The organism is Christiangramia aestuarii (assembly GCF_009735585.1).
Lineage (GTDB): Bacteria > Bacteroidota > Bacteroidia > Flavobacteriales > Flavobacteriaceae > Christiangramia > Christiangramia aestuarii.
In genome coordinates this window covers 115344-173014 of sequence record NZ_VJVW01000001.1, presented here as the reverse complement: position 1 = coordinate 173014, position 57671 = coordinate 115344, and the positions used below count along the sequence as shown (strand labels likewise).

The following is a 57671-nucleotide window of genomic DNA, read 5'->3' as shown; positions in this document are numbered from 1 at the left end:
CCTTCTTTTTCATTTTAATCCTCTTAATTTGAAAATTAAAAGATTTCGTAAAAACTCTAAGATCGCACTGAACTTTACAAATGATGATCGGCCGTGTAGTTCCTTAAATGTGGTGGGAAATTCGAAAAAAGATACGTTTAGCTTATGAACGTTTAGCATTATTTCAGCATCAATAAACCAATCGTCTGAAGTTAATTCCATTTTATTTAAAACCTCCCGGGTAAACATTTTTGGTTTAGAATTAATATCCTTTGAGTTTATTCCAGGAAATAGTAATTTAAAAAGCCTATTATAGACTTTTGAAATCATTTTTCGGTAAAAACCATCCTCCCGGGTTTCCCTGTAAGTTTTAACCAAGCCATAATTTTGAGTGAGCAGATAGTGATAGCATTTGCTTATTGTATTTGAAGGAAATTGACTGTCCCCGTCAATGACACAAATAATATCACCAGAGGCCTTCTCTAAACCAGATTTCATATCCCAGCCCATCATCCCTTTTTTAGGCTTGCAAATCGCCTTAAAAACCTTGTTGTCTCTGGACAGCCTTTCCACTATATCCTGGGTGTTATCTTTTGTTCCTTCTATATAATTACCAACGAGAATAATTTCAAGGTTTTCAGTTAGGTTCAAACCTAGGTTTTTCACTTCTTCCGCGAATGGAATAATTCTTTCGTTGGAGCGGTAACATAGAATTATAATTGATAGTCGGGGGTTTGACATTAAGGCTAGGATAATATTTAATATTGAAGTTAAAACTACATAATAATTTCCTGATAGAATCCCCCGAAAAGTATATGTTGCTGAATGTATATATTTGTTGCTTTTAATTGAAATTACCTTAGTCTAGATTTATGAATAAAATCCTCTTGAGAAAACCTTTTTTAATCATTTTTTTTGTTCTGGCTAACCTGGTTTTTTGGGGAGGAATGTTTTTCGGCCTGGATTTTACAGATAGTTTCTTTCATATTAATGCCGCTAGGTCCCCCGAGGTGAAAGACCTTTTTTCATCATTCTTTCTTTCCTCTATATTTATCAGTTTTATTGAGAAGTTTTTAGGAGGAGATTTAATTATTTTCCGTCTGGTTAACTCCTTTCTTTTATACTGTTCAGTTTTTTTACCATTTTTATTTGGGAAACAATCAGTCAACCGGATAAACCTATTTTACATAAGTTGTGTTCTACTTTTAATTAGCCCTTTGAATGTAAATATTTTAGGATATGACACATTCAGTGTCTTTTTCATTAGTTTGGTTTTTTCAGCTTATTTAAAATATTTTGTTAGCGATAAAAAAAAATATTGGATTCCCGTTTTATCATTCTTAGTTGCTCTAACAGTTTTTATTAGGCTTCCTAATATCATACTTGTTCCTATTCTTTTTGGTTTCCTATTGATTTATGATAATAAAAAGTATGCTTTTACCTTTCTAATTTTTACAGTTCTATTTACATACTGCGGGTATTACCTTGTTTATAGAAACTTGGAAAGTTTTATTGATTCTTTATATGGTGCAAAAAATCATTCAGTATTCAAACTGACTATCGCGTATTTTAAAGATGCATTAAGTATTATTTTTTATGGAATTTTTATTGGTTGTATTCACTTCATTTACCAACGGTGGAAAGGATTAGGGGGGATTTATCGAAAAAGTCTATTCTTTTTATTGATATCCTTTTTTGTGCTGTTTTTTATTAGTTTTTCGGGTTATTGGAAAAATTATTCCCTTTTTATAACCGCTTTGGTGTTAACCTGGATTGGGTTTACTTTATATAAGGTAAAAGGAATTTCAACAGGTGATAAAATAATTTCTCGAATTTTTATAGTCCTGTTATTCGTTATTCCTTTTGGTTCTAATACTGGGCTGCTAAAAGCCTCCCTTATTTTAGTAATTTTTCCATTTATAATTTCACGATTTGAAAATGAACAAATCTCCATTTTTAAACTAATTCTCATAATATTACTACCCTTTTCTTTACTTGAAAATTTTTCAAAAACTTATGAAGATAGTCCAATTTTACAGGTGACTCATCTCACTAATCTTGAGAGACTGGACCCCATAATGACAACTAATTTAAGGAGTGATTATATAAAATCGATAAATAAGGAGAAGGATAGTTTAGAAAGAGCAGGCTTTGATATTGTATTTTATGGGGATAAAAGTCACTTGTTTAATTATCTGTATCCTTCACAATATTATTCGACTGAATTCAATCAACCTTTAAATGATCTTTCTTTTTTTCAAAAATTAAAGAACAGAAAAGGTTTTTCAAAAACAGCATTGTTTTTAATAGATAACTATCCGGAAGTGAAGGATGAAAAAAGGAATGCTGTCGAAAAGGAACTTCATGATCAGGGTTTCATTAAACAGAAAAAGGGAGTTAATACTTATTTCATTAAAGACTGAAAATATTGTTAGGATATTATTAAGCCTTGATCTCCAAAGCTTTTGTATTTCTATATTGAGAAATCAATATGAGTTCAATGGAATCAATAGTTTCATGTATTAAATTCTGCAGTGTATAGTTATCGTCCTACCAAATATTTGGTTGAACTTAGACTCTAAGTTTTGATACAAGATCAATAAAAGGTTTCATTTTTGTTTTCAGTTTCACAAGACTCCTTAAGTCTTTTTCATATTTTAAAGTTGTTCCATATAACGGCCGTTTCCTTAAATCTCTATTTTCTTGGTCGAAAACGGATCTCAGGAAATTAATCAATTTAACCTCCTGAAACTGGTCTGGAATTTTGTTCTCTCTAAATGCGGGTTCAGATAATATTGAGTTATAGAGCTCATCATCCTGATCGATCTGTTTTACCCTCTGCACTACTTCATCAAAATTTCTGAAATTATGACAATTAATAAATGATTTTGGATTGAAGTCTTTTTCGATCTCAGGATTTCCCCAATAAATCGGGATTGTATTTGAAATAAAGGCGTGCATAATCTTTTCTGTAGTATAACCATTGGCTGAACTATTTTCGAAGGTGATACTAAACTTACATTGTGACTGAAAATTTAACTTTGAATACATCCAGTCTTTTGTAAATCTTCCTCCAATATCCATATTGCAATTATTTAAATGTGCACCCGGGGAGCTAAGCTTTTTATAGTCGCTGAGTTTTTCAAAAAACAGATCCCTGGCAGGATCGGCCTGTGCATTGGCGTAGATGAAATTGCAAAAATATTCTTTAGATTTCAAGTTGTTATTTCTCGAGTCTTTTTGAGAAAGAAGTTGCTCAAATTGATCCCTAATCAGGGCGAAATTCGGAAAACGCATATAGCGATCTTCAAAATTTAAATAATGAAATCCTATAGCATAGTCGCATAAATTAAAATCTGGAACTAAGTTCTCGCCCGTGTAAAAAATTCTTAGGCAATCATAATTTAAAAATTCATTACCATAACAGGAGTAAATCAAATAATCTGGATCTTCCTTATTAATTTCTACACTATATAATTTTGAAAGTATATTATAGAAATAATTATTTCTAGGTTCGAATCCCTTGTAAAAATCAGTGAACCAAATTTTTATCTTTTTCATTAATAGTGATTGACAAATTAATTAGCAATTTCAAAAATTTGGAGAAATACACTAACCGAATACTATTTCCAAATTCCTATATTTGAACAAAATGGCCGACTTAAATAACCTATTTTGCCTATTGTTTAAGTTTGATAAAGCTAATTAATGGAAAACACTTAAAAAAATAAATGTCTCTTAGGAAATTAGCTACAACTGGAATGGTTTGGACATTTGCCGAACAGTTTGGTAATCAAATTGTTGGCTTTGTGATTTCGGTAATTCTGGCGCGCATCCTGTTGCCTGAACAGTTCGGTTTGATTGGAATGATCGCCGTTTTTGTCGCGATTGGCAACGCACTTCTTAATAGTGGACTTAATAAATCCCTAATTCGAGGAAAAGATCTGGAATCTGATGATTTTTCCTCTGTATTCTATTTCAACGTTTTTGCTAGTGTACTGGTATATTTACTGATGTACGTTGCGGCCCCGTTCATTTCTAAGTTTTTTGGTCAGCCTATTCTTATCAATATCGTTCGGCTTTATTGCTTGACTTTTATCATTTCAGGGTTTTCCACTGTTCAATCGGCACGTTTTACTAAAAATATGAATTTTAAAATTCAAACCCTGATCACTATTCCCTCTGCAATTATAGGAGGAGTAACGGGGATCACTCTTGCCTTATTAGGTTATGGAGTTTGGAGTTTGGTATGGTCGTCCCTGGTAACTTCATTAATGAATGCGGTGCAGTTGTGGCTATATTCCAGCTGGTATCCAACTTCGGGTTTTAACCTGGAGAAATTCAAAAAGCATTTTCATTATGGATACAAGCTTACCATTTCAGAATTGCTGGATAGAATCTTTCAGAATGCTTTTTTGATTGCAATAGGTAAATATTTTTCAGCTGCACAGGTTGGATTTTATACAAGGGCAGAGACGATGAATCAGCTACCGGTAAAGAATTTATCCAGAGCTTTGGATAAAGTTACTTTCCCGCTTTTCGTAAAGATTGAAAATGAAGAAAAGCATTTAAAATCTGCATATAAAAGAATTATGTGTACTGTGGTTTTCGTGGTAACTCCGGTGATGATTAGCCTTGGAATATTAGCAGAACCCATTTTCAGATTTTTATTTACAGAAAAATGGCTGCCCGCAGTACCATATTTCCAGGTGCTTTGTGTAACAGGTATTCTCTATCCTTTGCATTCTTATAATTTGAGTGTTATTAATGTAAAAGGAAGAAGTGACCTATTCCTAAAATTAGAGGTAGCAAAAAAAATCCTGATTTTGCTGGTCCTTGTAGTTACTCTTCCTTTTGGTATTATGGCGCTGCTCTATGGGCAGGTTTTTATTTCTATCCTAGCCTTCTTCATAAATTCTCATTACTCCGGAAGATTCCTAAATTACCCGGCTATTAAACAATTGTTGGATATCACTCCTATTTTAATCTTGGCAGCTTTTTGCGGGGTTATTTTATTTATGGTAGATGATTATTTTAAAAATCTAGGCATGAACGACTTCTTCCGGATATTTCTAGGTGTAATGGCAATTGTAAGCTCATACCTTCTGACGGCTAGACTTTTCAAATTTGACAGTTTGTTCGAAATAAAAAAACTTATAACTAATAGATGATCCCAGTAACCAAAACATTTTTACCACCTAAAAAGGAATACATCCATTACCTGGATGAAATTTGGCAGTCGAATCAGATCGCTAACGGGGGCAGTCTGCATAAAAAGTTAACAGAATCATTAAAGTCTTTTTTAGGAGTTGATCATGTGATTCCTACTGCCAACGGAACCTTGCCTTTACAAATTGCTTTAAAGGCTTTGGCCGGCAATGGAGAGGTTATTACCACACCATTCAGCTATGTGGCCACAACTAGCTCTATTGTTTGGGAAAATTGCACTCCAGTATTTGTGGATATCCATCCGGAATATCTTACGATTGATGAGACCAAGATTGAAGAAGCTATCACTAAACGCACTACGGCAATCCTGGCGACCCACGTTTTTGGGAATCCTTGTAATGTTGAAGCTATCCAACAAATTGCGGATAAATATCAAATTAAGGTAATTTATGATGCAGCGCATTGCTTTGGGGTAAAATATAATGGAGCTAGTATATTTAATTATGGCGATATAATTACCTGCAGTTTTCATGCTACAAAATTGTTCCATACTGGTGAAGGAGGAGCAATGTTCTGTAAGGATTTGGAGCTTTATAAGGAACTGTTTTACAGACATAATTTTGGTCATGATGGCCCGGAAAAAATTCAGGGTTTAGGTATTAATGCCAAGATGAGTGAGCTGCAGGCTGCTATGGGATTGGCTGTATTTCCCCATTTACCTAAATTAATTGAAAAGCGAAAAAGTGTAATTAAGGAATATGATTCTTTATTGGATTTTTCAAAAATTCGAAGACCAATTTTAAGGGAGAATACAGATTGGAATTACAGTTATTATCCTGTAATTTTTGAGTCGGAAGAAATCTTATTGAAAATAGTAAAAGAGCTGAACAATAAGGATATTTTTCCTCGCAGATATTTTTATCCATCGCTAAGCAACTTGCCTTTTATCACAATGCAAAAAATGCTCATTTCAGATAACATTTCCAAGAGGATTTTATGTCTACCGCTGTACCATGACCTGGTTAAAGAAAAGGTTAGTCAAATTTGTACCTTAATCAATAATGATTAAGGATAAATTGTTTCGGATAGTTTTGGGAATTCTTTAAGATTGCTTTTAAGTTTCGTTAATCGAGAAATTTTATATTTGCCAATTCCAAAATGTTAAAATTTCTACATCTTGATTACTGAGTCTCAGAAAGAGAAAATTTCCAAATCAAAAATACTAGTTACCGGAGGAGCAGGTTTTATAGGATCTAACCTTTGCGAAATCTTAATTGAGTATGGAGCAGAGGTTGTTTGCCTGGATAATTTTGCAACTGGTTATAAAAACAATCTAAAGTCAATTATAGACCACCCAAATTTTCTTCTTATTGAAGGTGATATTAGGGACCTATCTACCTGTTTGAAAGCCAGCTCAGAGGTTGATTATATATTTCATGAAGCGGCATTGGGATCTGTTCCGAGGTCGTTAAAAGATCCTATTACAAGTAATGAGGTCAATGTTTCAGGATTCTTGAATATGTTGGTGGCAGCAAGGGATAATGAGGTTAAACGATTTATTTATGCTGCAAGTTCTTCAACTTATGGTGATTCAGAGAAATTACCCAAGGTTGAGCATGAAATTGGTAAGCCACTTTCTCCATATGCTATAACTAAATATGTAAATGAACTATATGCAGATATTTTTCATAAGTCATACGGATTAGATACTATAGGTTTAAGGTATTTCAATGTTTTTGGAAGAAAACAAGATCCTAACGGTGCTTATGCAGCGGTAATTCCAAAATTCGTGATGCAATTTATGGATCATGAAAGTCCTGTGATTAATGGAGATGGAACATACTCGCGAGATTTCACTTACATAGATAATGTTTTAAAGATGAATCTTTTGGCTCTTGTTTCAGATGATGAAAGTTCCTTGAATCAGGTTTATAACACAGCTGTTGGGGATAGAACCAATTTAGTAGAGTTAACCCAGCTTTTAAAGAAATATCTTTCTGAATTTGATCCCGAGATTGGAAAAGTGGAAGTCAAACATGGTCCTAATCGACCAGGGGATATACCTCACTCTTTAGCGTCTGTAGATAAAGCTGAAAAATTACTGGGTTACAAGCCTACTCATAAAATTCAGGATGGACTTAAAGAAGCAGTTCATTGGTATTGGGATAACTTGAAATAAAAAAATAAGAATATACTTTAGTTTATGAATAAAAAAATCGCTGTAATAGGCCTTGGATATGTTGGTTTGCCATTGGCAAGATTGTTCGCAACAAAATATTCGGTAGTGGGTTTTGATATAAATAAGGAGCGTGTTGAAGAATTACGTACCGGTACAGATTCTACTCTCGAAGTAGAAGACGATGTTCTTCAATCTGTTTTGAAAACGAAAAATGATAATTCTAATGGCTTGTATTGTTCAGCAGATTTAGAGGATATCAAGGATTGTGATTATTTTATCATAACTGTCCCTACACCTGTAGACAAAAATAATAGGCCAGACTTAACACCATTATATAAAAGTAGTGAGACTGTAGGTAAAATCCTGAAGAAAGGTGATATAGTGATCTATGAATCTACGGTTTATCCTGGTGTGACTGAAGATGAATGCGTTCCGGTTCTTGAAAAATTTAGTGGTCTTAAATTTAATGAAGACTTTTTCGTAGGTTATTCCCCGGAGAGGATAAATCCTGGAGACAAGGAGCATACTGTAGAGAAAATTCTCAAGGTAACTGCCGGATCTACTCCAGAAATTGGTGAGAAAGTTAATGATTTATATGCTGAAGTTATAACTGCAGGTACACACTTGGCTCCTACAATAAAAGTTGCGGAAGCGGCCAAAGTTATTGAGAATTCACAGCGAGATATAAATATCGCCTTTGTAAATGAACTGGCTAAGATATTCAACATGATGAATATAGATACTCAGGCAGTTTTAGAAGCTGCAGGGACAAAATGGAATTTTCTTCCTTTTAAGCCAGGTCTTGTTGGTGGCCACTGTATTGGTGTAGATCCTTATTATCTTGCTCAGAAGGCTCAGGAGATTGGATATCATCCTGAAATTATTCTGGCAGGTAGACGGATGAATGACTCCATGGGGCAATATGTTGCAAGCGAAGTTGTAAAACTAATGCTGCAAAATGATCTTAAGGTTAAGGGAGCTGATATACTCGTTCTAGGGATAACTTTTAAAGAAAATTGTCCTGATGTTCGTAATACCAAGGTGGTAGACGTCGTAAAGGCTTTAAAGGAATACGGAGTTAATATAACCATATATGATCCTCTGGCTAAGCCATCTGAGGTTAAACATGAATATGGGCTTGATACCACGTCAGAGTTGCCTAAAGCTAAGTTTGATGCGGTGGTGCTTACAGTTGCTCATAGGGAATTTAATAATTTAGACCTTGACAATTTAAAATCAGATAAAGCGGTGGTATATGATGTAAAGGGGGTGCTTGGAGACAAATGCGATCGTAAGCTTTAAAATTAAGAAATTTGAGAATAAGGAATATTTGCTGTATAGGCGCGGGATATGTTGGGGGACCAACCATGGCGGTCATCGCTCAGAAATGTCCTGAAATAGATGTTACCGTAGTAGATATAAACGAAAAAAGGATAGCTGCCTGGAATGATAAAAATGTAGAAAATATTCCAATTTATGAGCCAGGTTTACCTGAAGTTGTACAAGAAGCTAGGGGGAGAAATCTGTTTTTTTCCACAGATGTAGATGCAGCGATCGATAAAGCTGATATGATATTTATTTCGGTAAATACACCGACTAAGACCTACGGTATTGGTAAAGGTATGGCTGCCGATCTTAAATATATTGAACTTTGCGCGCGGCAAATTGCCAGAGTTTCTAAAACTGATAAGATAGTAGTAGAAAAATCAACTTTACCAGTTAGGACTGCGGAAGCCCTAAAAAATATTCTTGATAACACCGGGAATGGAGTGAATTTTCAAATCCTTTCTAATCCTGAATTTTTAGCTGAAGGTACAGCTGTAGATGATCTTATGGATCCAGACAGGGTGCTTATTGGTGGAGATATAGATTCCGCAAAAGGAAAAGAGGCAGTTGATGCCCTGGTAAATGTATATGCTCACTGGGTTCCAAAATCTAAAATTCTGACCACCAATGTATGGTCATCTGAATTGTCGAAACTTACTGCGAATGCTTTTCTCGCTCAAAGGGTATCCAGCATCAATGCCATGTCTGAACTTTGTGAAAAGACAGGAGCTGATGTGACAGAAGTTGCCAAAGCAGTGGGAATGGATTCCAGGATTGGTTCTAAATTCCTGAAATCATCAGTAGGTTTTGGAGGTAGTTGTTTTCAGAAGGACATATTGAATTTGGTCTATATCGCTAAATCTTTTGGCTTGCATGAGGTAGCAGATTACTGGGAGCAGGTTATTATAATGAACGATCATCAAAAAAGACGTTTTGCCTCGAATATCGTGAGTTCACTGTTTAATACGGTTTCCGGGAAAAAAATCGCCTTATTAGGTTGGGCTTTTAAGAAAGATACCAATGATACCCGTGAATCTGCAGCGATCTATGTGGCTGATTATTTGCTAAATGAGCAGGCCGAAATTGTTGTGTATGATCCTAAGGTTAAGGAAGAGCAAATTTTTGCTGATCTGGATAATTTAAACTCAAGATCTGAAGAGGAAAATAGAAAAAGGGTGACAGTTTTAAATGATCCTTATGAGGTTTGTAGAGATGCCCATGCGATAGCTGTGCTTACTGAATGGGATGAGTTCAAGGAAATGGATTGGGGAAAAATTTATAAAGATATGTTAAAGCCTGCTTTCCTATTTGATGGTCGTAGATTATTGGAAAGAAAAACAAAGGAAGAGATCGGCTTTGAATTTTATGCTATTGGCTCCTGAGCCAATTAAATGGTGCCGTAGACAGTTAAACAGCATTTTTTTGCCTGAAGTTTATAAAAGACATATTGCAAAGTCAATTACCTGGAGGATAATAGGAACTATTGATACTATTATTCTATCTTGGATTGTGACCGGTAATCCTTATACAGGAGTAAAAATCGGCTTCTCAGAGGTGCTTACCAAAATGGTGTTGTATTATTTGCATGAACGTATTTGGTTTAATATTAAGGCAGGGGTAACAAAAAATGGGGACAGCAGGAAGCGTCATGTAGCAAAAACCTTTACCTGGCGAATTGTAGGAACTATAGATACTATGCTACTTGCTTGGTGGATATCAGGTAATCCTTTTACAGGCTTGAAGATCGGAGGAATAGAACTGGTTACTAAAATGATATTATATTATTTTCACGAAAGAGCATGGTACAAATATGACTTTGGGCTCCAGCAAAGGCGTAATAGAGAGTTAAAAAAGAAAAATTTTCAATATAGCGATGAATAATATAGTTTCCCATAAGTTTCAGGTGGACCGTGCTAATAGAAATAAATTGAAGGGACATAAATCCTTTGTATTATGGTTCACCGGACTTTCCGGTTCAGGTAAATCCACCCTGGCCAATATGGTGGAAAAAAGGTTATATGATATTGGAATTCATACTTTTTCTTTAGATGGTGATAATATTCGGGGAGGTTTAAATAAAAATTTAGGCTTTAGTCGCGAAGACAGAGAAGAGAATCTTAGAAGAATTGCTGAAGTTGCTAAATTGTTTGTAGATTCTGGCAATGTGGTAATAGCTTCTTTTATTTCTCCTTTAGCTTCAGATCGTAATTTTATCAGGGAAATAATAGGGGAAAAAGATTTTCTTGAGGTGTATGTGAATACTCCCCTTGAAGTCTGTGAATCTCGGGATGTAAAAGGTCTATATAAAAAGGCACGATCTGGGGAAATTACAAATTTTACTGGAATTGATGCGCCTTATGAACCACCGATAAATCCATCCATAGAAGTAAAAACTAATATAGAGGATGCGGAGGAATCGGTTTCAAGAATTATAAGCTTAATTAAAAGTAAATTGGAAATAACTAAATAATGAGTAAATATTATCTGAATTATCTTGACGAGTTAGAATCCGAAGCAATCTACATCTTGCGCGAGGTTTGGGCTCAGTTTGAAAATCCTGTAATTTTATTTTCAGGAGGAAAAGATTCGATCTTGGTTACGCATTTAGCGAAAAAAGCATTTTATCCCAGTAAAATTCCTTTTCCATTAATGCATGTGGATACAGGACACAATTTTCCGGAAACCATAAAATTCAGGGATGATTTAATAGAAAGCCTTGGAGCGCAGTTAATTGTGGGTTCAGTACAGGAATCTATAGATCAGGGTAGGGTAGCAGAAGAGAAAGGTAAGAATGCTACTAGGAACGCCCTTCAGATCACCACACTTCTTGATGCTATAGAATCAAACAAAGTAGATTGTGCAATAGGAGGAGGACGAAGAGATGAAGAGAAAGCCAGAGCTAAAGAGCGATTTTTCTCCCATAGAAATGACTTCGGGGAATGGGACCCAAAAAATCAGCGTCCAGAATTATGGAATTTGCTGAATGGAAAACATTTCGAAGGGGAACATTTCAGGGCTTTTCCTATTAGTAATTGGACTGAAATGGATGTTTGGAACTACATTAAAAGAGAAAATATCAGTATCCCGTCCTTATATTTTGCTCATGAGAGGGAGGTAGTTTTTAGAAATAATTCATGGATTCCGGTATCTGAATATTTGAAGCTTGAAGAGGGAGAAAAGATCGAAAGGAAGAAAATCCGATTCAGGACTTTAGGAGACATTACCATTACCGGAGGAATCGAATCTGATGCAGATAGTTTAGAAAAAATTGCTGATGAAGTTTCAGCTATGCGAAAGACTGAGAGGGGAGATAGATCTGATGATAAGCGATCAGAAACTGCCATGGAAGATCGAAAAAAGCAAGGTTATTTTTAGTGTAAAGGCCAAGCTTTAAACAAATAGTAGAATTAAAGATTAGAGATATAAAAATGGAGATCAATAATAATCAGCTATTAAGATTTACAACCGCCGGAAGTGTCGATGACGGAAAAAGTACCCTTATAGGTAGATTGTTATATGATTCTAAATCGATTTTTGAAGATCAGTTAGAGTCTGTAACGAATACAAGTGCAAAAAAAGGTCATGACGGGGTAGATTTAGCCTTATTCACAGATGGATTGAAAGATGAAAGAGAGCAGGGGATAACCATAGATGTCGCATATAGATATTTTACAACTCCTAAAAGGAAATTTATAATTGCAGATACTCCTGGCCATATACAGTATACTCGAAACATGGTTACAGGGGCTTCTACTGCTAATGCTGCTTTGATTTTAATTGATGCCAGGCATGGAGTAATTGAACAAACTAAGAGGCATTCTTTTATTGCGTCTCTTTTAAATATTCCACACCTTATTGTCTGTATTAATAAAATGGATTTGGTTGATTTTTCTGAAGAGAGATACAATGAGATCATTGGGCAATTTGAAGAGTTTTCCTCTAAATTATTAGTGAAGGATGTTCGTTTTGTTCCTATGAGTGCTCTGTTGGGAGATAATGTTGTAAATCGTTCTGAAAATATGGACTGGTATCAGGGTGGAACTTTATTAAATATTTTAGAGACTCTTCATATTAGTAGTGATATCAATAAAATCGATGCCAGATTCCCAGTGCAAACTGTTTTGCGACCCCAAAGCGACGAACACAGAGATTATAGAGGGTACGCCGGTAGAGTAGCGAGTGGTATTTACCGTAAAGGAGATGAAGTGGCCGTCTTACCTTCTGGATTTACTTCACGTATCAAATCTATTAATGCTGGAGATCTGGTAATAGAAGAGGCCTATGCTCCAATGTCAATTTCTATAACTTTGGAAGATGACATTGATGTAAGTAGAGGTGATATGATCGTTAAGAAAAATAATCAACCTGAAGGGGAACAGGAATTTGATGTGATGCTTTGTTGGTTAAATAATGATGCCGCTAAGCCGCGGGCGAAATATACGGTGATGCATACCTCTAATGAGCAAAGGGCCATGATAAAAGAGGTGGTGTATAAAATTGATATTAATTCCTATTCGAGGAATCCTGAGGATAAGGAGCTGGGTATGAATGATATCGCCCGGGTGACTGTTAGAACTACGCATAGGTTAATGCTAGATTCCTACAGAGATAATAGGAATACGGGTAGTATCATATTAATAGATGAAAATACTAATGAAACCGTTGCAGCGGGGATGATAATTTAACAAATGGTTTTAAAGAAAAAAATTTTAATAACCGGAGGCGCTGGTTTCATAGGATCCCATGTTGTTCGTTTATTCGTGAATAAATATCCTGAATATGAAATTTTCAATTTAGATGCTTTAACTTATGCCGGTAACCTGGAAAATTTAAAAGATATTGAAAAAAAAGAAAATTATACCTTTTTAAAGGCCGACATCAATGATGCTAGCATTATTGATAAACTGTTTAAGAAATATAAATTTGATGGGATTATACATCTGGCAGCCGAATCTCACGTAGATCGCTCTATTTCCGATCCCCTAGCTTTTGTTAGAACAAATATTGTTGGAACATTAAATTTACTTAATGCCGCAAAAAATATCTGGAAAGGTGAGGTTAAAAATAAGCTTTTCTATCATATAAGTACCGATGAAGTTTATGGTACATTGGGAGAAACTGGGTTATTTACTGAATCCACAGCATACGATCCAAATTCCCCTTATTCTGCTTCCAAAGCAAGTTCAGATCATTTTGTGCGGGCTTATGGAGAAACATATGGAATTCCATATATAATTTCTAATTGTTCTAATAATTATGGACCAAATCAATTTCCTGAAAAACTAATTCCTTTATTTATTCATAATATTTTAGAAAATAAGGATTTACCAGTATATGGTGACGGGAAATATACTCGGGACTGGCTTTTTGTAATAGATCATGCCGAGGCCATAGATATGGCTTTTCATAAAGGTGATAAGAATCAAACTTATAACATTGGAGGCTTTAATGAATGGCAAAACATCGACTTAATTCTTTTGCTCTGTGAAATTATGGATGAAAAATTGGAAAGGAAGGTGGGTGAATCAGCCGGACTAATAACATATGTTAAAGATAGACCAGGGCATGATAAGCGCTATGCTATAGATGCAAGTAAAATCAAAAAAGAATTAGGTTGGGAACCTTCAGTAACCTTTAAAGAAGGTCTCGAACAAACAATAGACTGGTATCTTGAAAATCGAAAATGGTTAAGCCATATCCAGTCAGGTGATTATTAGAAATATTATTTCGCTTAAAGGAAAACTAAGTCTAGACACATAAAGAATAAAAATGATAGAAAAACCAAAATTGGTGCCAAAAAAAATTTTAGTAACTGGTGCTGCTGGATTTATTGGCTTTCATCTGTGTAAAAGATTAATTGATTCCGGATTCCAAATAGTTGGGCTAGATAACATTAACGATTATTATGACATAGATTTGAAACTTGATCGGCTGGAGCAATTAGGTATAGGTAAAGATCAGGCTAAAGAAGAAGGGGAGCTTACAAATAGTATACATTATAAAAACTTTTCTTTCATCCGTATGAATCTGGAAGATAGGAAAGAATTACCCAAATTATTTGTGAAAGAAAATTTCAAATTAGTTTGTAATCTTGCAGCTCAGGCTGGGGTTAGATATAGTCTAGAAAATCCAGAAGCCTATATCGATAGTAATTTAGTCGGTTTTGCAAATTTGCTAGAATGTTGCCGTAATTATGAGACTAAGCATTTAGTCTATGCTAGCAGCTCTAGTGTTTATGGGCAAAATCAGAAGGTTCCTTTTTCAGAAGGAGATAATGTTGATCATCCCATTAGTCTTTACGCGGCTACTAAAAAAAGTAATGAATTAATGGCCTATACGTATAGCCACCTTTATAATTTTAAAACAACAGGGCTTAGATTCTTTACAGTATATGGACCTTGGGGTCGTCCGGATATGGCAATGAATCTATTTACAAATGCTATTATAAAAGGAAGTCCCATAAAAATTTTTAATTATGGTGAATTAGAGAGAGATTTTACCTATATAGACGATATAATAAATGGGATTTACAAAGTATTAAATAAAATTCCTAATAGTAATTATAAAATTTATAATATTGGAAATAGTAAGCCAGTAAGGTTATTGAGTTTTGTTAAAGAAATTGAAAATCAATTAGGAATAGAGGCAAAGAAAGATATGCTCCCCATGCAACCAGGAGATGTATATAAGACCTGGGCTGATATTGATTCTTTAAGGGAGGATTATGAATACAATACAACAATAGGTGTTAAGGAAGGTATCAATAGTTTTGTTAAATGGTATCGTGAATATTATAATATTAAATAATGGAGCAATTAAAACGTTTTATAAGAAAATATTTTCAGAGCTTCTCATTTTTTTATTCTCATTTAAAACATAGAGTATTTATAGTTGTTGGTTTAAGTATTGTTATAGGAATTTTAGATGGATTTGGTCTTTCCCTATTTTTACCTTTGTTACAGATTGTAGATAACCCAGAAAGTGTTGAACCAGAAAGTCTAGGAAATTTAAGATTTCTTGTGGATTTTATCGAAAATTCCACTATTCCCTTGAATCTGCTTACTGTATTGGGATTTATGATCTTTTTCTTTTTTTCCAAAGGCGCTGTCCAGTACCTCGCGGGGGTTTATAAGGTAACTGTGCAACAATGGTTTATAAAGAATTTAAGGCTAAAGAATATACATGGTTTAAACGAACTTAAGTACAGTTATTTTGTAGGAACAGATGCTGGACGCATTCAGAATACTTTAACCGGAGAAGTAGATAGAATAGCAAATGCTTTTCAAAATTATTTCTTTGCCTTACAGTATGCTATACTTGTTTCTGTTTATACCATTTTTGCTTTTACAATTGATTCTGTTTTTGCTATACTGGTTACAATAGGAGGTATACTTAGTGATCTTTTATATAAGAACCTCTATAGGTATGTAAAGTCCACTTCCCGGTCCTTAACTGGAGAAACAAATTTCTTTCAAAATTTAGTACTTCAACATGTGGGGAATTATAAGTATTTAAAGGCTACTGGAACTTTAGAGAAATTTAGTTCGAAGTTAGAAAAGTCCGCTGTAAAGATTGAAAAGCGTAATAAAAAAATTGGAAAGCTTAATGCTCTATTAGGGTCGGCCAGGGAACCAATTCTTATTATTGTAGTCGTTACTGTTATTTATGTTCAAATTAATTTCCTAGGATCAGAATTGGGACCAATATTAATTAGTCTTCTATTTTTTTACAGAGCCCTAAGTTATTTAATGCAATTACAAATTCGATGGAGTAAGTTTTTAAGTTTCTCAGGTTCTATGGAAAACATGGCTTCTTTTGGAAGGGAACTAAAGGTGAATAAGGAAAGTGTGAAAGCAAATCGGATTTCAATTAAATCGATAGAAATGCTTGAAATGGATAAGGCTAATTTTTCTTATGGTAATCAAAAAGTATTGAATAATATTTCTTTAAAAATTGAAAAGTTTGAAACTATTGCATTTGTTGGAGAAAGCGGAAGTGGGAAAACGACTATTGTAAATATTCTATCCGGATTACTTCCTTTAGATTCGGGAAGTTATTATGTCAATGATAAAAATATTGGAGATATTGAAACAGAATCATTTCAGCAAAAGGTTGGTTATATTACTCAGGACCCGGTAATTTTTAATGATACAATCTTTAACAATGTTGCCTTATGGAGTCCTGAAACCGAAGAAAATAAAACCAAGTTTTGGAACGCAGTTAATGAAGCTTCAATTTTAGATTTTGTAAATGCACTTCCTAACAAAGAAAACACCGTTTTAGATAATAATGGTGCTAATCTTAGTGGAGGACAGAAACAAAGGATATCGATCGCCCGTGAGCTTTTTAAAACAGTTGAACTATTAATATTAGATGAAGCGACTTCTGCACTAGACTCAGAAACTGAAAATATTATCCAAAAGAATATCGATGCATTGAAAGGGAAATATACTATTTTGATAGTTGCTCATCGACTTTCTACAATAAGAAATGCAGACAGAATTGTTTTAATGAAAGAAGGTAGTACCACAGTAGGGACCTTTAATGAACTTTTAACTAAATCAAAATATTTCCATAAACTGGTAGAACTTCAGGAAATATAATTTAAGAATTTTTAAAATTCGTGATACTCAAATTATGAAAGGAATAATATTAGCAGGCGGCTCAGGAAGTAGGTTATATCCTATTACGTTAGCGGTAAGTAAACAACTATTACCGGTATATGACAAACCAATGATATATTATCCATTATCAGTACTGATGCTTGCGGGTATTAAAGAAATTTTATTTATAACTACACCCAATGATCAAGATGCCTTCAAAAAGCTCTTAGGAGATGGATCTAACTTAGGATGTGAATTTCATTATGCTGTACAAGAAGAACCTAATGGGCTAGCAGAAGCTTTTATAATTGGAGAAGAATTTATTGGTAGCGATAGAGTTGCACTTGCGTTGGGAGATAATATTTTTCACGGTAATGGTTTGGGAAGTCTCTTAAGAAGTAAGGTAGGTATTGAAGGCGCCTCTATATTTGCCTATCCAGTTAAAGACCCGGAGCGTTATGGAGTTGTGGAATTTGATGAGAATAACATGGCTATTAATATCGAAGAAAAACCAGAAAAGCCAAAATCCAAATATGCCGTCCCAGGATTATATTTTTATGATAACCGCGTAGTCGAGTATGCAAAAAAGGTTAAACCTTCTGCTCGTGGTGAGAAAGAAATTACCTCTATAAACGATATGTACCTGAAAGATGGTAATCTTGAAGTTGGTGTAATGACCAGAGGTATGAGTTGGTTTGATACAGGAACGGTAGAATCTTTAGATGATGCAACAGAATTTATAAGAGTTTTGCAAAATAGACAGAGCGAAATGATAGGATGTATAGAAGAAGTTGCTTTTCTACATAAATTCATAACTAAAAGTGAAATTAAGTCTGCAATTAAAAAATATGGAAAGAGTAAGTATGGAGAATACCTTCAAACTATTTTAGAAGAATATGAGCGGTAAATTAATTCACTTGCCAAAGCTTGAAGATCCTCGTGGCAATCTTTCTTTCTTAGAGGAGGAAAACCATATTCCCTTTAAGATTAAAAGAACTTATTGGATTTATGATGTTCCTGGAGGAGAAATAAGAGGAAGTCACGCTTTTAAAGAATCACAGGAGTTTATAATTGCTCTTTCTGGTAGTTTTGATGTGATTCTAAATGATGGTGAAAATGAAACTCAGTTTAATTTAAACAGGTCTTATTATGGGCTTTATATTCCAAAATTACTTTGGAGAAGTATTGAAAATTTCTCTACTAATTCGCTAGCATTAATTGTTTCCTCCATTCCTTTTGATCAAAAGGATTACATACGAGATTTTGATGAATTTAAGATAATTAAAAATGAAATTGAAAAATAGTACTGTTTTCGATTGCTCCATAATTCAAGTAGCCAAAGTTCATAGTAAATCGGGCAATATAACTGTATTAGAAAATGGTTCGAATATACCTTTTGATATCAAAAGAATCTATTATCTATATGATATTCCGGGAGGTGAATCACGAGGAGGACATGCTCACTATGAGCTGGAACAATATGTCATTGCTGCCAGTGGAAGCTTTAACGTTATTCTGGATGATGGAGTATCAAAAAAAAATGTTGCTTTAAATAGGCCTGATTATGCGCTACACATTGTACCAGGTTTGTGGAGAGAGTTAAAGAATTTTTCCTCTGGAGCGATATGTTTAGTGATGGCTTCTCATAAATATGATGAAAACGATTATGTTCGGGATTATTCAGTATTCAAAAAATTAAAATAATTATAGGAATGATTCATTCTTCAGCTGAAGTGCAAACAAATAAAATAGGTGATGGAACTACCATATGGCAAAATTGTGTGATTTTAAAGGATGCCGTAATTGGAGCAAACTGTAATATAAATTTTAATGTTTTCATTGAAAATGATGTTATTATTGGAAATGATGTAACGGTAAAATCTGGGGTACAGATTTGGGATGGTTTAAGGATAAAGGATAAAGTTTTTGTAGGACCCAATGCAACATTTACTAATGATTTAATTCCTCGCTCAAAAGTTTATCCAAATAGTTTTGTAGGGACTACGCTGGAAAAAGGAAGTTCTATTGGAGCAAATTCAACAATACTTGCAGGAGTGATAATAGGAGAATATGCCTTTATCGGTGCTGGAAGCGTTATAACGAAAAACATACCTCCTTACACGGTTTGGTACGGTAATCCTGCTACCCATAAGGGGTATATTACCGAGGACGGAACTTTGCTAAATAAATCTCTCGTCAGTAAAGAGGGTAAAATATATATATTAGAAAAAAATAAACCGATACTAAAATGATTAAATTTTTAGATATCCAAGGTATTAATGCAAGTTTTGAACCTCGTTTATCTCAGGTTGTCAAAAGTGTAATAGATTCTGGCTGGTATTTATTAGGTGAGGAGGTATCTCAATTTGAGATGGAATATAAAAAATATATTGGTACTTCTGAATGTATTGGTGTAGCTAATGGTTTGGATGCACTTCGGCTAATATTACGATCATATAAAGAATTGGGCGTGATGCAAGACGGTGATGAAGTAATTGTACCCGCAAATACATATATCGCCTCTCTTTTGGCAATTTCTGATAACGGACTCAAACCAATACTTGTTGAACCAAATATAAATACTTTCAATATTGATTCTTCCAAAATCGAAGAAAGAATCACACCCAAAACCAAAGCATTGATGGTAGTTCATTTATACGGTTTGAATGCAATGAATGATGAACTAACTAGAATCGCTAAAAAATATAAACTTAAGATAATTGAAGACAATGCACAGGCAGCAGGAGCATATTACAAAAATAACCGCACCGGTTCCTTGGGTGACGCCGCGGGTCATAGTTTTTATCCCGGTAAAAATTTAGGTGCCATAGGTGATGCTGGAGCTGTTACCACAAATGATGAAGAACTAGCGATAACTTTGAGGTCTCTAGCCAATTATGGTTCGAGAGAAAAATACGTAAATGAATATAAGGGACTTAATTCAAGGATTGATGAGTTGCAGGCAGCAGTATTAAGAATCAAGCTTGCACGTCTTGATGAAGATAACCAACGTCGGCGTGAAATTGCGAATTATTATATTGAAAATATCCATAATAAGAATATTGTTCTTCCTGAAGTTAGAGGTCAAAAAAATCTGACGGTTTTGGAAGAGCATGTATGGCATCTTTTCGTAATACGTAGTCAGTCACGTGACAGTTTACAAAATTATTTAAATAAAAATAACATACAGACCTTGGTGCATTATCCTATCGCGCCTCATTTACAAAATGCTTATAAAGAATTAAATCAGCAAAATTATCCGATAACTGAAAAAATTCATAAGGAAGTTCTAAGCCTTCCTTTAAGTCCTATAATGCCAAAAACAGAGGTGAAAAAAGTAGTAGCATTTCTTAATAAATTTAATATGTAGTGGCCACCCTTGAAAATTTTTAACATTTTACACGTAAGGTATTATCAATTCCTATATCTGGGATATAATAACTGACTATACCGTTTTGGTTGAGAGTAATTTTTTTCTATCACCAAAAACACACATGAAAAATGACCCCAAGGAAAAAATCAGAAATGGTTTTTTTATTAAAAATTTAAGTTGTACTTCTAAAATATTTTAAATTCCTATGAAGAATAAGGAGGTTTGTTTACCACTTGTAAGTATTGTCGTAATCACCTATAATAGTTCCGACTACGTAATTGAAACTTTGGAAAGTGTTAAAAGACAAACATATAAAAATATAGAATTAATTATAAGTGATGATTTTTCTACGGATGATACCATAGCTACATGTAAAGCTTGGCTAATAGGAAATAAAGATAAATTTAAAAGAGTAAAAATAATTGTTCCAGAAAAAAATACAGGTATTCCAGCCAACTGTAATCGCGGGCTTGCTCAATCCAGAGGAGATTGGATAAAAATTATTGCTGGTGATGATTTATTGTTGCCAAATTGTATCCAGAAGAATATACAATATGTTAAAAGGCATTCAGAAAAGATAATTTTTAGCATTGCGGAATTTTTTGCTGATAGTGAGAATGAAAGGTTAGGTAATATAAATAGGAAGCAATTAAACACTGTACCTTTTTTTTTCAATTTAAATGCCAATTCTCAGTTTTTGCATCTATTAATAAGGAATTACCCAATGAATCCACCTACAATTTTTTTTGAAAAACAAACCCTTGAAAAATTAGGTAGGTTTAATACAGAATATGTTAATGAAGATTTTCCATTGTACCTGCATGCAACTTTTTCTGGATTAAAATTAGGATTTTTTCCTATCTCCACCGTTAAATATAGGGTGCATAAGAACTCGATCAGTTATAATCAAAATAGGGAGCAAGCTATTTCAGAATGGAAAAAATTAAAAATGAGAAAAACTATAATGAAATATATTAATTGGAATTTATTTATTAGACATCCCTTTGTAGTTATTGAATTCTATAATCAGTATTTATTTAATGAATTAATTTTAATGACTGGAAATAAAAAAAGTTTTGAGACTAATCTTAAATTTTTAAGGTTGTTAAGTCCTTTATTTTTTCTGAAGAAAATTAAGCAGTTATAAATAATAAAAAAGAACTAAAATTATCGGCTTCTTAGAAATGAAGATTCTTGTTCAAAATACTGGTCAGATCAGGTTTAGATTTTACTCTTCGATCTTAAACTAAGAATGAAGTTCAACAATTTTTAATTATATGTCATAAAAATGAGAAATGTATTTGGAAGATTAAAAAACCATATTGAAATTTTATTAAAAATAGGAAAAGAGAAGCGTATTGTAAAATGGTCTCAGAATGAAAATACTTCAGAAAACATTGGTGATGTCTTATGTAGCACTTTATTTGAGAAAACTTTTGAAAAGGAAGCTATAAATATTAAAGATGTTATTAATGTTGGTTTTCCAAAGGTATACACCTTTGGAGGTAGTGTTCTGGATAATTCAAAGGTTAGAAACCTTAATGTCATCGGGTCCGGTTTTAAACGAGAAAATAGTTTAATGCCTGTCAAGCCAAAAAAGGTAATAAGCTGTAGAGGGCCATTAACCAGAAAAAAGTTATTAGATCTTGGGGTGGATGCTCCTCAGATTTATGGAGATCCAGCTATATTGTGCCCCCTTTTTTTTGATCCCATTGAAGTCGAGAAAAAGTGCAAAATGGGACTTATACCTCATTATATAGACCAGGAATTACCCGTGGTGAAAGAGTTATGCAAGAATAAGGATATAAAATTTATCGATATTTTTAGTGATTTTGAAGATTTTGTTAAACAAATAAAAGCAAGTGAATTTACCGTCTCCAGTTCTCTCCATGGCGTGATAATTTCTCATGCCTATGGGATTCCCTCTGTATGGGTTGATTTGAGTAAAAATATTGCTGGAGGTCACTTCAAATTCCATGATTACTATGCTAGCGTTAGTATAAACAATATCATGGCAATTGAAGATCTTGGGCAACCAAACTTCGAAGAACTTAAAAAGAAAGCGACCTTACCGGATTTGAAAATACTAAGAGAAAATCTTATATCTCATCTTAAGAATAATGTAGTATGATATCTATCATAATAGCCACGTACAACTGTGTCGATTCAATAAGTGAAACTATTAACTCAGTTATTAATCAGAATAGTAATAATTGGGAGTTGATAATTATAGATGATGGGAGTAGTGATAATACCGATATTTTAATTAAAAGGACATTCTCACAAAATAATATAAGATATTATTATCAGGATAATAAGGGGGTAAGCGCTGCAAGAAATTATGGTGTTGAAGTTGCGTCTGGAGAATATATTATGTTTTTGGATGCGGACGATAAATTATTTGATAATGCCATCAAAGATTTCTCCGATTTGATAAACTCTGAGAATGAGACCGGAATTGTATCAGGAGCTTATATGTACTCGGGTAAAAGAAAAATCTATCCCAGGGTTAAAGGGGCTTTAACACAATTCTATACTTTAAATACTTTAGTTGGGTCTTTTATTGTGAATAGAAACCTTTTTATTAATGCGGGAGGATACGATACAAATCTTACATTTTCTGAAAATTTTGAGTTATTTATTCGATTAACGAAGCTATGTAAGGAAAATAAAATTTCCATTAAGTCCGGTAAGTTCCTCACATTTGAGTACAACCATAATTCAGAGGATCAAAAAGAATTGTTGCGTGAGAAAAAAAAAATAGAAACTTATAAATACCTATTTAAAAAATACAAGAATTATAGAGTTAAGGATTATGACTTTCCATTGCGTTCCGCTGAAACAGTAGCCATGAGTTATTTTCGCTTAGGGAAGAAAAAGAAAGCGTTAAAATGGCAGAAAAGAGCCATTAAGGAAGCACCAATGAATTTGAAAACCTATTTGAAGTTTTTAAGGTATTTAGCTTGCAAATAATAATATACTAAAAAACAATTAGCTTATGAAGCCTAAAATTCTAATGATACTGGGGTATCCCCGAAGTGGCAGTACTGTTCTGGGAGAGTTAATAAACAAAGAAGAAGGCTTTATCCATGTAGGCGAATTGGAACGTCTTTGGTATCTTCGGAATAATCCTGTTTCCATTCTTCCTCAGGTTACTTGCTCTTGTAAAGAAAAACTTTTTGACTGTGACTTTTGGTCTCCTCATATTGCAGTTTTAGAAAAAAAAATTCTGGAAATATCTAAAAGAGAAAATTTAAAATTAAATAATAATATCCTTCTGGAGATTAGAAATCAATTTATTCGGCATAAGAAATGGGAAGCAAAGGAATCAAAAATTTACTCCGAAATTAATTCTACTCTCTATTTTAATTTATCTAAAAAGGAAAAGAAAGTTATTGTTGATTCTTCTAAAGAGTTATGGTATGCGGAATATCTTGATCATACGGGGCTATTTGACATAACCTATATTCATTTGGTGAGGGATCTTCGTGGAGTAGTTTTGTCAAGGCAGAGAAAAATGAAAAGAAATGAAGATGGAAAGGACAAAATGCGGTTAAATTACAAGTATTTAATTTTTGATAGCTTACGTTGGAATTTTGTAAACTGGAGGATAAAGAAGTTTCTCCAAAACCGGAAATACCTTCAAATTCGATATGAAGAATTTTTGAATGATCCAGAAAATTTTCTTCAATTAATCGGAGACAGGATGGACATAAAGGTAAATCCTTCTGAAATTTTGAATGAGAAGAAAGAATTTCTTATAGAAGAAAATCACGTGATACATGGAAATAAATTTAGATTCACCAGAGGGAAAGTTAAACTTCTCGAAGATAAAAGGTGGAAAAAGGAACTTGATTTCAAAAATCAATACTTATTAAAATTCTTGAATTTTTTTCATTTTAATTAAATACTACATCATATTTATTATATGTCTAATTTTATTTCTATTATTACTCCAACTTATAACCGCGGACACCTAATTCACAGGGCAATTAAGAGCGTTCTAAATCAGTCTTACGAAAATTTTGAATATTTAATTGTTGATGATGCCTCCACTGATAATACTCAGGAGGTAGTTAATGCATTTGATGACAATAGAATCCGTTATATTCGCTATGAAGAAAATGGAGGAAATGCTGTTGCCCGTAATGTTGGTGTGCAAAATGCTAAAGGAGATTATATCGCTTTTCTGGATAGCGATGATGAATTTCTTGAAAACTTTTTATCTAAAGCATTAAAACAGTTAGAAAATGAACCGGAAGCTTCTTTTTTGTGGTCGGGTACCAGAACTATAAAAATAGATGGAAGTTATAACGATCGTATTTGGGTTCCTCAAACTAGAAAACATCCAAACCAGTTTTTGTATGAGTTACATGTAGGTATAGGAAGAGGGTTTTTGATTAAGAAAGAATGTTTTAAAGACTTAAAGTTTGATGAGCGTTTACGAACAGCAGTAGACACAGATTTCCTGATTCGGTTACGTCAAAATTTCACCTTTACTATACTTCAGGAAATTATGCTTAATATCCATACTCAACCTGGAAGTGTTAGGGCGAATTTTAGTGAAAAAAAGAAATCATATGCCACCATTATAAGTAAGCATAAAAATATAATCGATAATGATCGCAAACTCAGCAAGAAGTGGTATTATAAATTATTCTGGCTTTCCTTATATGACAATGATTTTAGTCTCGCCAGGGAAGCTTACAGTAAGATCGGAGACGGGAAGGCAAAAGCTGGATTCCTGTATTTGATTTTCAGGATATTCCCTACAGATCAGGCTATCAAACTGCACAAACAATTATCCCACTAAAAACAGAAATTTGGAAGAAAAGAAATCAGTACTTTTTATTATTGATACTTTAGAAGTTGGAGGAGCCGAAAGAAGTATTTTGGAAATTGCAAGTAGATTTTCAAAATATCTTCCGATTGTGGTCACTTTATTTGAAGGGGACGCATTAAAACAAGATTATATTAATAGAGGAATTGAAGTAATAAGTCTGGACTTTAAGTCTAACACCGACCATCAATTAATTATCAACCGCCTACAAGGCATTCTTGATGATATAGATCCAAAAATTATACATGCTACCTTGTTAAGGTCTTGTCTTATTTCTAGAGCATTAAAGCGTCGAGAATCTGTTAAATTGATTAATAGTCTTGTCAATAACACTTATGGATTTCAACGCTATAGGACTTTAAGCTTGGTAAGAGCTACAAAACTGTTTTATACTCAACTTAGGGACTTAATGTCCGTATCCAAGGTGGACTATTTTTTCTCAAATTCTGAAACGATAAAAAATACTTCCGCCAGGGCATTAAGAATCGATACCTCAAAAATAAAAGTAATTTATCGTGGTAGAGATCCTGAAGGATTTATAAATGTTGACGCAGATGCATTGCGAAAAGATCTCAAGAAGTTCGATGAAACTCTCTATACCTGTGTAGGCAGGTTGATTGAGAGGAAAGGCCAACTTGATCTGGTTGCAGCCTTCGCAGAACATTTGGAGAAACATCCAAATAGTAAATTGGTTTTAGTAGGAGAGGGACCGCTAAGAAAGGATCTGGAAGCGAAAATAACAGCTTTGAATCTCAAAGAAAAAATCTTATTACTGGGTCAAAGAAACGATATACCGGAAATATTGAGCTTGACAGATTATTTCATTTTTCCTTCCTATTATGAAGGATTACCAGGTGCCTTAGTAGAGGCTATGTTCTCAAAAACTCCAATTATTGCTTCAGGGATTCCGGAAAATCTTGAATGTGTAGATCAAGACACCAGTATAATATTTTCTCCGGGAAATGTAAAAGATCTGGTAGAAAAATTAGAGCTGGCGTTGCATAGTGATTGGTTAAGGAAGACCGTAAAGGGTTTTGAAAAAGCTATCCATAATTTTTCAATAAACCATATAGTAAAAGAGTATGAACTTACTTATGATATGCTTTTAGAAAAATGAAAATCCTTCAATTAGTCACTAAACGGCAATATCGAGGAGCAGAGGTCTTTGCCGCAAATCTCAGCAAAGAACTTATCAATTTTGGTCATTCAATAATTTTCGCCGGTCTTTATAAGAATGATTGTAATATTTTAACAGTGGAAGGTGCCCAAAATCTTGATCTTTCTGAGGGAAAAAGCAGCGCGATCTCCATATCGCTGATTAAAACGATGGTCAAGCTTGTAAAAGATACAAACCCAGATGTAATACAATGTAATGGGAGCGATACCTTGAAATATATGGTTATCGCAAACTTCTACCTAAAAAAAAGACCAATAGTTTATAGAAATATTAGTACCATTAGCGAATGGCTCGGTTCTGATCTTAAATTATCCTTGTACAAGAAAATATTCTCTAGAGTTGATCACGTTACTTCTGTTGGATCTGAATCCATTCACGATCTTATAGACACCTTAGGCTATCCTAAAGAGCAGACCTCGGTAATACGAAGGGGAATTCCAAATGAGAAACTAAATGGCGAAGATTTTGGTTGGGAGTTAAGAAAGGAACTTGGACTTGGCGGAGAATCAAAAATAGTGATGCACGTAGGGAATTTCAGCCCCGAGAAGAATCATACATTTCTTCTCGAAATATTTCAGGAGTTAAAAAGTTCACATCCGGAAATAAAATTAGTTTGCGTAGGAGATGGTGTCACTTATGGAGATATCGATCAAAAGATCAAAAATAACGGACTCGAAGAAAGCGTTTTTTTATTAGGATTCAGGAAAAATATTCCGGAATTACTCTCTGCTTCTGATTGTATTGTTTTATCAAGCCTGGTAGAAGGTGTTCCTGGAGTAATCTTAGAGGCGGCGGTCCAGGAGAAGCCAACCGTGGCTTCAAATGTAGGTGGTGTTAAAGAAGTTCTTATTGATAAGCAAACAGGTTTTATCATTGATAACTTTGATAAGGACAGATTTAGGAACAAAATTGTTGGAATTTGCGAGAATGAAACCTTAAGAAAAACTTTGGGGACGAATGCCAGAAATTTGGTAGTAGAGCAATTCAATCCTAATAAGAATGCTCGGAAATTTGAGAAACTGTACTTTGATCTTGCCGGAATTACTCCTGATCAACAAGGTAAATTGAAAATTCTGCAGATAATTCAAAAAAAACAATATCGGGGAGCAGAGATATTTTGTGCTCAATTGTCAACCCAGCTGGAAGAAAAGGGGCATGAAGTTAAGGTTTGCAGTATCTATGACGGTACAGCGAAACTGCCATTTCATAAAGAAATAGAATCTTTAGAAAGAATACAATCCTTTAGATATGCTGATTATTTTGGTTGGAAAACTATTGCGAATATAATAAGGGAGTTTAAGCCCGATGTTGTACAGGCCAATGCCTCAGACACTCTCAAGTATTCTATCATGTCACGTGAGATCTTTGGCTGGCAAGTACCTATTGTTTTTAGGAATGCGAGCTTGACTAGTTATTATGTAAAGGGTAAGCTATCTAAGGAACTGAATAAATTTTTATTTCAAAAAGTGGATCAGGTGGTTTCTGTTTCTGAATCATCTAAAAGGGACCTCAATGAGCTTTTTCCATTTACGACAACCAAAACTAATGTGATTACGAATGGCGTTGATAACAAGATGAATATTGATTTTAAAAATCCTTATGAAGAAAGTAACATCAATATCGTACATGTTGGCTCCCTAACTCCGGAAAAAAATCATCATCACTTACTCGAAATACATAAACTTTTTCTTGAGTCACATCCTACTTCCATTTTGCACATTATTGGAGAAGGAGCACTTAAAGGAGAAATAGAAAAATCTATTCTTAAACTTGGTATTTCTGATAATGTGAAATTATATGGTGAAACCCCTGAACCTGAGGCCTATATTTATTACGCTGATATGCTTGTTTTACCTAGTCTGGTAGAAGGTCTCCCTGGGGTTGTACTTGAGGCAATGAATTATAAAACGATAGTTGTAGCTTACAACGTAGGAGGGATCTCCGAAGTACTTGATGAGAATACCGGTTTTTTGGTAGAGCCAAATAATTTAAAATGCTTTGTTGAGTCCATGAAAAATGCTCTTTCTGGAAATAATTCAAAAAAAATTTCCGAAGCTAAAAATTTAGTTTGCACTAAGTTTAATAATTCATTTTTGGCAGATAAATTCTTGCAGGTTTATAGGGATACAATTTCAAAGAGAAATAAAAAATGATGAAGATACAAATCCTGCATATAATAAAATCATTAGGAAGAGGGGGAGCAGAAATGCTTTTGCCCGAAACACTGGCAATACATGATAAGGAGAAATTTGATTTTCATTTTATCTATTTTCTTCCCTGGAAAGATCAGATGGTTTCAGAAATTCAAAAAAAAGGAGGAAATGTTCGATGTTTACAGGCTAAGAATAATTTTCAGCTAATCTCGAAGTTTCCGCAGATTATTGATTACTGTGATGAAAATCAGATAGATGTTATTCATTGCCATTTACCCTGGGCTGGATTTGTTGGTCGGATTGTTTATAATAGAACCAAAATACCGATGATTTATACCGAACACAATATGCAGGAGCGATATCATCCCATTACAAAGATACTTAATAAAAAGTCATTCAATTTTCAAAGTCTGGCTGTTGGGGTTTCACAGGATGTTTCTGATTCGATTATAAAAAATATAAAGCCTCAGATTCCTGTAAAGACTATTCTTAACGGTGTGAATACAAATAAATTCATACGTAACTATGAAGATTCAGATATTAGAAAAAAATATGGAATTCCAGAAGATGCTTTAGTAGTTGGACTTGTTTCTGTTTTTAGGTTCCAAAAGCGAATAAAAGAATGGATCCAGGTATTCAAAACATTTTCTGATAACACTTCAAAAAAGGTATATGGTCTAATAGTTGGTGCAGGTCCACTTGAGGATGAAATTAAAAAAGAAGTAACCAACTTTAATTTGGAGGAGATGATTATAATGCCAGGACTTCAAGAGCAAACAAAACCTTACTACAATGCCATGGACATTTTCATGATGAGTTCGTCTTTTGAGGGCTTACCAATAGCTCTTTTAGAGGCTATGAGCATGGAGTGTGCGATAGTAACTACAAATGCCGGTGGAATAAAAGAGGTGATAAATGACGGCGAGGAGGGATTGATGGTTGAAGTAGATCAATGGAAGGTTTTATCTGAAAAATTAATTTTTTTATCTGAAAATCCAGCCGAACTAAAAGATTTACAAAGAGCTGCAAGAAATCGTGTGATTTCAGACTTCAGTTTAAAATCTATGGTTGAAAATTTAGAGAAAGAATATTCAGAGTTAGCTGTATGAGAATAAGAGAAGCAACAGATAATGATCTAGTCCCTATATTAAATGTTTTGAAAGCTAGTCTTGGAGAGACTTCTTCAAGAAAGACAAAGGAGGTATGGGAGTATAAACATGTGAATAATCCTTTTGGAAAAAGTTTAGTTCTGGTTGCTGAAGAGGAGGGCGAGATAATTGGTGTGCGTGCATTTATGAGATGGAAATGGCAATACGGCTCCAGAAGCTTTAGTGCCTTTAGAGCAGTAGATACTGCAACGCATCCAAGGCATCAAGGAAAAGGAATTTTTAAAAAACTTACTTTTAAGGCACTTGAGGAGGGAAAAATAAACGGAGACCACTTTGTCTTCAATACACCAAATGCCCAGAGCAAACCAGGTTATTTAAAGATGGGTTGGAAAGAAGTGGGAAAAGTTTGTACGAATATTGTTCCGCAATCACCGTTTCGGTTATTAGGTAAAATGGGTAAAGAGCCAGATTACGGATCTACAGAACTCGAAAGAAATCTTGAACCTTTATTAGAGAGTTATAATGACAAGTTGATTCAAAACCAGAAATTATTTACTCCTAAATCTTCTAAATATCTGAAGTGGAGATATCTGAATAATGAAATTCAGCCATATTTTGTATATAATGATGAGGATATTTTCATAGCTTCCTATTTGAAAGATCGAGGGAGGTTTTTAGAATTGAGAATTTCAGAATGCATTTATAATTCAAAAAAGGGTAAGAAATTGGCTAGAAAGGTCATTAAAGAATGGTCTTCCATGTATAAACCTAATTTCATTTCTTATAGTTGCATTGATAACTTATTTAATATGCAAATAAGTGGCAAATTTGGTCCGATACTAACTTTTAAAAATATTAATTGTTCTGTAAAAAATTATAATCGATTTTTGGATGAAGAAGAATGGAATTATACCATGGGTGATCTAGAATTATTTTAAGAGATGTTAGGAGGTATTTTTTTAATATTTATCTTGTTTTTAATTAGCCAAATGCTTTTTAGTGGAATGGCAAGGAAACATAAATTCTTCGATAAAAGTAGGATGAATTACCTCTTCTTTTATCATTTCTTCTTTGCTGGGGTCTACTATACTTATGCACTCTTTAATAACTCTGACTCAAAATTGTACTTCTGGCGACCAAAATTGTCTAATTCAAGTTGGTTTAGCTTTTATGGGACAAGTACTACATTTATCGACTTTTTATCATACCCTTTCATCAAATTCATAAATTTTAATTATGAGATGATGATGGTATTATATGCTTGGATGGGTTATTTAGGATTTGTTTATGCCTATTTATTCTTCAGAAAAAATATTACAATAAAGATTAAAGTTTTTAAAGGAATTGATCTCCTAACTTTGATTTTGTTTCTCCCTAATATGCATTTCTGGACAGCATCATTGGGTAAGGGAGCACCTATTTTTATGGGGCTAATGATGTTTGCATATGCGATTGGTGAACCAAAAAAACGTTGGGGAGTTCTTTTGATAGGATCTTTGATAACTTATTATATAAGACCTCATGTATTTCTATTTGTGGCAGTAGGAACTATTTTAGGATATTTTACCGGTAAGGAGAAGATTTCATTTTGGAAAAAAGCTTTAGTGTTTATGATAATGGTAGGGAGTTTAATCTTGGTTCAGGATACCATTCTTGGTGTGGCCGGTTTAAATGATTCTGAGAATTTAGTGGAAGGGTTTGAAGATTTTTCTGAAGATAGGGCTTCCTCTCTTAGTAGTTCAGGTTCTGGTATAGATATGGTTAATTATCCCTTACCCATTAAATTATTCACATTTTGGTTCCGGCCATTATTTTTTGATGCTCCCGGCATACTTGGTTTGATCGTATCCGTAGAAAATCTTATTTATTTACTCTTATTCTTTAAGATTTTAAAGAAAGATTTTATTGAGTTTCTGAAGAAATCTCCTATCAGTGTAAAGATGAGCCTAACAACTTTTTTTCTAGCTTCCCTAGCTATGGCTTTTGTAATGTCTAACTTAGGAATAATCATGAGGCAAAAATCTATGGTAATGTATTTTCTATTCTTTGTAATTTATTATTTTTTGGCACAAAAGAAATATGATAGGATAATTAGGTTACGACGGAAACGTCTAGCCTGTGTACGCGAAGCAGACTTTCAATAACAAATTAAGTTAGTCCTAAAATTAAAAAATAGCTGGTAATGAAGACCAATTTTGGAGCCCTGGTAATTTCGCTGGATTTTGAACTTCTCTGGGGAGTGTTTGATAAAGTTGATTACAAACAAAAAACCGAATACTTCCAGAATACACGAAAGGTTATTACTCATATCCTTAGGTTATTTAATGAATACCAGATCTCCTCCACCTGGGCAACGGTTGGTATGCTTTTTAATGAAAACTGGGATGAATGGAGTGCTAATATTCCCAGAGATATACCAAAGTATAACAACAAAAGTTTATCGGCTTACGAATTTGGGGAAACCATAAGGAATAAAGAAACCGAAAAGTTATGCTTTGCTCCAGATTTGATCCATCAGATTATTGAAAGTCCGCTGCAGGAATTGGCCACACATACCTATTCTCATTATTATTGCAGAGAGGAAGGGCAGGAAGACAAAGACTTTCGTGCAGATCTCGAAATGGCTAAATCAATAGCTCAGAAATTCGGAATAGAAATAGAGTCCCTGGTTTTTCCCCGGAATCAATTAAATGAAAGATACCTCCAAATTTGTAATGATTTAGGAATAAGAAATGTGAGGTCTAATCCTGATGCCTGGTATTGGAATGAGACCGAAAAGGATAGTTTAAAACAAAAATTATTTCGAACCGGAGATGCCTATTTTGGCTGGAAGGATAAACCTTATAAACCTCCTGAAATCGCATCGTTTGAAGAGGTAAATATACAACCCGCAAGCAGATTGTTAAGACCTATTTCAGAAAGGCCCTTGCTGGATACACTTAAGATTAAAAGAATAAAAAGCGAGATGACCTATGCAGCGAAGAATAATAAGATTTATCATTTATGGTGGCATCCTCACAATTTTGGAAAACATCCTGAAGCCAGTATCAGGGAATTAGAACTTATACTCGGGCATTTTCGGTTTTGCAGAAGCAAATGGGGGTTTGAGTCTTTATCGATGAATTCCCTGACCGAAAAATTACATAATTAAAACTATATTTTGATTTCCATTATCATCCCTTCCTATAACAGGTCGCATACTCTTTCAGGCACTATAAAATCTGTATTGCAACAGTCAGATGGGAATTGGGAGTTAATAATAGTAGATGATGGTTCTTTAGACAGCACGTCCGAGGTTGTTCAAAAGTATTTGGGCGATGGGAGAGTGAAGTATTATTTTCAGGATCATTCCGGAGTTTCGGCAGCAAGAAATTATGGCGCCAGCTTGGCCAAAGGAAATTACCTTATTTTTCTAGATTCAGATGACCAGTTGTATCCCGATTTGATTAAACACTTAAAGCTAATCAATTATTCTGACTATGATTTCATAAACTGGCAGGTCCGCAAATTAAAAGGGGATAATGAGGTAGAGATTTGGAAACCCGCGAAACTCGAAAAAATTTATAACCATATTACAGCATCCTTTTTAGCAGGAAGTATATGCTATCGTAAAGAAATATTCCAAAAGGCAGGTGGTTATGATTCAAAAATGAAATTTGGTGAAAATTATGAATTAGGTTTGCGAATTGCACAGATTAATGGTTTAAAAACCAAAATTCTGGACAAGGTTTACCTTGATTATTTTCTCAAATCCGCTAAGCGACAAAGTGCTGATATCGAGGCTAAAATTCAATCCAATCAACATCTTTATAGAAAACACAGGCAGCTTTATTTAAAAGATAGTCTCTCTCACGGGAGACTGATTTATCTATTTGGCTATTTATACCAACAAAAAGGAAATAAGGAAATAGCTTATGAATACTATAAGAAAGCCTGGAAAATAAATCCAATGTATTTAAAGCCTATGCTCAAAGTAAGTTATCTAAAATTGTCCTTTTTGATTAGATAAGAGAACCGTTTAAAATTCTAAAAGCTAGTTTTGTGGCTTTGTATATTTCTCCTTTTCTAATCAAAAAGTAAAGAAGCATTTTATAAGTGTTTCTCACCTCCTGCTCAAAATTATTGGCTAGGCTGATGATCTTGCGATCAACATAAAACTCCTTAAGTTTTGTATATGTGTGGATCTTGGATAAGAATTTTTTTTCTCTAAAACGTCCTGCCCATATGCCTTCCTGATGTTTGCGATAGATCCCTGGTCTTATTTCAGAAATATATTTCGCGTCCCCTTTGCCTCCCAGTAAACTTAAAAGAAAGCTATCCACGTTGATTATTTCGGGTATCTGGGAAGGAAGTGAAGCCAGGCTGTTCCTGAAACAAACTGTGGACAGTAAGGGATGTTGTTTTAATTGTTGTAACTCCTCAGAAGTAATATCTGTAGTTGGTTGTTCAATAAGGCCAGGATCAGGAATGCTGCCGTGTTGCAATACTTTGTACGGATGAAAACATAAAGAGTAAGCTCCGTTCTTTTCTAAAAACCCCGCCTGTTTCTGCAATTTATATGGATCAGTCCAATAATCATCACCCTCGCAAAATGCAATATAGCGTCCTTTTGCATTATAAAAATTAAAGAGTGCATTAAAGTTGCCGGTAATTATACCATTTACCTTGATTTTATTTTCATCGTAATGAAGGAATAGCCTGATCTTTTCAGGATATTTTTTGGCATATTCGATACAAATATTTCTGGTAGAGTCTGTTGAGTTGTCCTCGCCTAATAAGATTTCAAAATCAAAATTGGTTTTCTGATCTAAAATCGAATCCAGGCATTGTTTGAGAAAATTCTCATGATTATAGGTTTGGACCAGAACGCTTACAGTAACATTTTCTGGAACTGAATTGGTATAATGTTCCACCTCAACCTTCTGATATGTTTTCTTAAATTCTTCGAAATCCATTATTTCAAAAATCGATTTCCAAGTACTGAGGCATCTATATTTCTTTTAATTGTCCCCCTGTGGGTATAAACTGAATTGATCTCGGTGTCCTTTTCAATATTACAATTCATACCGATCATAGAATTTTCGCCAATTCTAATATTTTGTTTTATGGAAGCGTTCAAACCAATATAGCTGAATTTCCCAATGACCACATTTCCCCCTGTTTTTGCGCCACTCATTAAGCTATGATTTTCTATCTTCGAATGATGACCAATATCTGTGGTGAATAATATGCAATTATTTCCCACTTCCACGAAAGGCTGAAGTACACAACCCTCATCTATAAATGAATTCGAACCTACCTTTAAGTTGTTCCATTTCCGGCATTGAGAAGAGATATAATTAGGAAATTCATAACCATATTTCTGAGCTTGTTGATAAATTCTATGTCTTATATGATTATTTCCAACGGCGATGAAGATCGAGTATTCCTTCGGGTTATATGTTTGGGTAAGTTCTGAAAATTTAATCAGAGGTTTGTCATTTATTTTATCTGACGTATGTAGTTTGTCTTCTATACAAAAGGCAGATACATTGAATTGTGAATCTTCCTGAAATGCATATGCCACATATTCTGCATATCTACCGATTCCATAAATAACTAAATTTTGATTCATGTTTTTGATTTGAGCTTATATTCAAAGATATCCTTTTTAGTATGAATTATTTAGAATCGTGGCTAAGCTTGTGAGAAAATTCTTCGAAACAAGGTTTATATCGATAGAATATTAAGGTACATCGAAAAGATGGTAATAAATTTCTTACTGAGGTTCAAGTCTATTAAATTCAGGCTAGGTTTTTAATTCAATTTACTAATTATGAGAAAGTTATTGTTGGTGAGCCTCCTGGTTTTTGCTGGGGCTTGCAGTGTCGAAAACGATAGTATTCCTTCAGAAGAAATCAAAGAAGTGAATGCTATGACTATGGTTGATGGTTGCTCGGTTTACGATTTAAAATTAGGGCAGGACGGAATTATCAGGTTCCGGAATTTCTACGATTATTTAGAAGTAACAGTTACAAATGTCGGTAATACGAGTATGAATGCTGTAAGTATTCATTTTACAAAAGATTCTAATGATTTTCCAAGGACAGGAAAGGGTGATCTGAATACTTCTAAATTTACGTATTCAGAAAACGTAAATAAAGGAGTGAATGAAGTTACCTTAAGATTTGAATTCAGTGAGCTTGGTGTAGCTGTGGGGGATGACCTGTTTATTACTGCTGCTGCCGAATTTGGCTCAGGTAAAAACAAAAGAGTTATTTTCGTTCAGGATGAAGAGCTTGTGGGAACTTCTTTCTATTTCACCTACCATGTGGAAAAATTCCTTTACTACGCCGGAACAGATCAGGTTAGAGAAATTTATCTTTCAGATGCCCAGGCTGTACCAAGCTGGGATGAAGTGCGCAAACTATATGCGAATATGTTAGACCCTGGGGTACCTAAAAAAGCAGGAGTATATTCCCCAAGTATATGGGATATTATCTATGATTTTAATGATCCAAACCGGGAAACGAAAATCGACGATTATACTACAACCTATACCTTAGGGACGGGAGAATGTTCAGATTCAGTAGAACTTACCCTAAGAGTGGTGCCGGATCCTCTGTAGATATTCTGATATTCAACTATTTAAATAAATGGTGGGCTCCTAAGAGTCCACCATTTTTATTTACTACAAAATAAATCTTAAGCCTTCCAAAGAAAAACTTAAAGTAGGAAGGACTTGTAGATTTAACAAGAAATTCCTCCTCATATCGAATTTATTAAAATACCGGACCCATATAACTTAAATTTATTGAACCATTCTAAATTATATACCAATGAGAACAAAATTATTTTTGAGTTTATTTTTAGGTCTTTTAATTACAGGTTGTTCTGTAGATCCTATAGAGGAAGATCTTATGTCTAATCCGGCAAGCGAGGTTAATGCCGGAGTTGAAGATTACGGCTGTGCCGGAGAGGATAAGGTGAAAACTATTACTTTTTCTGAGGCAGCAGCGATTGAAAGCTGGGATGAAGTACGCAAATTGTACCTGAGCCTTTTACCTCCCGGAGTGCCAAGAAACGGAACTTTTGATCCCACAATTTGGGATATAATCAACGATTTTCAGGATAGGGGAATTGGAGAATATTCAACAACCTATACTTTAACCGGCGATTGTTCCGACACCGTTATTTTAACCATAAACGTTGTTGCAAACCCTCCGCAAGATGATCCTAATAAATGTAGTGGATTTTCTGCAGGTGAGGACTCCTCACGTGAGTTACAATTGAAAGAGGCTGCGGCAATTGAAAGCTGGGATGAGGTCAGGAAATTGTATTTAAGCCTTTTGGATGCAGGAGTACCAAGAAATGGAACTTTTGATCCTTCCATATGGGACTTGATCAATGCTTTTAACGATCCAGATAGAGAGTCGCAATTAGGGGATTATACTACCACCTATACTATCACCGAAGGGGACTGTACAGATTCTGTAGAATTAACCATTACCGTAATTCCAGATTTTACAGATCCAGTGCCATGTGAATTGAATGCCGGAGCAGATAAGGTTAAGGAGATGACTGAAAGTGCAGCCGCTGCGGTTCCTAGCTGGGATGAGGTAAGAAAATTATATTTAAGTCTTCTGGATGCAGGTGTTCCAAGAAATGGTGAATTTGATCCATCTATTTGGGATATAATCAGGGCTTTTAATGATCCAAATAGAGAATCACGATTAGGAGATTATACTACAACCTATACTATTACCAATGGAGAATGTTCAGATTCTGTTAAATTAACCATTCGGGTCGTGGAAGATTAGGTTTAAAAACAATATTAATTAGAAAAGAGAGGTGATACCTCTCTTTTTTATTTCCACGAAGCTGTGTAAAGATTACACGGTTTTTCCCAGGAATACAGCCTGAAAACCCTAGTTTGAGCCTAATTGTAAGATATTTTGTCTTTGGCAAAGCCTTTGTTTCTTAGTGAATAGCTAATAAACCAAACATGCTAGATATAAATATTCTATTAAATATAATTTCAGCCTTATTACTAGTTCCTTTTTTATTTGAGTTGAACCAGGTTCTCCTTAAAAAATTAAAGAAGAAATATGGTCTAATCAATAAGAAGAAGCTTAACCTGCTTTTTGTTTATCATATCTTTTTTGGAGCTATATACTATATCTATGCATTCTCAAATCCTTCTGATTCTAAACGCTATTTTAGAGTTCCAAACGGATCGAACAAATCCTGGTTTGAATTCTTTGGAACTGAAACGACCTTTATTGATTTTATAAGTTACCCGTTTATAAACTTTTTCGGATTTTCTTATGAAATGATGATGTTACTCTTTGCATGGATAGGTTACTGGGGGTTTGTATTTGGTTTTCTTTTTTTTAGAGAAAATATCAAAGAAAAGGTTAAGGTTTTTAGAAAAGTAGATCTATTAACATTGATTCTTTTCTTTCCTAATATGCATTTTTGGTCAGCTTCCCTGGGAAAAGGAGCCTTAATATTTTTCGGACTTATGTTGTTTGCTTTTTCTATTACCAGGCCCGAAAAGAGAAAGACCGGTATTCTTATTTCCAGCCTTCTAATTTTCGCAGTAAGACCACATATGTTCTTACTAATAGCCATTGGATCGCTTTATGGATTATTTTTTGGTAAGAATCTGGTTTCCAAAAGGAAAAAGCTTCTTGGAGGAATGGCCCTTCTTACAGGGATATTTTTATTTCAGGAGAAGATATTGGCAGTAATGAATCTCAACGGATCATCCCATCTGATTGAGGACTTTTTATCCTTGGCCGCGGAAAGATCTAATAGTTTAAGTAATGCCTCAAGTGGGGTTGCTATGTCACAATACTCTTTACCCGAAAAGATTTTTACCTTCTGGTTTCGTCCTTTATTTCTAGACGCTCCTGGAATTTTAGGGATAATAGTATCGATCGAAAACCTCATTTATCTACTGCTTTTCGCTAAGTTGCTGAGAAAAAGCTTTTTTAAATTTTGGAAATGCGCACCAGCAAATGTGAAATCCAGTTTAATGATTTTCATACTTACGTCGTTTGCGATGACATTTATTATGTCTAATCTAGGGATTATGATTAGGCAAAAGACTATGATCATGTATTTTATGTTCTTTGTAATTTATTACTTTTTAGCCTTTGAAAATTCTGAAAAGGTAAAATCCAAAGTTCAGAACTTTGGAGCTGCTAAAAGTCAGTTAAGTCAGGTTTGATAACTAAATTTTAAATCGGGCCTATTTTAAAAAGCTTAGATTTGCCTCAAAGGAAAAATTGAATAAGTGCAGAAATTAATCAGGATTACAACAATACCTCTTTCCCTGGAAAAGTTATTAGAGGGGCAGTTGACATTTATGAATAAGTATTATGAGGTCACGGCAGTTTCCTCTGAGGCAGATAGATTAAAAAAATTTGGCGAAGATAACGGAGTTAAGATTTTTAATGTTAATATGACCAGGGCTATAACCCCCCTTGCCGATCTAAAAAGCCTATTAAAACTTTACCAGTTTTTTATATCTGAAAAGCCCCTTATCGTCCATACCCATACCCCAAAAGCCGGAATTATCGGAATGCTGGCTGGCAAACTTGCTGGTGTTCCTATAAGGCTTCATACTGTTGCGGGGCTACCTCTTCTGGAAACCAGTGGCTTAAAGCGAAAGATTCTTGATTTGGTAGAAAAATTCACCTATAAATTAGCTACTCGGGTTTATCCCAATTCATTCGAACTAAAAAATATTTGTCTTGAATTGGGTTATGCGAAAGCGGATAAATTAAAAGTTTTGGGGAAGGGCAGTTCTAATGGAATAGATACTGAATATTTTGATCCTGAAAACTATTCGGAAACTTTTAAGTCAGATCTTAAGAGAAAACTGGATATTCCCCAGGATGACTATGTATTTATTTTCGTAGGAAGGTTAGTCAAAGAGAAAGGAATTAATGAATTGGTTAAGGCTTTTATAACATTAAATAAGAAATTCAGTAATACTACCTTGTTGCTGGTGGGGCCTTTTGAAGAGGAGTTAGATCCCTTAGAACCTAAAGTAATAGATATTATTGACTCACATCATAAAATTACAACTACAGGTTATCAAACCGATGTAAGGCCATTTTTTTCGATTTCTGATGCCCTTGCATTCCCAAGTTATAGGGAAGGCTTTCCAAATGTGGTTATGCAGGCTAATGCGATGAATTTACCAGTGATTGTTAGTGATATAAATGGATGTAATGAAATTGTTTCCCATGAAAAAAACGGTTTAATAATTCCGGTGAAAAGTGAGAATCATTTATTAGAAGCAATGTCAAGATTAATAAATGCTCCCGATCTAAGAAAAAACCTTATTGGAAATTCCAGGAGATTGATCCAGGAAAAATATGAGAGAAAGCATTTTTGGCAAATTTTGTTAAAAGAATACAAAGAATTAGAAGCCCTTCATAAACATGATTAAATTCGCGGCCGGTAAAAGCGCTAATAGAAATTTATATGATAGTGTATAAAGATTTTATAAAGCCTCTGATTGATTTTTTAGTGTCATTTATAGGTTTAATCATCCTTAGTCCCATTATCATTATTGTTACCATTCTTTTAGCAATTGTGAATAAAGGTAAACCGTTTTTCTTCCAGGAAAGACCCGGGAAATCTGGTCAAAGTTTTAATATTGTTAAATTTAAGACCATGACCGATGCAAGGGATGAGTCTGGTATGTTGTTGCCTGACGCGAAAAGATTAACGGGGGTAGGAAAGTTTGTTCGAAAAACTTCGGTAGATGAATTACCGCAACTTTTAAATGTTCTTAAAGGTGATATGAGTTTTGTTGGCCCCAGGCCATTATTGCCTCAATATCTGCCTTTATATTCAGAAGAACAAATGAAAAGGCATGAGGTTAGACCGGGAATAACCGGTTGGGCTCAGGTTAATGGAAGAAATGCTATTAGCTGGACAAAAAAATTTGAACTTGATGTCTGGTACGTTCACAATATTTCATTTCTGTTGGACCTGAAGATTTTATTTAAGACTATTCAGAAAGTATTGGTTTCAGAAGGGATTAATAGTGCTAATATGGCTACCACCGAACCATTTAATGGAAACAACTGATGATTTTATACGGAGCTAGCGGCCATGCGAAGGTTTTAATTGATATTGCTCATTCAATTGGGGCTACTATAGATTTTATAGTTGATGATGATAAAACCAAAACTGAATTATTGGGTTTTCCGATAGTCCATCAAATGAATGGAAATATTAATAATTTGGATTTGGTAATTGCAATAGGGGATAACCAAACCAGAAAAAAAATAGCAGACCAAATAAATAATCCAATAAATAAGGCACTTATTCACGAAAATGCCAGGGTGTCTATAGATACTAGAATTGATGAGGGAAGCGTGGTGATGTCAAATTCGGTTATTAACCCATCGGTTTCTATTGGAAGACATTGTATAATTAATACTTCCGCAGTAATTGAACATGACTCCCAAATTTCAGATTTTGCCCATATTTCGCCAGGCGCAATTATTACCGGAAATGTTAAAATTGGTGAAGGAACTCAGGTTGGAGCAGGAGCGACCATTATTCCAGGAGTTGAAATAGGAAAATGGGTAACTATAGGGGCAGGAGCCGTAGTTTTAAAAAATATACCTGATTATGCCGTAGTCGTAGGCACTCCAGGTAGAATAATTAAATTCAATAATTCTCACGATGAGTAACGAAAAGATTTGGCTTTCTTCCCCACATATGGGTGGGAGTGAAATAAATTATATTAATTCAGCATTTGAACAAAACTGGATAGCTCCCTTAGGCCCAAATGTAAATGGCTTTGAGGAGGATTTAAAAAATTATCTTCAATCTTATAATTCGGGAGATAGCAGCTTAGAAGTGGCAGCTTTAAGTTCGGGAACTGCAGCGATCCACCTGGCCCTGGTTCTGCTAGGTGTAAAAAATGGGGATGAGGTTTTATGTCAGAGTATGACTTTTGCGGCATCTGCCAACCCTATAATGTATCTAGGGGCTACGCCTGTGTTTGTGGACAGTGAGGAAGAAACTTTAAATATCTGTCCTATTCAATTAGAAATCGCCATTAAAGATAGAATCTCAAAGGGGAAAAAACCTAAGGCAATTATTGCCGTTCACTTATATGGAATGCCATATAAGGTGGAGGAGATTCAAAGGATTTCTGAAGAATATGATATTCCTGTAATTGAAGATAGTGCCGAAGCTCTTGGGAGTAAATATAAAGGTATGAAATGCGGAACATTCGGAAGGTTTTCAATTCTTTCTTTTAATGGAAATAAGATTATTACCACCTCTGGAGGTGGAGCACTGGTCACTAATTCATTAGAGGCGAAGAAGAAAGCGGTATTTTTAGCTACGCAGGCCAGGGATGAGGCACCTCATTATCAGCATAGCCATGTTGGTTATAATTATAGATTAAGTAATATTTCAGCAGGAATTGGCCGGGGGCAAATGGAAGTTTTGGATAAAAGAGTAGAGGCCAGGAGGGATATGTTCCAATTTTATGTAAATTTATTCCGTACTGTTGATGGAGTTAAGGTATTTGAAGAACCTTCTGAAGATTATTTTAGTAACCATTGGCTGAGTGTTATTGAAATAGATGAGACAAAATCAAATGGTCTCCAGCGAGAAGATCTAAGAAAATGTTTGGAGTCTAAGAATATCGAGAGTAGGCCTTTATGGAAGCCTATGCACATGCAGCCAATTTTTACCGATTATCCTTTTTATGGAACGGGTGTCGCTGAAAAGAAATTTGAAAATGGGTTATGTTTACCTAGCGGATCCAATCTAAATGAAGTGGATAGAGAAAGAATTAAACAGGCAATTTTAGGTTGTTTGAAATAATAGAATCAATTTAATATGGGTAAGATCAACAGAGCCCTAAAGAATATTCTTACTGGACCCGACAACGCTTTAGATATCAGAAATCTGAAATATCTACCACGTTGGGCTGTACTATTGATAGATATTGGCCTTGTGACCATCTCGACGGTTCTAACCTTCTTTATCGTAGTAGATTTATCACCTTTTCTATATAAGTTATTGAGCTTTTACGAGAAAACCCTGATAATAGTAGGGGTAAACATTTTATTCTTCATCGTTTTTAAAACCTATGCAGGGATTATTCGATATTCCTCGAATATTGATGCGTTAAAATTATTATTAGCTACAGTAAGCACATTTTTTAGTCTTGTAGCTCTAAACTATGCTACCTTTTACCTTGTTGGAGAGAAGATTTTTCTGATTGGCGGATTGCTGATTAATCTATGGATCTCCTTTTCATTACTATTTTTATTTAGGCTCGGGGTAAAACAAGCTTACGAATACTTTAAAATAATTCAGAAAAACGAGTCTTTGATTAGGGCGGTTATTTTGGGAGCCGACGAAAATGCTATTTCTATTGCCGGAGCACTTGAAATTGAACATCCTAAAAGGTTTAAAATTGTTGGGTTCTTAACTTCAGATTCACATAAAAGTCTGCGAATCCTGGATAAACCAGTTCTTCGGCATACCAAAAAAATAAACAAAGAAGTTAGCTCCTTAGGTGCTGATGCTATTATATTTTCTGAAAATTCATTTACCCCTGAAGAGAAATTTAAACTGGTAGAAGAATGTTTGGAACATGATATTGCCGTGTATAATGCTCCGCTTGTATCCTCTTGGGATGGTGAACAGCCTTTGGCAAATAATATAAAAACCTTACAAATTGAGGATTTGTTGGAAAGAGAACCGATCCAGCTCGAAGTTCAGAATAAGATTGAACAGTTAACGGGTAAAACCATCCTGGTAACAGGTGCAGCAGGTTCTATAGGTAGTGAAATTGCCAGACAGGTAGCAGAATATAATCCAAAAAGATTGATAATCCTGGATCAGGCAGAAACACCGCTCCACAATTTACAATTAGAAATTGAGTCCAGATTTCCTGACCTTGATTTCAGAGCTATCATTTGCGACGTAGGTAATCAGAAACGTTTGGATTTAATGTTTCAAAATCAAAATATCGACGTGGTTTATCATGCTGCTGCCTATAAACATGTACCATTAATGGAAAGTAACCCACATGAGGCTGTTTTTGTAAATATTCATGGGACCAAAAACTTAGCAGATTTAGCAGTTAAATATGGAGTTGGTCATTTTGTAATGGTCTCTACAGATAAGGCTGTAAATCCTAGTAACGTTATGGGCGCTTCTAAAAGGGCGGCAGAGATGTATGTGCAATCTCTATATCATGAGCAGTTGAATCATGGGGAACCAAAGACGAAGTTTATTACTACCCGATTCGGAAATGTTCTAGGTTCAAATGGATCTGTTGTACCATTATTTAAGAAACAAATAGAGCAAGGAGGTCCGGTAACAATAACCCATCCAGATATCATACGTTATTTCATGACTATCCCGGAAGCCTGTCAGCTGGTATTGGAGGCTGGTGCTATGGGTAAGGGTGGAGAGATTTTTGTTTTTGATATGGGGGAACCCGTAAAGATTATGGATTTGGCGATCAAAATGATTAAACTTGCGGGATACCAACCTAATAAAACCATTAAAGTTAGAATTACTGGGCTAAGACCCGGAGAGAAGTTATATGAGGAATTGCTGAATGACGAGTGTAAAACATTGCCAACTCATCACAAGAAAATAATGATAGGTCAGGATGTAGTAAGGAACTACGAAATGATCAACGAAAAAATCATTAAGATAATCAAATCGGCAAATAAATTGAAAGACGATAAAGTTGTAGCTAAGTTAAAGGATCTTATTCCCGAGTTTAAAAGCAATAATTCCTCCTACGAACGTCTTGATAATCTTACCGAAATCAAAAGAGATTAGAATTTTTATGAAAAAACTACTCTGGTTATTAACTATAACCATATGCCTCAATAGCTGTGCTACCAAAGAAGAAATCGTTTATTTTTATGAGGGTCAGGAACAACTGGAAGGTCGAAAAAACCTATTAGACTATGAACCTAAAATTGAAAAGAATGATGTACTGCGAATAAATGTATCATCCTCTTCTATCAATGAAGAAATTGTGGCACCTTTTCAAATGAAAACAGGTGGTCAACAATCTGGAGGAGGTGGTAGTAATAATCTTTCTCTAAACGGCTATCTCGTGAGCCCTGAAGGGAAAATTAATTTTCCCGTATTAGGAGAAATAAAAGTTGTTGGCCTTACAAGAACTGAAATTCAAAAAAAATTAGAGAAGGAAATCGAATTATACGTAAAAGATCCTATTGTGGACGTTAGGATTGTAAATTTTAGTGTTACGGTTCTTGGAGAAGTAGGTAGCCCAGGAAGGATCAGTGTTACAGATGAAAGGCTTTCCATGCCCGAATTAATTGCTATGGCCGGAGATATTACTTACGATGGGTTGAGAGAAAATATTACTATAATAAGAGAGGAAAATGGAGTGACGAAAGTTGGAAAAGTTGATTTAACTGAAACCGATTTTTTTAATAGTGAGTTTTTCTATCTAAAACAAAACGATATTGTTTACGTGGAACCTTCATATCGGGCAGTGAAATCGGCAGGATTTTTCACAAGTTATCAGGGAATAATCGGTATAGGGACAACTATTATTAGTTTGTATCTACTTATAAATTCACTTTAGGCATGGAAGAATTACAGGAGTTTTCTGAAGAAAATAATGAATCTAGCTTTGACCTGAAGGCAGAGATATATAAATACCTCACCTATTGGAAATGGATATTATTCGGATTTTTATTAGGAGGTCTTTTAGCCTATTTATATAATCGCTATACTATTCCGAAATATCGTACCTGGGCAACAATGATCATGGTAGATGATCAGGAAAATAATGCTATGAGTGCCCTGCCCTCTGGAGGAGGGGCAATTTTTTCTCTGGAGGATGATGGACTGCAGAATCAAATTGAGAAGTTAAAGTCTAAACAGCTTGTAGCTAGTGTGATAGATGAACTCGATTTAAATAAATCTTATTTTATTGAGGGAAATGTAATCACTGTGGAAGCCTATAAATCAAGTCCTATTATTATAGAATTTATTTCTCCAGACTCGATTGTAAATAAATCCAGTTTAAATCTATTAATTACTCCGGTTTCCGATATTGAATTTAACCTTCGTTTAGAAAATTCTGATTACAATAAGGACTATAAAATAGGCGAAATAATTGAAATCAACGATCTAAGTTTTACTGTTCTTCCAAGATCTAGGGATTCAGAAAATACTTTTAAAAATTCAAATACCGTAAATATTGTTGTTGAACCATTAAAAGAAACAGCAAATCGATATATACAAAATTTATGGATCACGCCAAAAGGCCAGGCTAAAGATATTCTAGAGCTTTCTATTGTTAATGAATCCAGTGCCAAATCGGAGGATTTTTTAAACAAATTAATGGAAAGGTTCAATGAAGAAGGGGTAGAGGATAAACAAGAAGTAGCGGAAAATACGACTTCTTTTATTCAGGATAGGTTAGAAATGATTACTAACGAATTGGATTCGGTTGAGGTTGGTATAGCTGAATTTAAAAGAGAAAACAGGATAATGAGCGTGCAATCTGGTGCTGCCGAATTTCAATCCAAATTTTCAGCTGCAGAACAACAGGTATTTGAACTGGAAACCCAACTTGAACTTTTAAAATCTATTGAGGAGTTGCTTCGTGAGCAAGGGCAGTACGAATTTTTACCTGAAGTTGGAATAGAAGCTGGAAGTGTTTCTGGCCTTATTAATTCATATAATGCTCTTGTGATGGAGCGAAATATTTATTTAAAAAGCTCTACCGCTGAAAATCCTGTCGTAGAGAGCCTATCTGATCAATTGGATGGTTTGAGATCTAATCTATACGAAAATATAGCCAGCACAAGAAGCTCCATTAAAGTTAAGCTTAATGAACTCAATAATAGGGAAAATATTGCTCAAGGAAGATTCAGTACTTTTCCAGGATTAGAAAAGGGGATGCGGAATATTGAAAGACAGCAACAAATTAAGGAACAGCTATATTTATTCTTATTACAGAGGCGAGAGGAGGCTGCAATTTCCTATGCGGCAACTGCATCGGTAGCTCGGGTTGTTGATGCTGCTTTTACTGTAGATGCACCTGTGGATCCTTCTCCCTGGTTAATACTTATAGGAGGTTTTGCAATAGGATTGATTATTCCTATCGGGATTATCTTTTTGAAAAATTTATTAGATACAAAAGTTCATCATAAAGGAGATTTACAGACATTAATAAAAACAATTCCATTTATTGGAGAAGTGCCTAGAATTGGTACTGACCAAAATGAAGTGATTCATTTAAATGATAGATCTTCCTTAGCCGAATCATTTAGAATTCTTCGAACTAATTTAGCATACCTAATACAAAATAAAGACAAGGATATGGGAGATGTTATTTTTGTGACCTCAACGGTAAAAGGGGAAGGGAAAACATTTATATCTTATAATCTGTCACGAACCTTAGCTAGTACAGGTAAATCTGTCCTGCTCATAGGTGCAGATATCAGAAACCCAAAACTTCATCGTTATACAGAATCCACCATTGGATCAAAAGAAAAGGGTTTATCAGATTTTCTTTATGATTTCGATGTGGTTCCAAAAGATATAATTTCTAGCACAAAAGATGACGATATTAAAGTGGATATAGTTCTATCCGGTCCAATTCCACCAAACCCTGCAGAATTATTAATGAATGATCGAATGGAAGAATTAATTACCTCTTCTAGGAATGATTACGACTATATAATAGTTGATACTGCTCCGGCTATGATAGTTACCGATACTCTTTTAATAAGCCAGCTTGCTGATTATACTTTATATGTAACCAGAGCCGATTTTACAGAGAAAAATTTACTGGAATTTCCGAAAGACCTTAAAAAGCAAGGAAAGCTTAAAGGCCTCGCGGTAATTTTAAATGATGTTGATTATTCTAAATTCTCCTATGGTGCGCAATACGGATATTCCTATGGATACGGATATGGGTATGGGGTAGATAAAGAAAGTCGCTGGAAGAGACTGAAAAGACGCCTTTCTAATTAATTAAATAAACCTAAATTTTTGTCGAGGACCACTTTGATATTATCGACAAATTTTTTGGGGACTTTGATATTCTTTATTTTGTCTATATGGTCTAACCTATGCACATCACTACATATGTAATCTATATGATTATTTTCTAATAATTGAAATGCTGTTTTTTGAATTCCCGCTCCGTAATGCCCGGTTAATGAGAGCATATTTAGTTGAAATTCACATCCTCTGGATTTCAGGTCTGCATATTTTGAAAGATTCTTTGAATGGTAATAAACATATCTTTCAGGATGAGCCAAAATTGGACTGAACGAATTGTTCTGAAGTTTAAATAGAATCTCATTTAAATTCAAAGGAGGCTGGAAATAAGACATTTCTACCAAAACTTTACCATTGCAAACAGGTAGAATATTATCGCCTTCAGTGATATCCATGAAATGCTGATCCATCATGTACTCAGCCGCATAGTTTATTCTAGTATTTTCTGGATCTACCAGATTTTTTTTTAAATTTTGATATGCTTGAGATATGGTCTGAGGAGTATTCGGATAATAATCTCCAATAACGTGTGGTGTGGCTACAAAATCTTTAATTCCGATTTCGGCAAAAGCTTTTATTAGCTGAAGTGATTCTTCGATATTTTTAGCTCCATCATCGATACCCGGCAAAATATGATTATGAAAATCAGTTATTCCTTCAATTAGGTCGACTAAGTATACTTTCTTTTTAAATATCGAGAACATTCAGATTAATTTAGGTTTCAAAATTACATAAATTAAATTCCTTTTAGTAATATTTGCAGAGTTCCCAGATCCAATTTATGAGATTATTCCTATTAATTTTTTGCCTTTTATTTAGCGGAACCAAAGTCTTTTGTCAAATTGATTTTGAGATATTAACCGATGGTCAAGGGCAGTTATATTCTGAAAAGGAATCTCCCTTCTGGTTGCACACTAATCAAAGGGGTAGAATCGATGAAAAAACACATTTTTTTGGTTTAGTTTCTTCCAACGTTTCGATAGATCTGGAGTCTGATTCCAAGGCTGTTTTTGGAGGTGGGTTATTCTATAAAGATGGTTATGATAATGGAGTACAACTCGATGAACTCTATTTTTCATTTGAGTCAAAAAATGTTGGAGTGGTCCTGGGTAAAAAGCAAAGAGATATGCTTTTTCAAGGCCTAAGTGCTGTAAACGAGAATATTCTTTGGTCTTTAAACTCAGCACCCCTTCCCGGAATAAGATTTTTTATAAAGGAGCCTCTTTATATTCTCGAAGACCACGGGATTGGAGTAAAATTCAGCCTGGAAGAATATCTTATGGATGATGAGAGGTATATTGATCAAACGCGCCTGCATCACAAAAGCCTCCATCTAGTATATCGAAACCAAAGAAACTTTCAAGTAGATTTAGGGATACAGCATTTTGTACAGTGGGCAGGTATTTCTGAAGAATTTGGTGAGCTTCCAGGTGGCTTTGAAGATTATATCCGAATTTTTTTTGCAAAACCTAGTGAAGGAGATGTGGGAAACGGCCAAGAGGTTAACTCGCTGGGAAATCAAATTGGAAGTTACGAGGTTAATATTAAGACCAAAATCAGGAATATAGACTTTCAGTTTATTTATAACCATATCTTTGAGGATGCTTCTGGAATGAAAATGGGGAATTTTCCTGACGGAAGATATGCCATTTATTTTGAAGATAACCGGGATACTTTTTGGGGAACTTCCTGGCTAAAAGCTTTTATGTACGAATTCTATTATACTAAAAATCAGAGCAGGGACAGGGTTAGTTCCAATGTTGATGGAGCAGACAACTATTTCAATAATAATCTATATCGCTCTGGATGGACATATAATAGCCGAGTTATTGGCGTTCCTTTCATTCTACTAAATGATGGTCGCTCCGGAATAGGAACCAATATTTTAACCGTGCATCATTTAGGGCTGAAAGGGAATTTATTTAAGAATCTTCCATATCGTTTCCTGCTAAGTTATAGGAAGAATTACGGTAGAAAGGATTCATTTTTTGCAGAAAAGAGAGAGGTTTTATCAACCATGGTGGAATTAAATCTTATAGACCGCGATTATAATCTGAAAGCCCAAATAGGAGCCGATATTAGCTCATATGAAAAATCAAGTATCGGAATTGGTTTAAATTTCTCCAAAACAATTTTTTAGAAAATACTTCTAATTAAATTTTTGTACTTTCCCTCCTCCTAAATTTACCTTAGCCAATCTTGAATTACGAACCTTCATTAAAGGATCAGGAAGCTTTAATCACTTACAGCTTTAAAAAAGGAATTATTGCCTTTAATAAGGCTGCGGAAATATGCTGCGGGAAGGTAGGTCTAATGCTTAAGCCTGGCCTATTCTTCCCGAATAATCGCAATGCTACTATTTCTGAGATAAACCAGAATCTCAATTCCTGTAGAAAAGGTAGGTCTAAGAGTTATACATTAAGGAGTCCTGGTCTTTGTCTGTATTTTGATTTTACTCCAGTACTTGATGTAGACAATGAGGTCCGTCAGGTGACCATTGCGATAAGTGAGATAAAGGATACTGAGAACTATGAAAAGAAAGTTGAAAAACCGATTTCTGAAGAGCAGCAGATGCTTCGTGCGATTATTGATAATATTCCCGATTATATTTTTGTGAAGGATCGTGAACACAGATCTATTCTGACCAACTCAAAATTCCACCAGCAAATCCTGGGGAAATCAAAATTTGAGAATAGCCTTGGATATTCACCCTTAGATTATTTCGAACCTGAAAAGGGACGGGAAATTATTGCCGATAATGAACGGGTGATGAAGAATGCCGAACCTGTGATCAACAGGCCAGATATTGTCACCAATATTAACGGTAAGGAGGAAATGGTTTTGCTTACAAAGGTTCCTTTAAGAAATCAGAATGATGAGGTGATTGGTTTGGTTGGAATCGCAAGAGATATTACTGAAACCTACCTTCACAACAAAAAGCAGCACCTGGTTTTCAAGATCATGAAAGCATTTGGTGACCAGTCTTCCTTCCATGATGCGCTTGTAAAAACCTTAAAGATCCTATGTGAGGATCTCGGGTTCGATTATGCAGAATCTTACAACCCGAATATAGATAGCACGAAACTTTATAGATCTGCTTTTTGGCCTGTTAAAAAAGATCTCACAGAAAACTTCGACTCCTACCATAAAGGGGAAAAGTTGCCCGGATTGGTTTGGCAACTCGGAGAAATTATAAATGTAGACAGGAAAAATCAGGCAGGTTACTTCCATAATATGCAATTGGAAAATGGGCAGAGCATAAAATCTGCAGTAGGAATTCCAATTATTCTTGAAGGCAAACTTATTTCTATTTTTTGCCTGGGTTCTGTGGATGAATCTAAAAGTATAGAAGTAGAGGTTCTAGGTGATATAATGTTGCAGATTGCCTCTGCAATAGAGAGAAAAAGAAGTCAGACGCAACTGAACGATTTTTATGAATATTCACCTAATTTAATCGCGGTGGTTGGTGTAGATGGGCTTCTTAAACAGGTTAATCCATCTTTTGAGCAGAATTTCGGCTTTAAAGAATACGAAATTTTGAATAAACCTTTTACAGATTTTATTCATCCGGATGACGTATCAAAAACCTATGATGCTATAGAAAACCTTACAGGGGAAGATCTTGATTTCGAAATTAGGTGCAAAAAGAAGGACGGGAGTTATCTATGGATCTCCTGGAGGTTCTCTCAATATTTTGAAAGGGAAAAAGTGATATTTGTGTACGGCAACGATATTACTCCTCTTAAAAAGGTTCATAATGTACTTTCCAAAAGTATTTTAGAGAAAGAAAGAATTCAGCAGAAACTTGCAGAATCTGAAAGGAAATACCGAAGTCTGTATGATGCGAGCCCCCTGCCCATGTGGGTTCTTGATAGATCAACTCTAAAATTTCTGAAAGTTAATCAGGCGGCTAAAGATCTATATGGTTATTCTGAAGAAGAATTTGCCAGAATGACCGTAAGAGATCTATGGCCCGAAGATCAGGAAAGCCAAATTATCTCTGAAATCGAGGATAAGGAAAATGATTTCTTTCAGCTTAAATTAAGGCATTATAAGAAGAATGGGGAGCTTATCCATGTGAATGTCAATAGTAATCCATTAGAATATGATGGTGTCCCTGCCAGGGTGTCCCTGATCAAGGATGTAACCGCCAGGATCGCTGCAGAAAAACTATTGCATGAAAGCGAACAGCGCTTTAAGGCGTTGGTGCAGGATGGTTCTGACCTTATTTCAATTGTAGATTCAGATTTGAATTATAAATATAACAGTCCGGCCTCTATATCTGTTTTTGGCCTGAGCCCGGAAGAGCTAACGGGAACCAATTTTAAAGATTTTATTCATAAAGATGATATTGAAGAGGTAGATAGATATTTAAAAGAACTGGATTCCAAAAAGCGAATACAATTACCATCCTACAGGGTAAAAGGTCCCAACTCTAACTGCAAATGGCGATGGATCGAGACCATCCTTACAAGGATGGAAGATGAACCGGCTATATCTGGGATAGTTATGAACTCCAGAGATATAACCGAATTTATTGAACAGGAAAAAGAACTTTTGGAAAGCCTCTCTCGCTATAATATAGTGGCCAAGGCTACCAGCGATATAATTACCGATTACGATATTGAAAAGGATGAAATCAAGGTCAGCGAAGCAGCTGAAAATGTTTTTGGCTATAATATAGACCAGGATCTTTATCCTGGTTCCTGGTGGGAAGAAAAGATTCATCCCGATGATTTTGAAAGGGTGAAAGTGGCTGCTAGGGAGATGACCCATGAACAAAGAAAAACCCTCACTATTGAATATAGATTTAGATGTCAGGATGGTTCATATAAATATATTCTGGATAGAAGTTATTTAATTTCAGATAAGAATAATGTTCCTAAGAGGATCATAGGCTCCATGCAGGATATCACCGAAAGAAAGAACCATCTCATTGCGATAGAGAATCATAACAAAAGATTGAAAGAGATCGCCTGGACACAGTCCCATGTAGTTAGAGCCCCCCTGGCTAAAGTTATGGGTCTGGTGGACCTACTCATTAATTACAAAAATGATCTTGAAAACTTTGATGAAATACTCAAAAATATCCTAAATTCAGCTAATGAACTTGATATGATCATTAGAGATATATCTGTTCAATCTGAAAAAGAATTATAAATGCCCCCAAACAACCTAAAACATGTTACGAACAATAATCATAGACGACGATGAGATAGTAACTTTTCTACAAAAGAAGATTGTTTCAAAATGTGATCTGGATTCCGAGCCCTATTCTTTCAAGGATGCGCAAAAAGCTCTGGATTTTCTGAAAAATGAAGCCGATGATGAAACAGATTATCTTATTATGCTAGATATTAATATGCCTAAAATGAGCGGCTGGGAATTTTTGGAAAAATTAAAAGCAATTCCTAATAATGATCAGGTGCACGTGGTGATGGTCACTTCCTCCATAGACCGAAAAGACAAACGCGATGCTGCGAATGATCCACATGTGGTAGATTTTATTGAAAAACCGGTCTCGGCAAGGCATTGTTCTAAATTAAAGGGAATCTCTAAGTTGTCAATGCACTTTGAGGAGAGTTGAAATCGATTTTTTTCATTAACGGATCGGCACTTTTGATTTTTTCTTCCGCCCATTCTTTTTCCTCTGCTTCGGGTAGGTCTGTATCTTCATTCACCATATCTCCCGTAGGCTCATAATTCAAATGTATATACATGGGGAAATGATCGGAGCCAACACTTCTTTCACGAGCAATTTCGATGAGAGTAAAGTCCTTGGTGTGAAAAACATGGTCTAAGGGCCAGCGTAATAAAAAATAACCGGCATGGAAGGTATTGAAAAAGCCTCTTCCGATCCTTGGATCCATAAGCCCGCTAAGTTTCTGAAATAACCTGGTAGTCCTCGACCAGGCCACATCATTTAGGTCTCCAATTACCAGGATCGAATCTTTTTCGGCATCGATATCTCTACCTACCATCAACAATTCTGCATCCCTGTTCGTGGAGGTTTCACTTTCAGTAGGGCTTGGTGGCATAGGATGCAAGCAGTGAAGTTTAACCTTTTTACCATTTCGAAGCACAACGGTTCCATGAATAGAAGGAATATCTTCCTGAACCAGGTTTCTCACCTTGATATCCTCCAACTCAAGCTTGGAATACAAATGCATTCCGTATAAATTATCTTTAGGGATCTTAATGCAATGTTTGTAATCGTCTTCCAAGACCGATAATTCATTCTCCCATCGTTTATCTGTCTCCAGGGTAAGCAAGAGGTCCGGTTTTCTTTCGTTTACCAGCGATATCAGTTTGTCACTTCTTTTATTGGGAGTTAGCACATTGCTAACGAGTATCGAAATCGTTGCTTCTGGATCAGATCCTTTGAATCTGAGAACCTGTTTTCTTGAGACATAGGTGTAGGGAAAAATTTTTTTAAATTGGTAGCCCAGGCTCAACACCAAAGCACCAATCGCAATAAAATGCCATATTTCTGAAAAATCATAGACGTAGATCGATGTTACGATAACACAGATAATAAGAAAACTAATTTGTATCCTCGGGAAATCAAAACCTCTTACCCACCAGATATCATATCTGGTGATGGAGGCAATGGTAGGGATACACATTAAGATCGTAAAAAAGAGGACTATACCTTCTCCTATACTCATACTCTGGCTGGGTTTTAAAAACTATAATTTACTCCAATTCCTTTAGTATCAATACCGGTTCCCATTACATTAGTTTGCGCGGTTGGATAAACATCCAGCCTTTCATTCCCGATCTTGTGGATTTCTGGAACTAAGATACCGCAAGCGGCCCCAATTCCAAAACCAATTATATTATCTGTAAGAAAATGTTTTCCTGCTTTAGTCCTTAAATATCCAACATATGCAGGTACTGCTACCGCTCCTGCCCAAACGAATGGCACAGCTGGAGAGTCGGGGTTGTAATCATGAAAAACCTTGGCAGAAAAAAAGCTTGCTGCGGCAGTGGCGGCGGTGTGCCCGGCGAAGAAAGACCTTTGTGCATCTGGATCTTTTCTTTCATCATCTGGCAGACTTTCATTATAAACAAGGGGTCGGCTTTTCTGCACGGTCCCGGCGGTAATCGTAAAGATCGCTCCGGTGGTGGCCATGGTCTCAATGAACATTACCGAAATCTGGCCGAAGTTTTTTCTTTCGTCTTCCCCAAGAAGAAATAATAGGGGCGTAGCGAATGAGCCGTAAAATGGAATATAGCTCAGTTCATCTGCATTGACAGAATAATTGCCGGCCGCTCCGCGGTTAATTCCCCAGATATCCTTTTTATCTAGATTTGCAAGGTCACTGTCTGTTAATTCATCCTTATTCTGAATGGTTAAGACTCCCAAAACATTTAGGGCAGTAGAACCTGCTATCCAGGAACCGTCTTTCCAGAAATCGGTTTTGTAGGGAGATCGAGTTTCCTGGGCGTTCATACTTCCAGAAAGAAGCGCGATTAGCAATATGGGGGCTATTATTCTCATAAATATTTTTTTCAAATCTCTTATATCCTGAGAAAAATGCGAAGCAATTAAGAAAAGTATAACAGCAAAATCGTCTCTTCCGGCTAATTCAATTAACAAAAGTTTAGTGTGTGTTGACGGGACTGGTTTTTCTATTCTGTATAAAATGGCTTAATTTTAAAGATATGAAAGAGAATGCAGAAAAGGCAGTTAGGGGATTCATCTTCAATAAGTATGATGCCCCGGAAGTTTCTCCTTTCGATAAGTTGTTCGAGATCTTCAAGGAGATTATAACACATACCTCGGGAGACCTTGATGAGGCTCTAGACTGGATGAAGCAGCTGGATGAGGAATATAAGCTTACCAATGAAGACTATACCCTGGATGATTTTGTAGAAGACCTGAAGAAAAAAGGTTATATAAGGGAGGAAATAGATCAGCAGGGAAATGGCTCCATGGCGATCACCGCGAAGACAGAAAGAGCGATCAGGCAGCAGGCTTTGGAGCAGATCTTCGGAAAACTGAAAAAAGGATCTTCGGGAAATCACCGAACCAACCAGATTGGACGTGGAGATGAGCATACGGGTGATTTTCGGACCTATCAGTTTGGAGACAGCCTGAGCAGGATTTCCATGACCGAAAGTTTAAGAAATGCCCAGATAAATCATGGTATCGGAGAATTCAATATGTCTGAAGATGATCTTGTGGTAGAGGAGACCCATTATAAATCCCAGATGAGTACTGTCCTTATGATAGATATCAGCCATAGTATGATACTTTATGGAGAGGACCGAATCACTCCCGCGAAAAAAGTGGCCATGGCTCTATCTGAATTGATCACTACCCGGTATCCTAAAGACACCCTCGATATCCTGGTGTTTGGGAACGATGCCTGGCCAATTTCCATTTCAGAATTACCCTATTTAAAAGTAGGCCCCTATCATACTAATACGGTTGCAGGATTGGAACTTGCTATGGATCTTTTACGTCGAAAAAGAAATACAAATAAACAGATCTTTATGATTACGGACGGGAAGCCTAGTTGTGTAAGGGAGCGGGACGGTAGCTACTACAAGAACAGTATGGGGCTTGATCCCTATATAGTAGATAAATGCTATAACATGGCCCGGCAGGCCCGGAAGCTTAGAATTCCTATTACCACCTTCATGATTGCCCAGGACCCGTATCTAACCCGCTTCGTACAGGAATTTACCATGGCTAACCAGGGGAAGGCATTTTATACCGGTCTCAAAGGACTGGGAGAAATGATCTTTGAAGATTATGAAATTAACCGAAAAAAAAGAATAAGAGGATAATTGCTGAAATATGAATAAGGAAAATATAAGAACATTAGGAGAGCTGAAAAAAGCAGGCTACGAATCTAAAAGTATCAAGGATGAGCTCCGTGATAACCTTAAGATTAAAATTAGGAATGGAGAACAGGCTTTTGAAGGAATTCATGGTTATGATTATACGGTTATTCCCGAACTTGAAAGAGCCATCCTTTCCAGGCATAATATCAATCTTCTGGGACTTCGCGGTCAGGCCAAAACCAGGCTGGCCAGATTGATGATTAACTTACTTGATGAATGGATACCGGTCGTGGAAGGTTCAGAGATCAATGATGATCCCTTGAAACCCATCAGCAGGTATGCGAAAGATCTTATTAATGCCAAAGGTGACGAAACTCCCATTTCATGGATTCACAGAAAAGAACGTTTTTTTGAGAAACTTGCCACGCCAGATGTAACCGTAGCCGACCTTATTGGAGATGTAGACCCAATAAAGGCAGCCAACTTAAGGTTGAGTTATGCCGATGACAGGGTGATTCATTTCGGAATGATCCCACGGGCGAACCGAAGTATCTTTGTGATTAACGAATTACCAGATCTTCAGGCGAGGATACAGGTAGCTTTGTTCAATATTCTTCAGGAAGGAGACATACAGATTAGAGGTTTCAAACTTAGGCTTCCCCTGGATATGCAATTCGTATTTACAGCCAACCCCGAGGATTATACCAATCGCGGTAGTATCGTAACTCCTTTGAAAGACCGTATTGGTTCTCAGATCCTTACACATTATCCCGAGAATATTGAAACCGCGAAAATAATTACCTCTCAGGAAGCCCAGTTGGATGAGAGACAGAGGGAGCTGGTGTATGTTCCTGAAGTTGCCAAAGACCTGCTTGAGCAGATCAGTTTTGAGGCTAGGGACAGCGAATTTATAGAT

At 35.2% G+C, this 57671-nt stretch carries 53 protein-coding genes (2 of these 53 cut by a window edge); 45 read left to right on the top strand and 8 right to left on the bottom strand.

The window, feature by feature from the left end; all coding sequences use genetic code 11:
• Nucleotides 1–13: the 5' portion of an NAD-dependent epimerase/dehydratase family protein gene (locus FLP08_RS00725; RefSeq protein WP_156273027.1), read on the bottom strand. Its footprint begins 866 nt before the window's first position; only the first 13 of its 879 coding nucleotides appear in the window; it begins with the start codon at nt 11–13; its stop codon lies off the left edge, out of view.
• Entirely contained in the window at nt 10–720 is a 711-nt protein-coding gene (locus FLP08_RS00720) for a glycosyltransferase family 2 protein (protein ID WP_156273025.1), read from the bottom strand. Before FLP08_RS00720 ends, FLP08_RS00725 begins: the two co-directional genes overlap by 4 nt.
• Nucleotides 721–851: 131 nt before the next feature.
• On the opposite strand from FLP08_RS00720, the gene FLP08_RS00715 reads away from it, so the two are divergent.
• Nucleotides 852–2402 (top strand): hypothetical protein, encoded by a 1551-nt coding sequence (locus FLP08_RS00715; RefSeq protein WP_156273023.1) that lies wholly within the window; start codon nt 852–854, stop codon nt 2400–2402.
• Between the two features lie 148 nt (nt 2403–2550).
• Here FLP08_RS00715 and FLP08_RS00710 read toward each other — a convergent pair whose 3' ends face one another.
• Nucleotides 2551–3540 carry a glycosyltransferase family 10 domain-containing protein gene (locus FLP08_RS00710; RefSeq protein WP_156273021.1) on the bottom strand — a complete coding sequence of 330 codons (990 nt, stop codon included), beginning with the start codon at nt 3538–3540 and terminating at the stop codon, nt 2551–2553.
• Between the two features lie 170 nt (nt 3541–3710).
• On the opposite strand from FLP08_RS00710, the gene FLP08_RS00705 reads away from it, so the two are divergent.
• The 29 genes from FLP08_RS00705 to FLP08_RS00565 all read left to right on the top strand — a co-directional run bounded on the left by FLP08_RS00705 (nt 3711) and on the right by FLP08_RS00565 (nt 33917).
• Nucleotides 3711–5150 carry a lipopolysaccharide biosynthesis protein gene (locus FLP08_RS00705; protein WP_156273019.1) on the top strand — a complete coding sequence of 480 codons (1440 nt, stop codon included), beginning with the start codon at nt 3711–3713 and terminating at the stop codon, nt 5148–5150.
• Nucleotides 5147–6217 carry a DegT/DnrJ/EryC1/StrS family aminotransferase gene (locus FLP08_RS00700; protein ID WP_156273017.1) on the top strand — a complete coding sequence of 357 codons (1071 nt, stop codon included), beginning with the start codon at nt 5147–5149 and terminating at the stop codon, nt 6215–6217. The genes FLP08_RS00705 and FLP08_RS00700 overlap by 4 nt, the downstream gene beginning before the upstream one ends.
• Before the next feature lie 108 nt (nt 6218–6325).
• Entirely contained in the window at nt 6326–7327 is a 1002-nt protein-coding gene (locus FLP08_RS00695; RefSeq protein ID WP_156273015.1) for an SDR family oxidoreductase, read from the top strand.
• Nucleotides 7328–7351: 24 nt separating this feature from the next.
• Nucleotides 7352–8629 (top strand): nucleotide sugar dehydrogenase, encoded by a 1278-nt coding sequence (locus tag FLP08_RS00690; RefSeq protein ID WP_156273013.1) that lies wholly within the window; start codon nt 7352–7354, stop codon nt 8627–8629.
• Nucleotides 8630–8640: 11 nt separating this feature from the next.
• Complete coding sequence (locus tag FLP08_RS00685) at nt 8641–10035, top strand: UDP-glucose 6-dehydrogenase (protein ID WP_156273011.1); 1395 nt, start codon at nt 8641–8643, stop codon at nt 10033–10035.
• Between the two features lie 40 nt (nt 10036–10075).
• Nucleotides 10076–10534 carry a DUF2061 domain-containing protein gene (locus tag FLP08_RS00680; RefSeq protein WP_238388424.1) on the top strand — a complete coding sequence of 153 codons (459 nt, stop codon included), beginning with the start codon at nt 10076–10078 and terminating at the stop codon, nt 10532–10534.
• Nucleotides 10527–11123, top strand: a complete 597-nt coding sequence (gene cysC / locus FLP08_RS00675) for an adenylyl-sulfate kinase (RefSeq protein ID WP_156273009.1) — start codon at nt 10527–10529, stop codon at nt 11121–11123. Before FLP08_RS00680 ends, cysC begins: the two co-directional genes overlap by 8 nt.
• A complete protein-coding gene (cysD, locus tag FLP08_RS00670; protein ID WP_156273007.1) occupies nt 11123–12028 on the top strand; it encodes a sulfate adenylyltransferase subunit CysD in 906 nt (301 codons plus the stop codon). The genes cysC and cysD overlap by 1 nt, the downstream gene beginning before the upstream one ends.
• 53 nt (nt 12029–12081) lie before the next feature.
• Complete coding sequence (locus FLP08_RS00665) at nt 12082–13338, top strand: sulfate adenylyltransferase subunit 1 (RefSeq protein WP_156273005.1); 1257 nt, start codon at nt 12082–12084, stop codon at nt 13336–13338.
• Nucleotides 13339–13341: 3 nt separating this feature from the next.
• Complete coding sequence (gene rfbB / locus FLP08_RS00660) at nt 13342–14370, top strand: dTDP-glucose 4,6-dehydratase (protein ID WP_156273003.1); 1029 nt, start codon at nt 13342–13344, stop codon at nt 14368–14370.
• A gap of 52 nt (nt 14371–14422) precedes the next feature.
• Nucleotides 14423–15460: an NAD-dependent epimerase/dehydratase family protein gene (locus FLP08_RS00655; RefSeq protein WP_279326983.1), complete on the top strand. Its 1038-nt coding sequence runs from the start codon at nt 14423–14425 to the stop codon at nt 15458–15460.
• Nucleotides 15460–17256 (top strand): ABC transporter ATP-binding protein, encoded by a 1797-nt coding sequence (locus FLP08_RS00650; protein WP_156273001.1) that lies wholly within the window; start codon nt 15460–15462, stop codon nt 17254–17256. The genes FLP08_RS00655 and FLP08_RS00650 overlap by 1 nt, the downstream gene beginning before the upstream one ends.
• Before the next feature lie 34 nt (nt 17257–17290).
• A complete protein-coding gene (rfbA, locus tag FLP08_RS00645; protein WP_156272999.1) occupies nt 17291–18163 on the top strand; it encodes a glucose-1-phosphate thymidylyltransferase RfbA in 873 nt (290 codons plus the stop codon).
• Nucleotides 18153–18560, top strand: coding sequence for a sugar 3,4-ketoisomerase (locus tag FLP08_RS00640; protein WP_156272997.1), 408 nt, complete (start codon nt 18153–18155; stop codon nt 18558–18560). Before rfbA ends, FLP08_RS00640 begins: the two co-directional genes overlap by 11 nt.
• Complete coding sequence (locus FLP08_RS00635) at nt 18544–18960, top strand: sugar 3,4-ketoisomerase (RefSeq protein ID WP_156272995.1); 417 nt, start codon at nt 18544–18546, stop codon at nt 18958–18960. Before FLP08_RS00640 ends, FLP08_RS00635 begins: the two co-directional genes overlap by 17 nt.
• 8 nt (nt 18961–18968) lie before the next feature.
• A complete protein-coding gene (locus tag FLP08_RS00630) occupies nt 18969–19508 on the top strand; it encodes an acyltransferase (RefSeq protein ID WP_156272993.1) in 540 nt (179 codons plus the stop codon).
• A complete protein-coding gene (locus FLP08_RS00625; RefSeq protein ID WP_156272991.1) occupies nt 19505–20626 on the top strand; it encodes a DegT/DnrJ/EryC1/StrS family aminotransferase in 1122 nt (373 codons plus the stop codon). The genes FLP08_RS00630 and FLP08_RS00625 overlap by 4 nt, the downstream gene beginning before the upstream one ends.
• 208 nt (nt 20627–20834) lie before the next feature.
• A complete protein-coding gene (locus tag FLP08_RS00620) occupies nt 20835–21776 on the top strand; it encodes a glycosyltransferase family 2 protein (RefSeq protein ID WP_156272989.1) in 942 nt (313 codons plus the stop codon).
• Nucleotides 21777–21917: 141 nt separating this feature from the next.
• Nucleotides 21918–22760, top strand: a complete 843-nt coding sequence (locus FLP08_RS00615; protein ID WP_156272986.1) for a polysaccharide pyruvyl transferase family protein — start codon at nt 21918–21920, stop codon at nt 22758–22760.
• Nucleotides 22757–23602, top strand: coding sequence for a glycosyltransferase (locus FLP08_RS00610; protein WP_156272984.1), 846 nt, complete (start codon nt 22757–22759; stop codon nt 23600–23602). Before FLP08_RS00615 ends, FLP08_RS00610 begins: the two co-directional genes overlap by 4 nt.
• A gap of 25 nt (nt 23603–23627) precedes the next feature.
• Complete coding sequence (locus tag FLP08_RS00605; protein ID WP_156272982.1) at nt 23628–24536, top strand: sulfotransferase; 909 nt, start codon at nt 23628–23630, stop codon at nt 24534–24536.
• Between the two features lie 21 nt (nt 24537–24557).
• A complete protein-coding gene (locus FLP08_RS00600; RefSeq protein WP_156272980.1) occupies nt 24558–25442 on the top strand; it encodes a glycosyltransferase family 2 protein in 885 nt (294 codons plus the stop codon).
• Between the two features lie 10 nt (nt 25443–25452).
• Nucleotides 25453–26586 (top strand): glycosyltransferase, encoded by a 1134-nt coding sequence (locus FLP08_RS00595; protein WP_156272978.1) that lies wholly within the window; start codon nt 25453–25455, stop codon nt 26584–26586.
• Nucleotides 26583–28799, top strand: a complete 2217-nt coding sequence (locus tag FLP08_RS00590) for a glycosyltransferase (protein WP_156272976.1) — start codon at nt 26583–26585, stop codon at nt 28797–28799. The genes FLP08_RS00595 and FLP08_RS00590 overlap by 4 nt, the downstream gene beginning before the upstream one ends.
• Entirely contained in the window at nt 28796–29908 is a 1113-nt protein-coding gene (locus FLP08_RS00585) for a glycosyltransferase family 4 protein (RefSeq protein ID WP_156272974.1), read from the top strand. Before FLP08_RS00590 ends, FLP08_RS00585 begins: the two co-directional genes overlap by 4 nt.
• On the top strand, nt 29905–30846 hold the full coding sequence (locus FLP08_RS00580) for a GNAT family N-acetyltransferase (protein WP_156272972.1): 942 nt from the start codon (nt 29905–29907) through the stop codon (nt 30844–30846). Before FLP08_RS00585 ends, FLP08_RS00580 begins: the two co-directional genes overlap by 4 nt.
• A gap of 303 nt (nt 30847–31149) precedes the next feature.
• Nucleotides 31150–32052, top strand: coding sequence for a hypothetical protein (locus FLP08_RS00575; RefSeq protein ID WP_238388423.1), 903 nt, complete (start codon nt 31150–31152; stop codon nt 32050–32052).
• 38 nt (nt 32053–32090) lie between these two features.
• Nucleotides 32091–33059, top strand: a complete 969-nt coding sequence (locus FLP08_RS00570; protein WP_156272968.1) for a polysaccharide deacetylase family protein — start codon at nt 32091–32093, stop codon at nt 33057–33059.
• Nucleotides 33060–33068: 9 nt separating this feature from the next.
• Nucleotides 33069–33917: a glycosyltransferase family 2 protein gene (locus tag FLP08_RS00565; RefSeq protein ID WP_156272966.1), complete on the top strand. Its 849-nt coding sequence runs from the start codon at nt 33069–33071 to the stop codon at nt 33915–33917.
• On the opposite strand, the gene FLP08_RS00560 is transcribed toward FLP08_RS00565, so the two are convergent.
• Together FLP08_RS00560 and FLP08_RS00555 are read right to left on the bottom strand one after the other, a co-directional pair.
• Complete coding sequence (locus tag FLP08_RS00560) at nt 33910–34863, bottom strand: glycosyltransferase family 2 protein (protein WP_156272964.1); 954 nt, start codon at nt 34861–34863, stop codon at nt 33910–33912. The genes FLP08_RS00565 and FLP08_RS00560 overlap by 8 nt on opposite strands.
• Nucleotides 34863–35522 (bottom strand): acetyltransferase, encoded by a 660-nt coding sequence (locus FLP08_RS00555; protein WP_156272962.1) that lies wholly within the window; start codon nt 35520–35522, stop codon nt 34863–34865. Before FLP08_RS00555 ends, FLP08_RS00560 begins: the two co-directional genes overlap by 1 nt.
• 201 nt (nt 35523–35723) lie before the next feature.
• Between FLP08_RS00555 and FLP08_RS00550 the strand changes: the two genes are divergently transcribed.
• The 10 genes from FLP08_RS00550 to FLP08_RS00505 all read left to right on the top strand — a co-directional run bounded on the left by FLP08_RS00550 (nt 35724) and on the right by FLP08_RS00505 (nt 47929).
• A complete protein-coding gene (locus tag FLP08_RS00550) occupies nt 35724–36515 on the top strand; it encodes a hypothetical protein (RefSeq protein WP_156272960.1) in 792 nt (263 codons plus the stop codon).
• Between the two features lie 211 nt (nt 36516–36726).
• A complete protein-coding gene (locus tag FLP08_RS00545; protein WP_156272958.1) occupies nt 36727–37707 on the top strand; it encodes a hypothetical protein in 981 nt (326 codons plus the stop codon).
• A gap of 185 nt (nt 37708–37892) precedes the next feature.
• On the top strand, nt 37893–39122 hold the full coding sequence (locus FLP08_RS00540; RefSeq protein ID WP_156272956.1) for a hypothetical protein: 1230 nt from the start codon (nt 37893–37895) through the stop codon (nt 39120–39122).
• A gap of 66 nt (nt 39123–39188) precedes the next feature.
• The gene (locus FLP08_RS00535) at nt 39189–40352 is read left to right on the top strand and encodes a glycosyltransferase family 4 protein (protein ID WP_341484964.1); all 1164 of its coding nucleotides are present in this window, start codon (nt 39189–39191) and stop codon (nt 40350–40352) included.
• 41 nt (nt 40353–40393) lie between these two features.
• Nucleotides 40394–40999, top strand: coding sequence for a sugar transferase (locus FLP08_RS00530; protein ID WP_162430904.1), 606 nt, complete (start codon nt 40394–40396; stop codon nt 40997–40999).
• Complete coding sequence (locus FLP08_RS00525; RefSeq protein ID WP_156272952.1) at nt 40999–41610, top strand: acetyltransferase; 612 nt, start codon at nt 40999–41001, stop codon at nt 41608–41610. The genes FLP08_RS00530 and FLP08_RS00525 overlap by 1 nt, the downstream gene beginning before the upstream one ends.
• A complete protein-coding gene (locus tag FLP08_RS00520; RefSeq protein WP_156272950.1) occupies nt 41603–42760 on the top strand; it encodes a DegT/DnrJ/EryC1/StrS family aminotransferase in 1158 nt (385 codons plus the stop codon). The genes FLP08_RS00525 and FLP08_RS00520 overlap by 8 nt, the downstream gene beginning before the upstream one ends.
• A gap of 15 nt (nt 42761–42775) precedes the next feature.
• Nucleotides 42776–44743, top strand: a complete 1968-nt coding sequence (locus FLP08_RS00515; RefSeq protein ID WP_156272948.1) for a polysaccharide biosynthesis protein — start codon at nt 42776–42778, stop codon at nt 44741–44743.
• Between the two features lie 7 nt (nt 44744–44750).
• The gene (locus tag FLP08_RS00510) at nt 44751–45524 is read left to right on the top strand and encodes a polysaccharide biosynthesis/export family protein (RefSeq protein ID WP_156272946.1); all 774 of its coding nucleotides are present in this window, start codon (nt 44751–44753) and stop codon (nt 45522–45524) included.
• Between the two features lie 2 nt (nt 45525–45526).
• On the top strand, nt 45527–47929 hold the full coding sequence (locus tag FLP08_RS00505) for a GumC family protein (RefSeq protein WP_156272944.1): 2403 nt from the start codon (nt 45527–45529) through the stop codon (nt 47927–47929).
• Here the strand turns inward: FLP08_RS00505 and FLP08_RS00500 are convergent.
• Nucleotides 47926–48663, bottom strand: coding sequence for a tyrosine-protein phosphatase (locus tag FLP08_RS00500; protein ID WP_156272942.1), 738 nt, complete (start codon nt 48661–48663; stop codon nt 47926–47928). The genes FLP08_RS00505 and FLP08_RS00500 overlap by 4 nt on opposite strands.
• 203 nt (nt 48664–48866) lie before the next feature.
• Between FLP08_RS00500 and FLP08_RS00495 the strand changes: the two genes are divergently transcribed.
• The 3 genes from FLP08_RS00495 to FLP08_RS00485 are packed head-to-tail and all read left to right on the top strand — an operon-like array spanning nt 48867 to nt 53546.
• A complete protein-coding gene (locus FLP08_RS00495) occupies nt 48867–50099 on the top strand; it encodes a capsule assembly Wzi family protein (protein ID WP_162430863.1) in 1233 nt (410 codons plus the stop codon).
• A 59-nt stretch (nt 50100–50158) separates the two neighbouring features.
• On the top strand, nt 50159–53119 hold the full coding sequence (locus tag FLP08_RS00490) for a PAS domain S-box protein (RefSeq protein ID WP_156272938.1): 2961 nt from the start codon (nt 50159–50161) through the stop codon (nt 53117–53119).
• 22 nt (nt 53120–53141) lie between these two features.
• The gene (locus tag FLP08_RS00485) at nt 53142–53546 is read left to right on the top strand and encodes a response regulator (RefSeq protein ID WP_156272936.1); all 405 of its coding nucleotides are present in this window, start codon (nt 53142–53144) and stop codon (nt 53544–53546) included.
• On the opposite strand, the gene FLP08_RS00480 is transcribed toward FLP08_RS00485, so the two are convergent.
• Together FLP08_RS00480 and FLP08_RS00475 are read right to left on the bottom strand one after the other, a co-directional pair.
• A complete protein-coding gene (locus FLP08_RS00480) occupies nt 53515–54627 on the bottom strand; it encodes an endonuclease/exonuclease/phosphatase family protein (protein WP_156272934.1) in 1113 nt (370 codons plus the stop codon). The two genes, FLP08_RS00485 and FLP08_RS00480, sit on opposite strands and share 32 nt — an antisense overlap.
• 14 nt (nt 54628–54641) lie before the next feature.
• Nucleotides 54642–55463: a phosphatase PAP2 family protein gene (locus FLP08_RS00475; protein WP_156272932.1), complete on the bottom strand. Its 822-nt coding sequence runs from the start codon at nt 55461–55463 to the stop codon at nt 54642–54644.
• A 164-nt stretch (nt 55464–55627) separates the two neighbouring features.
• On the opposite strand from FLP08_RS00475, the gene FLP08_RS00470 reads away from it, so the two are divergent.
• Both FLP08_RS00470 and FLP08_RS00465 read left to right on the top strand, forming a co-directional pair.
• The gene (locus tag FLP08_RS00470; protein ID WP_156272930.1) at nt 55628–56758 is read left to right on the top strand and encodes a vWA domain-containing protein; all 1131 of its coding nucleotides are present in this window, start codon (nt 55628–55630) and stop codon (nt 56756–56758) included.
• Nucleotides 56759–56768: 10 nt separating this feature from the next.
• Nucleotides 56769–57671, top strand: the 5' portion of a protein-coding gene (locus FLP08_RS00465; protein ID WP_156272928.1) for a magnesium chelatase. 561 nt of this gene lie beyond the right edge of the window; only the first 903 of its 1464 coding nucleotides appear in the window; the start codon lies at nt 56769–56771; the stop codon falls past the right edge of the window.

What these genes read in the sequence shown, in the direction of transcription:
- FLP08_RS00720 (WP_156273025.1), bottom strand. Translation starts at nt 720, where the DNA reads ATGTCAAACCCCCGACTATCAATTATAATTCTATGTTACCGCTCCAAC.
- FLP08_RS00715 (WP_156273023.1), top strand. Translation starts at nt 852, where the DNA reads ATGAATAAAATCCTCTTGAGAAAACCTTTTTTAATCATTTTTTTTGTT.
- FLP08_RS00710 (WP_156273021.1), bottom strand. Translation starts at nt 3,540, where the DNA reads ATGAAAAAGATAAAAATTTGGTTCACTGATTTTTACAAGGGATTCGAA.
- FLP08_RS00705 (WP_156273019.1), top strand. Translation starts at nt 3,711, where the DNA reads ATGTCTCTTAGGAAATTAGCTACAACTGGAATGGTTTGGACATTTGCC.
- FLP08_RS00700 (WP_156273017.1), top strand. Translation starts at nt 5,147, where the DNA reads ATGATCCCAGTAACCAAAACATTTTTACCACCTAAAAAGGAATACATC.
- FLP08_RS00690 (WP_156273013.1), top strand. Translation starts at nt 7,352, where the DNA reads ATGAATAAAAAAATCGCTGTAATAGGCCTTGGATATGTTGGTTTGCCA.
- cysC (WP_156273009.1), top strand. Translation starts at nt 10,527, where the DNA reads ATGAATAATATAGTTTCCCATAAGTTTCAGGTGGACCGTGCTAATAGA.
- cysD (WP_156273007.1), top strand. Translation starts at nt 11,123, where the DNA reads ATGAGTAAATATTATCTGAATTATCTTGACGAGTTAGAATCCGAAGCA.
- FLP08_RS00665 (WP_156273005.1), top strand. Translation starts at nt 12,082, where the DNA reads ATGGAGATCAATAATAATCAGCTATTAAGATTTACAACCGCCGGAAGT.
- rfbB (WP_156273003.1), top strand. Translation starts at nt 13,342, where the DNA reads ATGGTTTTAAAGAAAAAAATTTTAATAACCGGAGGCGCTGGTTTCATA.
- FLP08_RS00655 (WP_279326983.1), top strand. Translation starts at nt 14,423, where the DNA reads ATGATAGAAAAACCAAAATTGGTGCCAAAAAAAATTTTAGTAACTGGT.
- FLP08_RS00650 (WP_156273001.1), top strand. Translation starts at nt 15,460, where the DNA reads ATGGAGCAATTAAAACGTTTTATAAGAAAATATTTTCAGAGCTTCTCA.
- rfbA (WP_156272999.1), top strand. Translation starts at nt 17,291, where the DNA reads ATGAAAGGAATAATATTAGCAGGCGGCTCAGGAAGTAGGTTATATCCT.
- FLP08_RS00640 (WP_156272997.1), top strand. Translation starts at nt 18,153, where the DNA reads ATGAGCGGTAAATTAATTCACTTGCCAAAGCTTGAAGATCCTCGTGGC.
- FLP08_RS00635 (WP_156272995.1), top strand. Translation starts at nt 18,544, where the DNA reads ATGAAATTGAAAAATAGTACTGTTTTCGATTGCTCCATAATTCAAGTA.
- FLP08_RS00630 (WP_156272993.1), top strand. Translation starts at nt 18,969, where the DNA reads ATGATTCATTCTTCAGCTGAAGTGCAAACAAATAAAATAGGTGATGGA.
- FLP08_RS00625 (WP_156272991.1), top strand. Translation starts at nt 19,505, where the DNA reads ATGATTAAATTTTTAGATATCCAAGGTATTAATGCAAGTTTTGAACCT.
- FLP08_RS00620 (WP_156272989.1), top strand. Translation starts at nt 20,835, where the DNA reads ATGAAGAATAAGGAGGTTTGTTTACCACTTGTAAGTATTGTCGTAATC.
- FLP08_RS00615 (WP_156272986.1), top strand. Translation starts at nt 21,918, where the DNA reads ATGAGAAATGTATTTGGAAGATTAAAAAACCATATTGAAATTTTATTA.
- FLP08_RS00610 (WP_156272984.1), top strand. Translation starts at nt 22,757, where the DNA reads ATGATATCTATCATAATAGCCACGTACAACTGTGTCGATTCAATAAGT.
- FLP08_RS00605 (WP_156272982.1), top strand. Translation starts at nt 23,628, where the DNA reads ATGAAGCCTAAAATTCTAATGATACTGGGGTATCCCCGAAGTGGCAGT.
- FLP08_RS00600 (WP_156272980.1), top strand. Translation starts at nt 24,558, where the DNA reads ATGTCTAATTTTATTTCTATTATTACTCCAACTTATAACCGCGGACAC.
- FLP08_RS00590 (WP_156272976.1), top strand. Translation starts at nt 26,583, where the DNA reads ATGAAAATCCTTCAATTAGTCACTAAACGGCAATATCGAGGAGCAGAG.
- FLP08_RS00585 (WP_156272974.1), top strand. Translation starts at nt 28,796, where the DNA reads ATGATGAAGATACAAATCCTGCATATAATAAAATCATTAGGAAGAGGG.
- FLP08_RS00580 (WP_156272972.1), top strand. Translation starts at nt 29,905, where the DNA reads ATGAGAATAAGAGAAGCAACAGATAATGATCTAGTCCCTATATTAAAT.
- FLP08_RS00575 (WP_238388423.1), top strand. Translation starts at nt 31,150, where the DNA reads ATGATGATGGTATTATATGCTTGGATGGGTTATTTAGGATTTGTTTAT.
- FLP08_RS00570 (WP_156272968.1), top strand. Translation starts at nt 32,091, where the DNA reads ATGAAGACCAATTTTGGAGCCCTGGTAATTTCGCTGGATTTTGAACTT.
- FLP08_RS00560 (WP_156272964.1), bottom strand. Translation starts at nt 34,863, where the DNA reads ATGGATTTCGAAGAATTTAAGAAAACATATCAGAAGGTTGAGGTGGAA.
- FLP08_RS00555 (WP_156272962.1), bottom strand. Translation starts at nt 35,522, where the DNA reads ATGAATCAAAATTTAGTTATTTATGGAATCGGTAGATATGCAGAATAT.
- FLP08_RS00550 (WP_156272960.1), top strand. Translation starts at nt 35,724, where the DNA reads ATGAGAAAGTTATTGTTGGTGAGCCTCCTGGTTTTTGCTGGGGCTTGC.
- FLP08_RS00545 (WP_156272958.1), top strand. Translation starts at nt 36,727, where the DNA reads ATGAGAACAAAATTATTTTTGAGTTTATTTTTAGGTCTTTTAATTACA.
- FLP08_RS00540 (WP_156272956.1), top strand. Translation starts at nt 37,893, where the DNA reads ATGCTAGATATAAATATTCTATTAAATATAATTTCAGCCTTATTACTA.
- FLP08_RS00525 (WP_156272952.1), top strand. Translation starts at nt 40,999, where the DNA reads ATGATTTTATACGGAGCTAGCGGCCATGCGAAGGTTTTAATTGATATT.
- FLP08_RS00520 (WP_156272950.1), top strand. Translation starts at nt 41,603, where the DNA reads ATGAGTAACGAAAAGATTTGGCTTTCTTCCCCACATATGGGTGGGAGT.
- FLP08_RS00515 (WP_156272948.1), top strand. Translation starts at nt 42,776, where the DNA reads ATGGGTAAGATCAACAGAGCCCTAAAGAATATTCTTACTGGACCCGAC.
- FLP08_RS00510 (WP_156272946.1), top strand. Translation starts at nt 44,751, where the DNA reads ATGAAAAAACTACTCTGGTTATTAACTATAACCATATGCCTCAATAGC.
- FLP08_RS00505 (WP_156272944.1), top strand. Translation starts at nt 45,527, where the DNA reads ATGGAAGAATTACAGGAGTTTTCTGAAGAAAATAATGAATCTAGCTTT.
- FLP08_RS00500 (WP_156272942.1), bottom strand. Translation starts at nt 48,663, where the DNA reads ATGTTCTCGATATTTAAAAAGAAAGTATACTTAGTCGACCTAATTGAA.
- FLP08_RS00485 (WP_156272936.1), top strand. Translation starts at nt 53,142, where the DNA reads ATGTTACGAACAATAATCATAGACGACGATGAGATAGTAACTTTTCTA.
- FLP08_RS00480 (WP_156272934.1), bottom strand. Translation starts at nt 54,627, where the DNA reads ATGAGTATAGGAGAAGGTATAGTCCTCTTTTTTACGATCTTAATGTGT.
- FLP08_RS00475 (WP_156272932.1), bottom strand. Translation starts at nt 55,463, where the DNA reads ATGAGAATAATAGCCCCCATATTGCTAATCGCGCTTCTTTCTGGAAGT.
- FLP08_RS00470 (WP_156272930.1), top strand. Translation starts at nt 55,628, where the DNA reads ATGAAAGAGAATGCAGAAAAGGCAGTTAGGGGATTCATCTTCAATAAG.